The sequence below is a fragment of the Geothrix sp. 21YS21S-4 genome, assembly GCF_030845995.1.
In the GTDB taxonomy this organism is placed as follows: domain Bacteria; phylum Acidobacteriota; class Holophagae; order Holophagales; family Holophagaceae; genus Geothrix.
Window position 1 is genome coordinate 1131215 of record NZ_CP132719.1, and the last position, 55778, is coordinate 1186992.

Below are 55778 nucleotides of genomic sequence, written 5' to 3' on the forward strand. Positions count from 1 at the left end.
GATGGCGAACCCGGCGCCGAACTGGCGGGCGTGGGCGGCCTCGATGGTGGCGTTGAGGGACAAAAGATGGGTGCGCCCGGCGATCTCCGACAGCTCGCCCAGCATGTCCTCCATGTGGGCCGCGCGGTCGCGGATGTCCTCGATCTCCGCGGCGAAGCGCGTGGACGACTCGGAAATGTCGAGCATGTGCTTCACGAAGGTGTCGAGGGTCCCCACGATCGCGGTCCCGAACCCGCCGCCCGCCTGATCCGCGGACGCGCCTTCGGAGCCCGTCCCCATGCACTCCAGGACGGCTTCGGCCAGCCGGTGCTGCTGGTCCACGCCCTGGTCGAGGCTTTTAAGCGCGGCTTCCACGGTGGAGGCGGCCTCCCGCACGAGGTTGTCGGCCTGGGTCAGCTCGTTGCTCAGGAAGTCCACCTGGCCCTCCAGCATCGCGGCCTCGCGACCGGCCAGCTGTTGGAGCGCGGCCGTCATCCCGGCATCGCCGGAAGCGGCCTCCGGCGGTGCCGCCGGCGCGGACAGCGCCTGCGGAGGCGCGTCGGGGGTGCCGGACCACCACTTCATGAGGAAGCTCCTTCCAGGAGATCCGCCAAGCCCAGCAGGGTGAGACGGCTCCGCCATTCCTCCTTGAGGCCCGTCAGGACCAGTCGATGGCCCTTGGTGTGCAGGGTCTGGGCTGCGGCGGCCAGGAGCTGGAACCCGGACAGGTCGATGTCCCCGAGGCCGGAGAGATCCAGGGGAAGCGGCTGCTCCTCGGAGGCGGTCCAGGGCGCGAGCCACTCCCACTGGTCCTGGATGGCGAAGATGTCCAGGTCCCCTTCCAGGAGAAGGGGGCCGGCGGCGGAATCGGAGTCGGGGGGCGGGAAGGAGTCGGCCATGGCGGATCAGGAGGAGGCGTCGAGGGCGAACAGCTCGCCGTCCGACAGCAGGCGGTCGAGGTCGAGGAGGATCAGCATGGCGTCCGCCCCCGTGGCGCCCGGAAGCGAGGCCAGGCCCGCGATGAACTCCCGGCCCAGGGCCGTCTGGGCGCCGAGTTCGGGGGCGGGGCGGATGGCGGACGGATCGAGGTCCAGCACGTCGGAGACCGCATCCACCCGGATCCCCAGGGTGCGCCCCTGGACTTCGACGATGACGATGACTGGCCGGGCGTCCGGAGGGGCCTCGCCCAGGGCGAAGCGGCGCCTCAACTCCAGGATGGGGACGATGGCCCCGCGGAGGTTGATCACCCCGGGCATGTACTCGGGAGCCTCGGGGATGCGCGTGATGGCGGCCTGGGCCTGGATCTCGCGGACCTTGAGGATGGGTAGGGCGTAGGCCTCGCCCGCCAGGACGAAGCACAGGACCTGCTGGGTTCCGTGGAAGCTGCTGTCGGCGGCGGCCATGGGCGACTCCTCAGAAGGCTTCCCACTGGCCGTCGTCGTCGTCCTTGGGCGTGGGCAGGGGCTGTTTCGAGGCGCCGAGTTCGGGGCGGGCGGGGGTCCGCTTCGCCCCGAGGGAGGGCTTGGCCGCGGAACGGGGCGCGGCGGCATGGTGGGGGGCGAGGGGCCGGGCGCGGCTGGCTTCGGGCCGCCGCACTTCCAGACCCGTCTTGAAGCGGGCCACGACCTCCGTCAGCGCGTGGGCCTGGGCGTCCAGGGACTCGGCGGCCGCGGCGGATTCCTCCACCAGGGCCGCATTCTGCTGGGTGACCTCGTCCATCTGGACCACGGCCTTGTTGATCTCGTTCAATCCCGCGCTCTGCTCCTGCGTGGCCGCCGCGATCTCGCCCACCAGGCTGGTCACGCGCTGGACGTTGGCCACCACCTCGCGGATGGTGTCGCCGGCGTGGGCGGCCACCTTGGTGCCGTCCTGGGATTTGGACACGCTGTCCCGGATCAGGCCCTTGATCTCCTTGGCCGCGTCGGCGCTGCGCTTGGCGAGGTTCCGGACTTCCGCCGCCACCACCGCGAACCCGCGTCCCTGCTCGCCGGCCCGGGCGGCTTCCACCGCCGCATTCAGGGCGAGGAGGTTGGTCTGGAAGGCGATCTCGTCCACCACGCCGATGATCTCGTTGATCTTGGCGGAACTCTGGTTGATGGCCTCCATGGCCTCGATGACCTGGCCCACGGCGGTGCCGCCGTCCTGGGCCACCTGGCGGGCCTTGCCGGACTCCTGGTTGGCGGAGCGGGCGTTGTCCGCCGTCTGGTTCACGTTGCTGGTGATCTGCTCCATGCTGCTGGCGGTCTCTTCGAGGCTGGCGGCCTGTTCTTCCGTGCGGCGGCTCAGGTCGGTGTTGCCCACGGAGATCTCGCCCGAGGCGGTGGAGATGGCCAGAGCGCTTTCCTGGATCTGCAGGACCATCTCCCGCAGGCCCTCGTTGGTGGTGTTGAGGATCCGCCCCAGTTCGCCCAGTTCGTCCGTGGAGTCGATCTCCACGCGCTGGGTGAGGTCGCCCTGGGCCACCGTCTCGATCACCGCGCCCACGGCCTGCAGGGGCCGGGTGATCCCGCGGGTGATGGTGAAGGCCAAAAGCCCGCCCAGGACCAGCGCGAGGCCCGAGCAGATGGTGACGATCACCACCGCCTGGTTATGGCTGGCCATGGCGGCGTCATAACGCTTGGTGATGGCTGCGTTGAAGAAGTGGACAGCGTTGGCGACGTCGGCTTCCAGGGCCCGATCCGCCCCCCGCACTTCCTCGAAGAGGAAACGGACCGCGTCCTTGTCCCGGCCGCCCAGAGAGGCTTCCAGGGTCTTCTGATTGGCCTGGCGGACCTTGAAGTGGCTTTCCTGGACCTTGGCGAAAAGGGCCTTGGACTCGGCGCTCCACAGGCTCTCTTCCAGGCGCTTGGAGGCGGCCTCGTAGGTGTCCCGGGCCTTGCTGATGCGCTCGAAATTGTCCTTCCGGTCCGGGATGTTGTCCATGAGGAGGGTGGTCCGGAGCATGCGGGCCACGAGGGCGCTCTGCTCCGACATCGTGTTGATGTCCTCCAGCTGCTTGTTGTAGTGCGTGACGATGTCGCTCGTGTTGCTCGCGATGACGCTCATCCGGTTCATCCCCACGCCGGCCACCAGCAGCAGCAGCAGCAGGATGAGGGAAAAGGCCAGGGTGAGGCGGGTACCGATTTTCAGGTTGCCGAGCATGCGGGCTCCTCTCGGGAGGGGGCGGGGGATGGGCGGGGCGGCCTCAAGAAAAAAGATGGACGAAAATAAGCGCGACCGATTTTTCTACTTGGATGAGCCAATCGGCAAAGGGAGATCTGCTATTGAATAATTCAACTCGATGGGGCTCATCGGCGTACAAAAGAAGGTTCTGAGTTATAGATCATCGATATGTGATATCCATCACAATTATATGATTCTCTTTGACCTGATTGATTTGTATTTGAAATTAAGAGGCTTTAATATCCAAAAATAATCGATATTTTGCTATCCCAGGCCGGACGAAGAATGTGGCCGTTTTTTGCCAAACAAAAAGGGCCGGACGAGGCCGGCCCTTTTCTGAGTGGAAGTCCCTTTTAGATTCGGTCGAGGCCTTCCTTGCCCTGCATCACGTTCCAGGGGAGGAGGTCGTAGTTGGCCAGGCCCTGCTGATAGAAGGGATCGCCGTTGCGGAGGGCGTCCAGGTCGGCGAGGGGGGTTTCGTCGGAGACGCGCACCAGCCACATCCCGCCGAAGCGCGGGTCCAGCGGGCCCGAGGCGACGACCACGCCCTTCTCCTGCAGGTCGCGGAGGTAGACGCGGTGGGCGTCGGTCACGGCCTCGATCTCGGAGATGGGGCGGCGGTAGCGGACGAGGACGAGCGCGTACATGAGGGGTTCCTTTGAAGACCCTCTAGTCTCTCACGATGCGGGTCCCCACGGTGCCCGGATCCTCGGTGGCCAGGGCCTCCGCGGTGGTGATCAGCACCTCGCGCCCGCCCCCCTCCAGATAGGCCAGGGCGCTCTCGATCTTGGGCCCCATGCTGCCGGGGGGGAACTGCCCCTCGGCCAGGTGCCGCCGGGCCTCGCTGGCGGTGAGGCGATCCACCCAGCGCTGGGTGGGCTTCCCGAAATCGAGGGCCACCTTGGCCACGCCCGTGAGGATGATGAACAGCTCCGCCTGGAGCTGGGCCGCCAGCAGGGCGCTGAGCCGGTCCTTGTCGATGACCGCTTCCACCCCCACCAGGAATCCGCTGGCGTCCCGGATCACGGGGATGCCGCCTCCGCCGCCGGCGATGACGGAACTGCCGGACTCGAGGAGCGTCTTGATGGCGCCGAGCTGGACGATCTCCAGCGGGCGGGGCGAGGGCACCACCTTCCGCCAGCCCCGGCCAGAATCCTCCTTCATCTTCCAGCGCTTGGACCGCATCAGCTCCAGGGCGCGGAACTCCGGATAGAACGGGCCCACGGGCTTGGTCGGGTCCTGGAAGCCGCGGTCCTCCTTGTCCACCACCACTTCGGTCAGGACCGAGGTCACCGGCGCGTTCAGCTTCAGGAAGCGCAGGCGGTTGATCAGCATCCGCTCCAGCATGTAGCCCATGGAGCCCTGGGTCATGGCCCCGCAGATGTCCAGGGTGTAGGGCGGGATCTGGCCCGAGCCGGCCTCCTGCTGGATCAGCAGGTTGCCCACCTGGGGGCCGTTCCCATGCACCACGCACAGGGCGTAGCCCTCCGCCACCACCCGGGCCAGCATCTCCGCCGTTTCCCGGGCGTTCTCCAGCTGCTCCTCCTGGAGCCCGCGTTCCTTCTCCTTAAGGAGAGCGTTGCCGCCGATGGCCAGGAGCGCGATTTTTCGGGTCATGCGGAACCCCGGGAAAGCGGGATTCTAGCAAGGCGGCCGGATGCCGGCCATCACGGCGACGGGGATACCGAGTCAATCCTTGACGAAGCGGAAAGGATTTCCTCTGGGAAGGTGGTCGTTCCCGCTCCGCTTCCGCTTACGGGAATGGCTAAAACCCGCTAGAATACTCGTTTTGGCGAGCCCCCATGCATATCCAGGAACTCATCCTCCGCCTTCAGCGGTTTTGGGCCGACCGGGGTTGTCTCGTCGGCCAGCCCTACGATCTGGAAAAGGGCGCGGGCACGATGAATCCCCTCACGTTCTTCGGGGCGCTGGGGAGCAAGCCCTGGAACGTGGCCTACGTGGAGCCCTCGCGGCGCCCGGCGGACGGCCGCTACGGCGAGAACCCCTTCCGGGTCTACAAGCACCTCCAGTTCCAGGTGATCCTCAAGCCCAGCCCCGCCAAGGTGCAGGACCTCTACATCGAGAGCCTGGAGGCCCTCGGGATCGACCTCACCAAGCACGACCTCCGCTTCGAGGAGGACAACTGGGAATCGCCGTCGCTGGGCGCCTGGGGCGTGGGGTGGCAGGTGGTGCTGGACGGGATGGAGATCAGCCAGTTCACCTACTTCCAGCAGGTGGGCGGCCTGGACTGCCGGCCCGTGAGCGCCGAGCTGACCTACGGCATCGAGCGCATCTGCATGTTCCTGGGCGGCTACGACAACATCTTCGACTTGGTGCACGGCGAGGTGAAGACCGACGACGGCGTGTTCCCCGTCACCTACGGCCAGATGCGCCAGCGCGAGGAGTTCGAGCTGTCCGCCTACAGCTTCGAGCACGCGGACCTGGACCTGCACCGCACCCTGTTCGACGCCCACGAAAAGGAGGGCTGGCGCCTGCTCAAGGACCACGGCCACTTCCTCAGCGCCTACGAGCAGGCCCTCAAGATGAGCCACACCTTCAACGTCCTCGATGCCCGTGGCGCCGTGAGCACTACCGAGCGGCCCGGCATCATCAAGCGCGTGCGCGACCTGGCCTGCGGGTGTGCCAAGGCGTATCTGGAATTTGAAACCGCAGATGGCGCCGATGCCGCAGATGCGAAAGCCGGGAAGGGAGGTGCGAAGTGAGCGGCACGAAGACCTTCCTGCTGGAACTGCATTGCGAGGAGATTCCGGCGCGGTTTCTGAACCCTCTGAGTGAAGAACTTGCTAGCAAGTTGAATCAGTTCGTTGACGAGACATTGAGGCATCCAATTCAGCGTCGCGGTGAAATTGGTTCGGATTGGCCAGCTGACCAATTTGAACCATTTCCTGAGGGCGTAGACCCCACTGCTCTTTTTAGCTATTGCTATTCGCCACGAAAACTTGCTTGGCTGATTGAATTCCTCCCCATTCAGCAGCCCGATCAGACAGAGATTCAGATTGGTCCGCCCCAGCGGATGTGCGTGGAGGAGGGTGGCAGAGCGACCATCCAGGGACTGAAGTTCGCGGAGAAATGGGGCGTGGATTTCTCGGCGGTGCGGTTCGAGCAACCGGCCGGGAAGAAAGAACCCTGTGCGGTGGTGACAGTCACGAAGCCGGGCCGGCCCACGGTGGACCTGCTGGCGGAGATGCTGCCCAAGCTGATCGCGGGTCTGCACGTGCCCAAGGCCATGCGCTGGGGCCGTTCCGAGTTCGAGTTCGTGCGGCCCATCCGCAACATCCTCTGCCTATTCGGGGAGCAGGTCGTACCCATCACGGTGGACGGTGTGACGGCCACCAACAGTACCTGGGGCCATCGCCTCTACCACCGCGATCATCCCGAAGCAGTGACGGTTGCGGCGCCCGAAGCCTATGAGGCCGCGCTGGAAGCGGCGGGCGTGGTGGTGAGCGTGGAGGTCCGCCGCGATCGCATCGCCGCGCAGCTGGACTCGCTGGCGGCTGAGGTCGGCGGGCGCGTGGTGGCCGATGCGGAGCTGCTGGACACGCTGGCGGAGATCGTGGAGTTCCCCAAGATCGTGCGGGGCGAGTTCCCCGCCAATTTCCTGGAATTGCCCAAGGAAGTGCTGGTCACCAGCCTCCGCGAGCACCAGAAGAGCTTCTGCATCGAGGGGCCGGATGGCGCCCTGCTGCCCTTCTTCCTCACTGCGGCCAACCGCGTGGACGATCCCGCCGGTTTCGTGAAGGCGGGCAACGAGTGGGTGCTGAAGGCTCGGCTCTACGACGCTCGGTTCTTCTTCGCCGAGGACCGCAAGCACCCGCTGGCTGACCGATTGGAGCGGCTCAAGGCCCTCACTTTCCAGCGGGAACTGGGGAGCTATTTCGAGAAGACCGAGCGGGTGGCTGTCCTGGCGCGGGCGCTCGCCGGAAAGCTGTCCACGGACGCTGCCCACATCGAGCGGGCCGCTGAGGCCGCGCGCCTCGCCAAGTGCGACCTGCGGACCCTGATGGTGGGCGAATTTCCCGAACTCCAGGGCGTCATGGGCGGCGAGTATCTCAAGCACGAGGGCGTCCACGAGGAGGTCTGGCAGGCGGTCACGGAGCACTACCGCCCCATCGGCGCCGACGACGCCATCCCCGGCACGCCTCTGGGCGGCTTGCTGTCCCTCTGCGACAAGCTGGACACGGTAACGGGCTGCTTCGCCGTGGGCCTGATCCCCAGCGGATCGAAGGATCCCCTGGCGCTGCGGCGGGCGGGGCAGGGCATCGTGCGCATCCTGTGGGAGCGGGGCTGGCCGCTGTCCCCGATCGATCTCATCGCCGCCGGTTTGAAGGCCGTGGGCGCCAAGGCCACCCAGCCCGAGGCCGAAACCCGGGAGGCCCTGCTGGCCTTCTTCAAGGACCGTGTCGCCTACCAGCTCGAAGTGGCCGGCTACGCCGGCTCCGTCCGCCGGTCGGCCCTGGCCGCAGGGTGGGAGGACCTGGGGGATCTCAAGGCCCGCTGCGAAGCCCTGTCCGCTTTCGCCGAGGATGCCCGCTTCGCCAGCCTCGCCCAGAGCGCCAAGCGGATCGGGAACATCCTAAAGGACGAGACGCCCGCCGCTGATTTCGACCGGACTCTCCTCCAGCAAGCGGAGGAGCGCGTCCTGGCGGATGAACTCGCCAAATTGGAAGGCACCGCCGATCGGAAGGAACTCCTCGCGGCCCTGGCGAACCTCGCCCAGCCCCTGGAAGCCTTCTTCAGCGCCGTGATGGTGAAGTGCGACGACCCGGCCCTCCGCGCCGCCCGCCTCAGCCTCCTGCACCGCTTCCGTCTGGCCTTCCTGCGCGTGGCGGATTTCAGCCTTTGGCAGTAGCGACCTTCAACCGCAGATGAATCCGCTTCCATCTGTGACATCAGCGCCATCTGCGGTTTCTTGTTCCATCTGAGGTTCCCATGCACCACGAACGCATCGCGATCATCGACTACGGCAGCCAGTACACCCGGCTGATCACGCGGCGCCTGCGGGAGCTGGGCGCCTTCGGGCTGGTCTACAACAGTGGAACCTCGGCGGCGGAGATCGCGGGGGCCGACCTGAAGGGCGTGATCCTGTCGGGCGGTCCCAATTCCGTGCTGGAGCCCGGGGCGCCGGAGCTGGACATGGCCATCCTGGACCTGGGCGTGCCCATCTTGGGCATCTGCTACGGCCAGCAGATCCTGGCCCGGAACCTGGGCGGGCAGCTCCACCGCGCCACCAGCCGGGAGTACGGCAAGGCCGAGATCACCGCCTCGCCGGAGACTTCCCTGCTGTTCGAAGGCCTGCCCCACGCCCAGCAGGTGTGGATGAGCCACGGGGATCACGTGGAAGTGGCGCCCGAGGGCTTCGCCGTGACAGCAAAGACGCCCGGGGTGCCCGTGGCCGCCATGGAGAACGCGGCGCGCCGGATCTACGGCATCCAGTTCCACCCCGAAGTGACCCACAGCGCCCAGGGCACGCCGCTCCTCCTGAACTTCCTCAAGTCCTGCGGGATGGCCCTGGATTGGAACGCCGGCAACTTCATCGAGGAGAAGGTCCGCGCCATCCGACAGCAGGTGGGCGACGGGACCGTCGTCCTGGGGCTCAGCGGCGGCGTGGATTCCAGCGTGGCGGCCCTGCTGCTGCACAAGGCGATCGGCAAGCGCCTGACCTGCGTCTTCGTGGACCACGGGCTGATGCGCAAGGACGAGATGACGCAGGTCCAGGCCTACTTCGCGCCCTTCGAGCTGAACGTCCGGTGGATCGACGCTTCCGACGAGTTCCTGGGCGCTCTGCAGGACGTCACCGATCCCGAGCGGAAGCGGAAGATCATCGGCGGGAAGTTCATCGAGGTCTTCGAGCGCGAGGCCGGCGCGGTGCGCGCGGACTTCCTGGGCCAGGGCACCACCTACCCCGACGTGATCGAATCCAGCGGCATCGGCGGCGCCATCCTGGTGAAGTCCCACCACAACGTGGGCGGGCTTCCCGAGCGCATGAAGCTGAAGCTGGTGGAGCCGCTCCGCGAGCTGTTCAAGGACGAGGTCCGCGCCACGGGCCTCGCCTTGGGCCTGCCCGAGGAGATGAACCAGCGGCACCCCTTCCCCGGTCCGGGCCTAGCGGTGCGCCTCCCGGGCGCCATCACCCGGGAGCGGGTGGCCATCCTCCAGAACGCCGACGCCATCTTCCTCCAGGAGCTGCGGGAGAGTGGCTGGTACGCGAAGACCAGCCAGGCCTTCGCCGTTCTGCTGCCCGTCCAGACCGTGGGCATCATGGGCGACGAGCGCACCTACGAGGCCATCTGCGCCCTCCGTGCCGTCACCAGCGAGGACTTCATGACCGCGGACTGGGCGCGCCTCCCCCACGACCTGCTGGAGAAGATCGCCCAGCGCATCGTGAACGAGGTGAAGGGCATCAACCGCGTCGTCTTCGACATCACCTCCAAGCCCCCGGCGACCATCGAATACGAATAATCGGCCCCGGATGAACGCGGAGGGACACGGATGAATCCCCGTGTTTCCCATCTGCGTTCATCCGTGTTCATCCGTGGCAAAGAGGTTTCATGGCCAAGCGACAAGAACCCGTCCGCAAATCGGTGAAGGAGATCCTGGAGGACCTGCTGGCGGGTCACCGGGAGGCGGCCTTCAGCGGGCCGGAGGCGGCGCTCAAGTACCTGCGGCGCACCTTCGAGGGCCAGGGCAGCCTGCCCAATGCGGTGAAGGCGGTGGCCTACGACCTGACGGCCGATGCCCAGGCCCAGCTTGGGCAATGGGAGGCCTGCGCGGCCTCGGTGGACGCGGCGCTCGCCCTCCTTCCGGAGGTGGAGGAGGCCTTTCCCCACGGCTACCGCCGGATGGTGGAGGGCCTGACCTGTTTCGAGCGGGGCATCCAGGCCCACAGCGAACTGGGCGACTTCCACCGGGCCCTGGAGCTGTGCGAGCGGGCCATCTCCCTGGACCTGGGCGCCCACTACCAGGCGAAGCGGGATTCCCTGGAATGGGCCCGCTGAGGGCGATCCTCCGGAAAACTTGAGATCGCTCCCGCGGAAGCCGTTGAGGCGGAAAGCGGAGAGCGCATGACCGAGGACATCCAGGTGGTGCCGGCGGAGACCCGCGTCCTGATCGTGGACGACCTTCCGGTCATCCGCCTGTCCCTCCAGCGGATCCTGGCCAAGGCTGGCTACCGCTGCCGGGAGGCGGAGGACGTTTCCCAGGCCCTGGCCGCCCTGGAGGCCGAGCCCGCCGACCTGGTGCTGTGCGACATCCAGATGCCGGGAGCCTCGGGTTTGGACCTGGTCAAGGCGCTCCACCCCCGGATCCCCGACACCTCCGTGGTGATGGTGAGTTCGGTGGAGGACGCGGAGACGGCCATCGAGTGCCTCCAGCAGGGGGCCTTCGGCTACGTCCTCAAGCCCTTCCAGCCCCGGGAGATCCTCGTCCAGGTGAACGGCGCCCTGCGCCGCCGGAGGCTGGAGATCGCCTTCCGCGACCGGGAGGCGGAGCTGGCGCAGAAGGTCCGGGAGCAGACCCTCCAGATCCGGGATTCCCGGGAGGAGATCGCCCTCCGCCTGATCGCCGCCACGGAGCACCGGGACAACGAGACGGGGATGCACGTCCGGCGGATCGGGCTCTACGCCGCCGAAATGGCGCGGCTGCTGGGCTGGGACGAGGCCCGGGTGGAGACCCTCCAATCCGCGGCGCCCATGCACGACATCGGCAAGATCGGCGTCCCGGACGCCATCCTCCAGAAGCCCGGCGCCCTGACGGACGACGAGTGGGTGGCCATGCGGCGCCACACCACCATGGGCGCCGCCATCCTCAAGGGCTCCACGGTCCCCTTCATCCAGATGGGGGCGCGGATCGCCGTGGGGCACCACGAGAAGTGGGACGGCAGCGGCTATCCCAAGGGCCTGAAGGGCGAGGTCATTCCCCTGGAGGCCCGCATCACCACGCTGGTGGACGTCTACGACGCGGTGCGGAACCGGCGCCGCTACAAGGATCCGTGGCCCGAGGACCAGGTGGTGGCCCTGATCCGGGAAGGCCGGGGAACCCATTTCGATCCGGCGCTGGTGGACTTGTTCCTGTCGAACCTGGGACGGTTCCGCGCCATCCTGGAGGCGAACCCCGACGAGGCGCCGGACGAGGACGCGGGCCCCTGATCCCAACCCGGGAAGGGGGAAGGAGGCCGCCGTGAAACTCGCCGACTACCGCACCCTGGGGCACTCGGGCCTGCGCGTCAGCCCGCTGTGCCTGGGCACCATGACCTTCGGGATGGACTGGGGCTGGGGGGCGGACGTCCCCGCCAGCCGCGCCATCCTGGACCGCTACCTGGAGGCCGGCGGCAACTTCATCGACACCGCCAACATCTACACCAAGGGCCACAGCGAGACCATCCTGGGCGACCACTTCGCGGAGCGCGGCGGGCGGGACCGGGTGGTCCTGGCGACCAAGTTCTGCGGCAACCTGCATCCGGGCGATCCCAATGGCGGCGGGGCCGGGCGGAAGGCCATCCAGCAGCAGCTGGAGCAGAGCCTGCGCCGCCTGCGGACGGACTGCATCGACCTCTACTGGATGCACTTCGACGACCCCTACACCCCGATCGACGAGACGCTCCGCGCCCTGGACGACCTCGTGCGGGCCGGGAAGATCCGCTACCTCGGCGTCTCCGACACGCCCGCGTGGAAGGTGGCTGGAGGCCAGGTGGAAGCCGGGCTCCGGGGCTGGTCGCCCCTCGTGGCGCTCCAGATCGAATACTCGCTCATCGAGCGCACGGTGGAGCACGACCTGCTGCCCATGGCGCGGGCGCACGGTCTGGGCGTCACGCCCTGGTCCCCGCTCCGGGGGGGGCTGCTCAGCGGGAAGTACGGCCGGAACCGCCGGCCCGAGGGCGAGGGTCGTCACGTGCCGGGCGTGTCCAAAAGCCTCAACGAGCGCAACTACGCCATCCTCGATGCCGCCGAGGCCGTGGCGACGGAGCTGGGGACGGGCATGGCCCAGGTGGCCTTGGCCTGGGTCCTGGCGCGGCCGGGCGTGGCCAGCCCCATTCTGGGCGCCCGCACCCTGGAGCAGCTGGACGCCAATCTCCGGGCGCTGGACCTGGACCTGCCGCCCGAGCTGATGGCCCGGCTCGACGCCGCCAGCGAGCCCGCGCCCATCTTCCCCCACGCATTTCTGGTCAATGCCAAGAGCGTGATGCACGGCGGCTCCGCCATCGACGGCGTCCCCGCGGCCCCCTGGCCCTTGGCGCCGCAGACGGACCAGGAGCGGTGGTAAAAGGAACGATGCGCTTCTTCCTCGCCGTCGTCCTTCTCGCCGCTTCCGGCCTCGCCGCCCAGGAGACCACCGTCGTGGTGCTCCGCCACGCCGAGCGCCAGTCGTTCCTGGACCAGGATTCCCCCCTGTCCGACGCCGGGCTCCGCCGCGCCGCGGCGCTGCCTCCCCAGTTGGCGGGCTTCAAGCCCGCGGCCCTGTACGCCTCCGATCGGAAGCGCACCCAGCAGACCCTGGCCCCCTTCGCCGCGCAATCGGGCGTGGCGCCCCTGGTACGTTCCGCCGATGGAACCGAGGCGTTGGCGGCGGAGATCCTGCGCGAGCGACGCGGGCAGACCGTGATCGTCTGCTGGCACCACGACCTGGTGAAGAAGCTGGCGCGGGGCCTGGGTGTGAAGGGGCCACTGCCCTACTGGTCGCTGGATACCTACGACCGGCTGTGGATCATCAGCGTCCCGGCCCAGGGCGCCCCGACGCTGGTGGAAAAGCTCCAGGCCTCAGCGCCAGCTGCCGTCCCGGCGGCCTGAGGCCGCCAGCACTTCCTCCGCCGCCCGCAGGCCGTGGTCCTGGGCCTCCTCGAACAGGGCCAGGCCGCTGAGTTCCGTGTGGGCGAAGTGGACGTTCCCGAAGGGCCGGGCCAGCGCCAGGAAGGCGGGATCCCACATCAACCCGGGCTGCGGACGGACCATGGCGTGACCCCACCGCATCACGTCCAGCCGCGCCACCAGGCCCTCCAGGTCGGGGTGGGCGGGGCGCAGGTCGTCCATCACCATCCGGGCGCAGGCGGACCAGTCCAGGGTGCGGAGCCGGGCCCGCTCGGCGTCGCACTCCGCCCCCGCGAAGGGGCGATACCAGGTGAGGACCGTGGGGCCGTAGTCCTTCAAGCCCTGGTGCGTGGCCGCCACGTAGCCCAGGGCTTCGCTGTCCCGCAGAACGTTGTCCCAGGCGAGGGGGAAGGCGGCTTCCTTGGGCCGCGCCCGCAGCGTGAGGTTGGCCACCATCCAGGGGGCGTTGCGGATGCGGGCCGCGGCGGGTCGGGCCTCCGCCAGCCCCGCCACGATGTGCCGCGCGGCGTGCTGGGGACCGGCGAAGATCACCCGCTGCGCCCGCCAGCCCACCCGCCGCTGGTTCACCGCGTCCCAGGCCGTGACGAGGAGATCGCTGCCGTCGGGCCGGATGGCGGTGGCCACCACGCCGCAACGCAACCGGTCGCCGCAGGCGCGGCGGAGGTGGTTCACGAGGAAGCCGTTGCCCTCGGGCCAGGTGAGGAGGGGCCGCGAATCCTCGCCCGGGCCCTGCTTCCGCGCCGCGAAGTAGAACAGGCCCGCCCAGGCGCTGGTGGTCTCCAGCCGCGACCCGTAGTCGTCCCGGCAGGCGTAGTCCAGCAGCCAGCGCAGGCGCGGCGACGAGAAGCCCCGGGCGTCCAGCCAGGCGGCGAAGGAGAGCGCGTCCAGGGCCACCGCTTCCGGGGCGTCCGAGCACCGGGACCGGGGAATGCTGAAGGCGGGCCGGCCGGCGCGGTCCCGGAAGGCCGCCCAGCGGTCCACCTCGCGGAAGAAGGCGTGGTACTGCCGCTCGTCCTCGGCGCTGGCGCCCGCCCGCAGGTAGAGGCCCTCCCACCACTGGCCGTAGGCGAAGATCCGCTCCTCCGGCGCGCGCACCGTGGCCTCCTCCGCGAACCGGGGCTCGCCCTTGGCGTCGAAGCCCTCCAGGACACCGCATTCCGCCAGCAGGCGCAGGACCGCGTGGTTGCCCTTATCCGGCACCGGCAGGTAGTGGGCGGCCCACGGAAAGGCGCTGACGTGGTTGCGGCCGGATCGGGAGGTGCCGCCGGGCTCGCGCTCCAGCTCCAGGACGCGGAAGTCGTCCAGTCCGCCGCCCGCCAGCCGCCACGCAGCGCTGAGCCCGGCCACGCCGCCGCCCACGACGAGGACGGACACGGGCTCGAAGCGCTCCGGATCCGGAAAGGCCCCGTCCCGGATCCAGTGGCCCAGCGCCACGTCCGGCCCGATCAACTCGCCCTGGAACGGGAACTCGGGCTTCCGCCGGCAGGCCAGGGGAACTGCCGAGAGGGCGCCCGCAGCGAGAAAATCGCGGCGCTTCATGGCCTGCCCAGATGGAGGGGGGGAAAGGAAAAACGAGTTGAAACCGCAGATGACGCAGAGGGCCGCAGATGAAGGAGGTTCCATCTTTTCATCTGCGTTATCGGCGACATCTGCGGTTCCCATGCCTTTCCCCGCGAGCGAGGAACCTCTTCCCCAACAGGGCGCATCCCCCTCACGACCACCGCCGCCACTCCCGGGCGTAGAGGTGGACCAGCAGCTGGTTGTCGAGGCGGTTCACGTCGGTGGGGATGCGGTCCATGTCCTTGGGAAAGGCGAACATGGCCGCGGTGGCTTCGTCGGACAGGTGGCGCAGGCCGGGCAGGACGCGGGTGGGGACGGCGAACTCGCGCTTGGAGGCCAGGGCGAAGCCCCACACCCCGAAGGACGGGACGGCCAGGTGGTAGGGCCGCACCTTCAGTCCCGCGGCCTCCATGGTCGCGGCGATGCACCAGAAGGACTGCCGCGCCATGAGCGGCGACGTGCTCTGGACGGCGATCACGGCGTCGTCGGCAAGGCGCCGCTGGAGCAGCCGGTAGAACCGCGACGTGTAGAGCTTCCCCAGGGCGTAGGTGTTGGGGTCGGGGAAATCCACCAGCGCCACGTCGAAGGGCGCCCCTTGCGTCTCCTGGAGCCACACCATGGCGTCAGCGTTGACGACCTTCACCCGGGGATCGTCCAGGGCGGCGCCGTTGAGCTGGCGCACCATGGGCTGATGCCGCGCCATGTCGGTCATGGCGGGGTCCAGGTCCACCAGCACCACCTCCCGCACCGAGGGCTGCTTCAGGACTTCGCGCACGGCCAGTCCGTCCCCGCCGCCGCAGACCAGCACCCGCTTCGCGTCGGGCCGGACGCCGAAGGCCGGATGGACCAGGGCCTCGTGATAGCGGTACTCGTCCGCGCTGGAGAACTGCAGGTTGCCGTTGAGGAAGAGCTGGAAGCTGCCCCGCCCGCGCGTGAGGACGATGCGCTGGTAGGCGCTGTCCTTGGCGTAGACGATCTCGTCGGCGAAGATCTCCTCCTCCACCGCCAGGGTGAATTTCCCGGCGAAGCCCAGACCCAGCGCCAGGATGGCCATCACCGCGAAGCAGCGGGCGCGCAGCATCCGCGTGGGGCCGAGTTGGGACCGGAGCAGGTGGGTGGACCACAGCCCCACGGCCGCGTTCAGCAGGCCGAAGGCGAGGCTGGTCCGCACCAGGCCGAGCTTGGGCATCAGCAGCAGCGGGAACAGCAGCGAGGCGAACAGGGCGCCGATGTAGTCCAGGGTCAGCACGCCCGCAACCAAGTCCTTGAAGCGCACCTGGTCCTTGAGGATCCGCATGAGGATGGGGATCTCCAGGCCCACCAGCGTTCCCACCGCCGTCACCACGCCGTAGAGCACCACCCGGAAGGCGTGGGTGTGGGCGAAGGCCTGGAAGAGACTGGGCGCGGAAAACCCACCCACCAGAGCCACCGCCAGCTCCAGGTCCACGAAGCGCCGCGCGAGCCCCCGCTGGAGGAACTTGGACAGCCAGGAGCCCAGCCCCATGGCGCTGAGGTAGACCCCGATCACCGTGGAGAACTGCGTGACCGAATCCCCCAGCAGGTAGCTCGACAGCGTCCCCGCCACCAGCTCGTAGATCAGCCCGCAGCTGGCGATGAGCAGCACGCTGAGGAACAGCAGAGGAGCCTTGAGGGCGGGCTCCGACGGGAGGGCAGAAGCTGAATCAGCCACGGATGAACGCGGATGGACACGGATGGGTCATAGGGACACTCGCTTCACGCCGACTTTCGGGAAGAAGAAGTTGAGGATCAGGCCCCGCCGCAGTCCGGTGGCGCGCAAGTAATTGAGGCACTGAGCGAGGTGGATGTCCTCCAGATGCGTGACGCACTTCAATTCAACGATGACGCAGCCGACCACCAGCAGATCGGCGAAGTAATCCCTGGCGATCACTCCGTCGTACATGACCTTCACAGGATGCTGCTGCAGAACGGGGAAGCCCGCTTTCCTCAACTCGTGGGCGAGGGCGTTCTCGTAGACCTTCTCCAGAAACCCGCATCCAAGCGTGTTGCTGACCTTGAATGCCGCCCCGATGATGGCTTCGGACACGGCCTCCCATCCGCGTTCATCCGGGTTCATCTGTGGCAGATCACCCATGGATCGCGGCGGCGATGATGAGGCTGATGCCCAGGATCAGGGCGCCCAGGACGATGCCGAGGGCGACGTTCTGGTCGTCCTCCATCTCCTTGCGGAGGGAGAAGGGGAGGATCTTCACCAGGAGGAGCCACACGAGGCCCAGGATGGCGAGGCCGAGGAGGGAGAAGACGGCGGCGACGAGGAGCTGGTGAAGCAGCGGGTTGGCGATCATCACTTGCCTCCGTGGAAACCGTTGTTGTGCAGGAAGGTGCGGTAGGCGCCGGGGGTCTGGCGCACGCTGGGGGGCAGGTCCGCGCGGCGGTGCTGGCCGAAGAATTCGCGCCCGAAGAAGCCGTTGGCGACGACCAGACTGAAGCCGCCCGCGAGAAAGAGCAGGTAGAGGATGCGCATCAGTCGTCGTCTCCCGAAGAAGCTCCCGCCGCGTAGGCGCTCTCCTGCCAGCGCCGGCTCTCAAAGGCCGCCATCCGCAGCGCCGTCACCAGCGGCACGACGAGGATGGCCACCAGCGCGAGGACGGGATAGAGCCAGCGCATCACGCCCTGGCGCAGCTCGACCTCGATGCTCCGCACCGGCGGCATCTTCCCCTCCCATTGGGGAGCCAGCCGCAGGACGTAGCTGCCGGGCGGAACGGCGCTGAGGAAGACCGTCTGCGTCTGGGCGCCTTCGGCCCAGGATTCGCCGCCGTCCACGCCGCGGTAGAAGCTCGATTCCACCAGGAACAGCTCCGCGACGCCGGTGGTCTCGCTCACCAGGGCCCCTTCCACGCTCACCCAGCTGTTGCTGACGGGGGCGCGGAGGGTGAAGGCCAGGTTCCGGTGCCCCTCCTTGATCTGGATGGGATCGGAGAAGTAGACGGGTTCGGGGGATTCGCCGGCCGGAGCCGGTCCCCGGGGGGAAGAGGGGCGATGGATGGTGTCGCCCACCTGGAAATCGAGGCGGGCCAGGTCGTACAGATCCAGTTGCTGATGGAAGAGCTGAGTGCGGCGGTGGGTGGCGGATTCGGCCAGGACCAGCACCAGCAGCAGGCCCAGCGCGGCGACGGCCCAGAGCCAAGCTCGGCTCAGGGCGGGCTTGTGGGGGTTGGGCTGGAATGCCCCGATGCCGATGGGTGGAGGCGGCGCGCCGGGAAGCTGGAAGGCCGTCCACACCTCGCTCGGATCCAGGTAGGTGGAGAGGCTCCAGTTGACCTCCTCGCCGCCGTTGGGATGTGCCTGCCGCTCCCGCGTCAGGCTGCGGGGCGGCGCTACGAATTCCGAGACATCCACCCGCTCGCCCCGCGTCACCTGCCAGTAGAACTCGCCCCACACGCCCTCGACCACGGCCGACGTGTCCTGGAACCGCCGCCACGTCTCGTCCAGGGCCGACAGGTTCTTCTGTCCCCGCTGCGGCTGGGGGATCTCTCCGGCGGGCGCGGCGACGGCCAGGCTCCAGTGGCCCTCGCTCTGCACCAGCCACTGGAAGCCGTGCCCGGCGTCCAGGAGGAGGTATTCGTTCCAGGGATACACCGTCCCGTCCACGGTGCAGCTGCGCCGGAGCTGGCCGATGCAGATCACGCGCTCCCCGCGGAGGGTCCCTTCGGCTCCCAGGGGGATGGCCAGGCTCGCATGGGGGCGCTCCAGGCTCTTGAGGAACGCCAGCTTGCCGTGCTCGGCGGACAGCAGGCTGCCGCAACTGGGACAGCCCACGCGGAGGGTCTGGTCCGGCGCCCGCAGAGCCAACGGCCCCCCGCACTTGGGGCAGTTGAGGTTCTGGACCGCCACCGGGGGTGCCTTCCGGGTGCCCCCTCGGATGCCCAGCTCTTCCAGCGCAATTTCCCGGCCCACGAACAGCAGCGGCGGCTCCTCCCCGTAATCCAGGGTGGCGAAGGCGCCGCGGGGGCCCGAGAGGTCCGCGAAGCGATAGGTGGCGCCGGGTTCCACGGCCCAGGGGATCTCGCCCTCGGCGCTGTGGAAGGCGGCTTCGCTGACTTCCACGACGGTCCACAGGCCGTCGGGTCCCAGGTCCGCGGGGGCGCCCGCCTTCAGCTCCGCTACGGGAGGAAGGGGACCGCGCGGCGCCTGGGCGAAGGTGAGGTAGAAGCGGCCCTGCGCCTCCGCCAGCCAGCCCCAGCGGCCGTCGTCCAGGGCCAGGTACCACTCGTCCCAGGTGCCGCCCAGCGGATGCTTCAGCTGGACGCGGCCCGCCAGGGTGAAGGCGCGTCCCGTCCACGTCCCCGTGGCCCCGAGGCCCAGGGGCGAGCCCGTGTCCACCAGCGCCGCCGCCTTGCCGAGCAGCTCCGGATCCCGGTCCCGGCGGGCGGCGAGGGCGTGGCAGTAGGGACAGACCGCGACCATCGTCCCCGGGCGGAAGCTCAGGGGGGCACCGCAACTGGGGCAGGAGGCGAGGGCGCTCATGGGGTGCCGCGATTATGTCAGAGCAGGGGAAGCATGCGGTCCAGCCCTTCCCGGAAGGCCGCCTCACGCGTGAGCAGGCTCGCCACCAGGTGGCCACCCCCGGGCAGGTCGAAGAAGGAACCCGGATGGACCAGGACCGAGGCCTCTTCCAGCAGGCGCAGGGCGCAGGCCTCATCCTCGTCCACGGCCGGGCGGCGCAGGAGGACGGACCACCCGCCTTCGACCGGCAGGCGCGAGAGGCGGGGATGGGCCGCCAGGGCCGCGTCGAGGGCCGCGAGGTTGGCGCGGAGTCGCGCCCGGATCTGGGCCTGGAGGCCCGGCGCCAGGGCCAGGAGGGCCGGCGCGGCGGCCTGGACAGGAGCGGAGACGGAGAGGTACTGGTCCGCCAGGAAGGCCAGGCCTTCCAGATGGGCGGAAGCGCCCGGTCCCCGAACGGCGATCCAGCCCAGCTTCAACTGGGGAAGGGCCGCTACCTTGCTGAGGCCGGACAGGACGAAGACGGGGCAGGGGGGAGCTGGATCCTCCAGCGCGGTGGCCAGCCGGTCCACCGGAGCCTCCAGGGCGTAGTCGGAGAAGACCTCGTCCACCAGGAGCGCCAGGCCGTGACGAGCGCACAAGTCGGTGAGCTCATGCCACTCCGTTTTCGACAGAAAATGTCCGGTGGGGTTGTTGGGGTTCACCACCACCACGGCCCGCGTGCGGGGCGAGATTGCGGCCTCCAGGGCGCCCAGGTCCAGGTGCCAGCGGTCGTGGAAGTAGGACGGCACGCCGCGGGCCTGGATGCCTTCCAGCCGCGCCAGCCATTCGAACAGCGGGTAGCTGGGGCTGGGCACCAGGATCTCGTCGCCGGGATCGGCCAGCAGCTTGAACAGCAGCCCGTAGCCCTCGCTGGTGGAGGCCGTGAGGAGGAGGTCCTCCGCCCGGAGGCCGTGCCCGTGGTGGGCCGCCACGGCTTCCCGCGCGGATGCGGCGCCCTGGGGATCCGGATCGTAGGCGAGCACGCCGGGAGCCGACAGCGCCGCGCGGATCTCCGCCTCGGGATACGCGAAGCCGCACCGCGTGGGATTCGACACCGTCAGGTCGAGCACGTCCCGGCCCTCCGACCTCGCCCGCGCCAGGGCCGCCGACAGGGTGTTGGGCTCGAAACCGGCGGGCAGGCGCGACGAAAAGGGCATGGATCCAGAGTAGACGGGGCAAGAAAGAGATGGAAAAGCGGAGGAAAACAGAGGCGAACGGAGGAAGCGGAAAAAGGCCGGAGGAATTCCGCGATCCTCCGACCTTCCGCTCTCCTCCGCTTTGAAACGCCTTTCCCGCCTTCATCTGCCCGCGGCCGGATTTGGCGCGATAATCGGGCGGAACTTCCGGAGGCTCCCATGGCGAAGACGCCCAAAGTCGCGGTGCTGCTGGCCGGTTGCGGCCACCTCGACGGCGCCGAGGTGCGCGAGGCGGTCCTGGCGCTGCTGGCGCTCGATCAGCACGGCGCGGCGTTCCAGTGCATCGCGCCCAACGCGGACCAGTACCACGTCGTCAACCACGCCACGGGGCAGCCGGTTCCCGGTGCCGCCCGCAACATCCTGGAAGAGGCCAGCCGCATCGCGCGGATGGGCGAGTGCCTGGATCTCGCCCGCGCCGATCCCGGCGACTACGACGCCCTCGTGATGCCCGGCGGGTACGGCGTCGCCAAGAACCACTGCACTTTCGCGCTCAAGGGCGCCGAAGCGGAGGTGCGCCCGGACGTGGCGGCCTTCGTCCGCGCCTTCTTCGATGCCAAGAAGCCCGTGGGGGCCATCTGCATCGCGCCCGCCCTGGTGGCGCTCGTCCTGTCCCGGGACGCGCCGGTGGACCTCACCCTGGGCATGGATCCCGGTTCCGCCGCCGCGGTGCAGGCCCTGGGCCACCGCCACATCGCCACGCCCAACGCCCGGGAGATCGTCGTGGACGAGGGCCGCAAGCTGATCACCACGCCCGCCTACATGTTCGACGACGCCCGGCTGGGGGATGTGTGGATTGGAATCGAACGCTGCGTGAATGAAGTTCTCAAGCGCTGCTGAAAGGGGCCGGTGATTCGCTCCCTGCGGGGCCCCGCTCCGCAGGCTCCCCCGGAGCCTGTTCCGCGACCCGCATGGTCGCGAGGATTGGGCTCGGACGGTGCGTGAGTGGAAGTTCTCAAGCGCTGTTGAAGGGGGCTGGTGATTCGCTCCTTGCGGAGCCCCGCTCCGCAGGCTCCCCCGGAGCCTGCTTCGCGACCCGCATGGTCGCGAGGATGGGGATCGAACGCTGCGTGAGTGAAGTCCTCAAGCGCTGCTGAAGGGGGCCGGTGATTCGCTCCCTGCGGGGCCCCGCTCCGCAGGCTCCCCCGGAGCCTGCTCCGCGACCCGCATGGTCGCGAGGAACTCACGCGGATCTGACGAATTCGAGCAGGACCGGGGGATGATGCGGAAATCTTCCAAAACCAGGCATTTCAGTCCTCTTGACGGTACGGAAAGGGGAATCGGATCCTGGGACTCCCGATCGTCTGGAGTGTCGTGATGTCCCCCGTCCCCTTCTCTTCGACCACGGAAGGGGATGATTCCCTTCCGCCCGAGCGCCTGCTGAGCATCATCCGTTTCCAAACGGAGATCGCCAAGGCGGGGCTGGACCTGGGCGAAGTGATCGAGCGGGTGGCCCATCTGGCCCAGGATCTGACCGAGGCCGCGGGCGCCGCCCTGGAGTTGGCGGAAGGCGAGGAGATGGTCTACCGCGCCGCCACGGGGATCGCCGCGAAGCAGCTGGGGCTGCGGATCCGCCGCCAGGGCAGCCTGTCCGGCCTGTGCGTGGAGCAGGGCGCGCCCCTCTCCTGCGAGGACTCGGAAACCGATCCCCGGGTGGACCGGGAGGCCTGCCGGTCGGTGGGGCTGCGGTCCATGGTGGTGATGCCCCTCACCCACGGGGGGATTCCCGTGGGCGTCCTGAAGGTGCTCTCCGAGCGGCCCAACGCCTTCACTCCGGTGGAACGCAACACCCTGCGCCTGATTTCGGAGGTGGTGGCCGCGGCCATGGCCAATGCCACCCTCTACACGGCCCAGGTGGAAGAGGCCCGCGACCTGTTCGCCCGCGCCACCCAGGACTCCCTCACCGGGCTGGGCAACCGGGCGCTGTTCTACGACCGCTTCCACCAGGGGCTGAAGCTGGCCCGCCGCCAGGGACGGCGCCTGGGGATCGCCCTGATCGACATGGACGGGCTGAAGCGGATCAACGACAGTTGCGGCCACCAGGCGGGCGACACCGCGCTCCGCACCCTGGCCCAGCGGCTGCAGGCCCTCCTCCGCGAGTCCGACACGCTGGCGCGGCTGGGGGGCGACGAGTTCGCCATCCTCCTGGCCACGGTCAACGATCCGGAGGCCGCGCGGCGCTTCGGCGTGCAATTGGCGGAGCGGGTCCGTGGCGACTTCGCATACGAGGACCAGGTGTTCGAGTTGGCCGCCAGCATCGGGGTGGTGGTCTTCCCGGAGGACGGCGCCGATCTGGAGGCCCTGCTCCGGGAGGCGGACCTGGCCATGTACGCGATGAAGCGCGCCCACCACGCGGCCCGGGACTAGGCGGGTCAGTCCGCCGCTGCGCGCCGCGGATGCACCATCTGCCGCAGCGCGGGGGTGAGGGTCCGGCTGGCCGCGAGGATCCGCGCCTCGTCGTCGAGGACGCGGATCCAGGGGGCCGCGTGGCCCAGCACCATTCCGGATTCGGGAAGGTCGAGCGTCCGGTCCAGGGCCTGGAGCACCTGGAGGGCGACGGGTTCGGCGCCCCGCCAGCGGGAGGCGGCCAGGGCGTCCGCCTGGGCTGGGCGGAGCGGCGGCTGGATGAGGGCGGCGAGGGTTTCCAGGCTCAGCTTGGGATGCTGGAGGAAGGCGGCGAGGACGCTGGGTGAAGGTGCGCGCCAAACCTGCGCCCAGAGGGCCCGGGGCGCCTGAAGGGCGAGGCTGCGCCGCTCGCCCGTGGTCATGGTCGCCCATAGCTGCTGCAGCTTCTCCGTGGCCTGCTGGCGGGCCTGGGGATGGGCGGCGGCATCGCCCGCGATGGCCGCCAGCGCCCGCCAGGGCAGCCGCGCCAGGAGTCGGGAGCGGAGGTGCGCGGGCGCCTTGGGATGCTGCGCGATCCACCGCAGCAGCAGGGGCCGCTTCAACAGCTCCGGCCGCTCCGCCGCCGCTTCCAGCCAACCGGCGGGGGGTTCCGGTTGGCGCAGCAGCCGCAGGAACTGCGCCCACGAGGCGTCGGGCGGCAGCGGCCAAGGTGCGGAAGGGCGGGGCATGGGGGAAGTTTAGGGCGGCTCCGGGGGTTCTCCGGCCATTTCCGCCACACTGTTCCCATGGCTGTCGAATTCACCATCCTGGGGCGGGGCCGCGCGGGACGCGCGCTGGCGGCGGCATGGGGAGGCCGGGCCGCGCTGGCGGATCACGGTTCGCGGCCGGAGGGGTTGGTCCTGCTGGCGGTGCCGGACCGGGCGGTGGCGGAACTGGCGGAGGCCTTTCCCGGACGCTGCGTCCATCTGGCGGGGAGCCTGCATCTGCCGGGCGTGCCCAGCGCCCATCCCCTCACCAGCTTCGACGGCGAGGCGCGGGACTGGACGGGCACGCCCCTCGCGATCACCGGAGCCGTGCCCGACGGGCTGCGGCGCGCCTTCGGCGACCTGGGCTTCGCGGCGTTCGACCTGCCCGCGGAGCTGAAACCCCTCTACCACGCGGCGGCGGTCCTGGCCTCGGGCCACGCGGCCACCCTGTGGCTGGGGGCCGAGAACCTGCTGCGGGCGCAGGGTGTGGCGCTCCCCGGCCGCGGAATCCTACCCCTCGCTGAAGCCACGTTGCGCAACGTGGCCCGGCTGGGCGCGGAAGGCCGGACGGGGCCCTTCGTCCGAGGGGACGACGCCACCGTCGCCCGGGACGCGGAGGCCCTGCCGGAGCCCTGGCGGGGAATCTTCCTGGAACTGGGCCGCAGCCTCCGCTGAAGCCGCCTCTTTCCGGAGTCCCATGATCCAGCTGCTCCTCGTCTCGGTCCTGTGGGCCCTCTCCTTCGGGCTGACGGCCCGGGTGGCGGACCTGGGCGCGCCCTTCGTAACCGCCGCCCGGACGGTCCTGGCGGCGCTGGTCTTCCTCCCCTTCCTGCGGACGCGGGGGTTGGGCGCGCGGCGGACCCTCATTTTCGCGGGCATCGGAGCCCTCCAGTTCGGGCTGATGTACGCCCTCTACATCGCCTCGTACCGCTGGCTCCGCCCTTCGGAGGTGGCCCTCTTCACCATCTTCACGCCCCTGTTCGTGACCCTGGCGGGGGAGCTGTTCGAGGGGGCGCCTTCCTGGCGGCCCTTGGCGGCCGCCGCCCTGGCGGTGGTAGGCACCGGCATCTGCGTATGGACGGGATTGGGCCGGACCGGGCTTCTCCGTGGCTTCCTGCTGATGCAGGCCTCCAACCTCTGCTTCGCGGTGGGCCAGGTGCTGTACCGCCGGGTGGCTTCCCGCTCCGGCCGGGCGGACCGCGAGCTGATGGGCGTCCTCTACCTCGGTGCCGCCGCCGTGGCCCTCCCGTTCCTGGGCCCCTCCATCGCGTGGGCGAAGGTGGCGCACCTCCGACCCGACCAGGCGGCGGTGCTTCTCTACCTCGGTGCCGTGGCCTCGGGGCTGGGGTTCTTCCTGTTCAACGCGGGGGCCCGCCGGACCGATCTGGGGACGCTGGCCGTGCTCAACAACCTGAAGATCCCGCTGGCCATCCTGGCTTCGGGTTTCGTGTTCGGGGAGGCCGTGGACTGGCCGCGGCTGGCGGCGGGGGGCGCCGTGATCGCCGGCGCCTTGGCCCTGAACGGCCTGGGACCGGGGCGGAAGCGAAGATGACGATGAAGGGGTCGTTTAACCCCGGGTAAGGGCGTTCGTGGCATGCTGGACCCTCTTCATCCGAGGCAGCAATGGCCACCGTTCCCGATCATGGTCTCAAAGAGATGATGCCGGTCTTCGGCCCCGAGACGCTGGGCGTCGGCGCCCGGGGGAGCTTCCGCGCGGCCCTGGAACGGCTGAGCGGGGAGGGCGACCTCAAGGCCCGCCTGCTGCTGTCGGCCCTGTCCCATTTCGCCGCCAAGGGCTACGACGGCGTGCAGGTGAAGGAGGTCGCCGAGGAGGCGGGCGTCTCGAAGCCGACGCTCTACTACCACTTCGGCAGCAAGGAAGGGCTCTTCCGCCAGCTCTGCCTGGTGGCCCTCGGAAGCATGGCCGTGCGCATCCAGGCGATGGTGGAGCCCGTCCTGGCGGCGCCAGTGAAGGGCGCCGAAGCCATCGATCGCGCTTGCGGAACGCTGGTCCGCGCCTACCTGGACCTCCTTCTGGAGAGCCAGGAATTCACGGGATTCATTCTCCGGTCCATCGCCGTGCCCTCGCCGGATTCCACCTTCCGGGACCTGATGCCCCTGGTGGAGAAGGGCCTCAGCCCCTTGGGCCTGTTCATGAACCACGTGTTCGGGATCGGGCTGGAGGAGGCCCGCAAGGAGGTGCTGCTGTTCACCTCGCTGGTGGGTTCGCTCATCGAGGAGAAACTGCGCGATCCCCATTACCAGATCACGGACGGCGAGGTACGTTGGTTGACCCGCCGCTGGCTCCACGGCGTGCGGGGCTGACGTTCCGAAGGAAGGCGCCATGTCCCGACCCGCTCCCATCCTCGCCGTCCTCCGGCCCCTGGACCTGTCCCAGCACCTGTTCGAGGTGGAACTGACCTTTCCCGCGGAAGCCGTGGCCCAGGGCGCCGTGGCGGCCATGGCGGCGTGGACGCCGGGCTCCTATCTGGTGCGCGACTACGCCCGCTTCGTGGACCGCGTGCGCGCGGGCAGCGGGCGGAAGGAACGCCCCCTGGAAAAGCTCGACAAGCAGCGGTGGCGGCTGCCCGCCTCGTCGGCGGATCTGACCGTCCGCTACCGGGTCTACGGGAACGACCTCACCGTCCGCACCAACCACGTGGACGCCGCCCACGCCCAGATCATTCCGGCGCCCACGTTCCTCTACCTCGAAGGCCAGGCGCACCGGCCCTACGAAGTGCGCTTCGAGGGCTTCCCGGCGGACTGGAAGGTGGCCTCCGTTCTTCCGAAGCGCCGCGGCGCCTACCTGGCGAAGGACCTCGACACCCTCATCGATTCTCCCTTCGAGGTGGGGACCTTCCGCGCGCGCAGCTTCCGCGCCGGCGGAACGACCTTCGACCTGGCGTTCACGGGCGCCCACAACGGCGACGAGACCCGCATCGCGGAAGCCACGGAAAAGATCGTCGAGGCCGCGGGGGCGATCTTCGGCGGCTTCCCCTTCGACCGCTACCTGTTCCTGTTCACCTTCGCCCCCAAGGTGCGGGGCGGGCTGGAGCACCGCGACTGCACCAGCCTGATCTCCGACTGCCACGGCTTCGATCGGCCCGAGGGCTACCATCGGCTCTACCGGCTGGTGGCCCACGAGTTCTTCCACGCCTGGAACGTGAAGCGGCTCCGCGATCCGCTCCTCGGCCCCTTCGACTACAGCCGCGAGAACCCCATCAAGCTCCTGTGGTTCCACGAGGGGTTCACGTCCTACATGGAGCACCTGATCGTCCTCCGCGCGGGCGTCGTGCCCTGGAGCCTGGCCGCCCAAGACCTCGCGAAGGGGTGGAGCGAGCAGGTGCAGCGCCCCGGCCGCCTGGAGCAGAGCCTGGAGGAATCCAGCTGGGACGCGTGGATCCGCTTCTACAAGCCCCACGAGTTCAGTCCCAACAGCTCCGTGAGCTACTACGAGAAGGGCGCGATGGTCGGCTGGCTGATGGACGCCGAAATCCGCCACGGGAGCCGCGGCAAGGCGGGCCTGCCGGACCTCTTCGCGCGGCTGTGGGAGCGCCACGGCGAGGGCGGCCTGACCGACGCGGACGTGCGCCGCGCCTTCGAGGAGCTGTCCGGGAAACCCGCCGCGCCCTTCTGGGAGGCCTACATCTCCGGGCGCGCGGACCTGGATCCCGCGCCGATCGCGCGGGCCTATGGCCTCGCGCTGGAGGCGAAGGCGCTGTGGGAGGGCCTTGCTCCGGACGAAGCCGGCGATCCGGCGGCTGTCCGCCGGGCCAAGGCCTGGATCGGGCTCACTCTGTCGCCCCCCGCCCCCACCATCCAGAACGTGACGCCCGGCGGTCCCGCGGCGGAGGCGGGCCTCAGCTTCGGGATGGAGATCCTGGCGGTGGACGGCTGGCGGACCGCCGCCGCGGCGGACGTGAATCGGTGCGTGGCCGACGCGGGGCCCGGCGGACGGATCGCCGTGCTCGCCGCGGACCGGGGCCGCGTCTTCGAGACCTCGGTGACGGTGGCCGAGAGCCCCGAGCGGACCCACCGCCTCGTTCCCGACCCGCGGGCGGGTCTCGCCCAGCGCGCGGCCTTCGCCGCCGCCTACGGCCAGGCCTTCCCCGGAGGGCCGATCAAGCGCGGACTCCGCCGGTGAGGATCGCCGCCCTCCTGGCCGCCCACAACGAAGCCGAGCACATCGGCGGGGTGCTGGAGGGGCTCCGCGCCTTCGGCCTCCACCGGATCCTGGTGGTGGACGACGGTTCGGACGACGCCACCGGCGCCCTGGCCGCCGCCGCGGGAGCCGAGGTGCTCCGTCTGGAGCCGGGCCGCGGCGGAGGCAAGGGCCAGGCCCTGCGGGCGGGTCTCGCGCGGCTGCGGGAGGACGACTTCGACTTCTACCTCTTCATCGACGCCGACGGGCAGCACGATCCCCGGGACCTCCAAGGGTTTCTCGACTACCTGGCGGTTCATCCGGACGGGGATTTCCTGATCGGCTCCCGCTACCTGGAGCGGGCGAAGATCCCGCCCAAGCGGTGGCGGACCAACGCCCTGGGGACCTGGACGCTGGGCCGCATCGCGGGCGTGCGGTGGGAGGACAGCCAGAGCGGGTTCCGGATGATCCGGAAGCGGGTGCTGGACCGCCTGGACCTGTGCACCTGCGGCTTCGCCATCGAGATGGAGATCGCCATGAAGGCCGCGGACCGCAACCTGCGGTGGGCCCACATCCCCATCCGCGCCATCTACCATCCGGGCCCGCCCCGCAGCCACTTCCGCGGGGTCCTGGACACCTGCCTCATCGCGATGGCCTCGCTGAAGTGCTGAGGCCGAATCCCTGTTAAATTTCAATGTGATGATCAATCCGCTCGACTGGGACCTCGGCAATGTCCCCCCTGGCGTCCCGTGGGGCGGCGTCGATGAAGCGGGGCGGGGGGCCTGGGCGGGGCCGGTGGTGGCGGCCTGCGCGGTCCTGGACGGGGAGACGGTCCGCCGCTGGGGGCACGTCCTGCGCGGGGTCCGGGACAGCAAGCAGCTGTCGCCCGACCGCCGCGAAGCCCTCGCCACGGAGCTGAAGGCCATCCTTCCGGCCTGGGGCGTCGCCGAAGTGGACGAACTGGCCATCGACCGGGAGAACATCCTCCAGGCCAGCCTGATGGCCATGCGGCACGCCGTGGCCGATCTCGCGGTGCGGCCACGGATCCTGTTCATCGACGGCAACCGCGGGCCCCGGACGGGTCTTCTGGAGCGGCTGGTGGTGGACGGCGACGCGCTCAGCTGCGCCATCGGGGCCGCGAGCATCCTCGCCAAGGCCCACCGCGACGCCCTGATGATCGGGCTGGAGGAGCGCCATCCGGGCTACGGCTTCGGGCAGCACAAGGGCTACGGGACGCCGCTCCACCGCGCCCAGATCCGCGCGCTGGGCGTCTCTTCCGTCCACCGCATCAGCTACGCGCCCGTGGCGGCGCTCCAGCAGGTGGACGAGGCCCTTCGCGACGCCCTCCGCCACGGGTTGGACCTCTGCGCCACCGTGGCCGAGCTGCGCCTGTGGGTGGAGCGGGACCTCCGTCCGGCCTACGGCAGCCTCAAGCTGGTGTGGGTGGAGACGCTGCGCCGCCGCTACGCGGACCGCCTGGCCCAGTTGGCGGATTCGGAGGGCCTGGCGCGGGAATCCGGTCCCGCCCAGGCGGCTCCGGACGGGCCCTGATGCGGGACGTGGCTCTGGCTGTCCTGGAAAGGGAGGGCCGCTACCTCCTCCAGCGGCGGGCGGGCTCGAATCCGGTGCTGCCGGGGCTGTGGGAATTCCCGGGCGGGAAGGTCGAAGCGGGCGAGACGATTCGACAGGCCCTGGCGAGGGAGCTGTCCGAGGAGATGGGCCTGGAGATGCGGGACGCGTGGCCCCTTCCGATCCTGGAAGGTCCCGTGCGGCTCCATCCCTTCCGCGTCGAGGCCCCAGGCGCGCCGCGGACGCCCCTGGCGTGGGGCTGGTTCACGCTCGCGGAGATCCGGCGCCTGCCCATTCCGCCCGCGAACGCGGCGCTGCTCCGCCTCCTCGGAGGCGCCTGAAGCGCATCTGATAACCTGGATTTCCCTCAGGCCCGGAGATGCCATGCTGCGATTCCTCGTTCGGACCTTCCTGTGCGCCGCCGCGCTGGGTCTGTCGGCCCAGCAACCCACGGAAGTGGTGCTGAGCGCCTCCAGCGGCGCGAAGCTCGTCCTGGCGATGACGGCGCCCAAGGTCTCCGGGGTGGACGAATCCCAGGTGGCCTCGGAGTTCACCGCGGTGCTGCGGCGCGACCTCGACGAGACCGGCGTGTTCGCGCTTCTGCAGGAGCGGCTTCCCGCTGATTCCGCGCCGACCAAGGCGTGGCGCGAGGCGGGCGCCCAGTGGCTGCTGTCGGTGCGGATCGCCCGCGCGGCGGAAGGCGGCGGGTTGCAGCTCGACGCCTCGGCCCTGGACACGGCGGCGGAGAAATCCGTGTTCACCAAACCCTACAAGGCGGATCGCCTGGTCCCGCTGCGCCGGATGGCCCACGCCCTCGCGGACGATCTGGTGGCGCGGCTCACCGGCGAGCGGGGCGTCGCGTCCAGCCGTGTGGTGTTCGTCCGCCAGGTCTCGCCCGGGGTGAAGGAGCTGTTCCAGATCGATCGCGACGGCGCCAACCTCGTCCAGCTCACGCGCCACGGCAGCCTCACGCTCTCGCCTTCGGTGGCCTCGGACGGCCGCCTGGCCTACGTCACCTACAAGGGCGGGGCGCCCGCGCTGTGGGGCCAGCGCCGCAAGGACGGGCCCCACGAGAAGCTCTATCCCGCGAACGGAGCCGCGGACATGGTCTCGACGCCGGTCTGGTCGCCGGACGGGAAGCGCCTCGCCTTCGTCCAGCTCGACCGCCGCGGAAACAGCGACATCATGATCCTCGATCTCGAAAAGGGCCGCGCGCGCCGGCTGACGGACGGCACCGGAATCAACACGGAGCCGAGCTGGAACCCCAACGGGACGCAGCTCGCGTTCACGTCGGACCGGGAGGGCAGTCCCCAGGTGTTCCTGATGCAGGACGACGGCTCCAACCTCCGCCGCCTCACCGGCGAGGGCCTGTACAACGCGAGCCCCGCGTGGAGTCCCAACGGCGCGATGGTGGCCTACGTCTCCCGCTTCGAGGGCCGGTTCGACTTGTTCATCTACAAGCTGGGCGAAGGAAAGGCCTACCAGATCACCACGGGCGTGAGCACCTCGGAATCGCCGGCCTGGTCGCCGGATGAGCGCCGCCTGGTGTTCACCAGCAACCGGTTCGGCTCCATGCAGATCTTCACCACCGACCTGTCGGGCCGCCAGGTGGTCCGCATGACGGAACTGCCCGACTGCCAGAGCCCGAAGTGGACGCGCGCGCGGTAAAAATTATGCCAACCCCCTGAGTTTCATCCATCTATACTCAGGGCTATCCAGGAGGAACAACTCTATGCGATACGGAACCTACCTTGTCCCTGCGGCGATCGTGCTGACGCTCGGAAGCCTCGCTTGCAAGCCGCCCAAGACGGCGGAGCAGCTGAAGCAGGAGACGCAGGCGGCCTTCAACGAGGGCTACCAGGCGTTCAAGGACGGGAAGGCGCGGGAGACCAACCCCTACCTGAACGACAAGGAAAACCCCCACAAGATGCAGGGCTGGTACGACGGCTGGGACAAGGCCAAGGCCGACAAGGACGCCGCTGACAAGGCCGCTGCCGACAAGGCCGCCGCCGACGAAGCCGCTCGCCGCGCCGCCGCCGAGAAGGCCGCCGCCGACGAGGCCGCCCGCCGCGCCGCCGAGGCCGAGAAGGCCGCCGCCTTCACGCGCGCCGCCGAAGCCGCGCTGAAGACGATCCACTTCGACTACGACAAGTCCGACATCAAGGAATCCGACCGCGCCATCCTTCAGGGCATCGCCGACTTCCTGAAGGCCTATCCCGCCGCCAAGGTCGAGATCGCCGGCCACTGCGACGAGCGCGGAACCAACGAGTACAACCTGGCCCTCGGCAACCGCCGCGCCGCCGCCGCCCTCGCCTACCTCAAGACCCTGGGCGTGGACGAGGCCCGCTTCACCACCATCAGCTACGGCAAGGAAAAGCCCCTGTGCACCGAGGCCAAGGAGGCCTGCTGGAGCCAGAATCGCCGCGGCGAGTTCAAGCTGAAGTAGACGTTCCGTTCCTGGGAAGCGGGGGCCTCGGCCCCCGCTTTTTCGTTTAGGATGAGGAAGTGCCGGAGGTCCCATGAGTGCCCGCGTGATGATCCTTCCCGCCCTGGCCGCGCTGCTCGCCGTGGGATGCAACTCCGAAGACCAGCTCCGCCGCGTCGAGCAGGAAGTCGGCGACCTCAAGCTGGAGGTCTTCAAGCTGCGCCAGCAGGTGGAGGACGGCAACAAGCGCACCGAGGTGGAGCAGAAGGCCGCCCAGGAGTCCCGCGCCCAGGACCGCCGCTTCCAGGCGGACCTGCAGGAGAGCCTGCGCCAGGTGCAGGACACCACCCGCGCCCTCAACAACCGGATGAACAGCGTTCCCCGCAGCGGCTCCCGGCCCGCGGCGGACACCGCGTCGGCCCAGCCCGCGGCTGCGGCGGCCGAGGACGAGCGCGCCTTCAACGCCGCGGTCCTCGACTACAACCGCGGCAACTATCCGCTGGCGACCGAAGGGCTGGAGCTTTTCCTCAAGACCTATCCGCAGAGCCCCAAGCGCCCGGACGCCCTGTTCTTCCTGGGCCTCTGCCACTACAACCAGCGGGCCTTCGACAAGGCGCAGCAGGCCTTCGACCGGATCATCCGCGACCACGCCGCCTCGCCCCAGTTCCTCCCGGCCAAGCTCAAGCGCGCCCAGTGCCTGCTCAAGCAGGGGCTCAAGCCCGCCGCGGTGAAGGCGTTCCGCGAGCTGGTGGACGGCTTCTCCGGCAGCGCCGAGGCCCGCACCGCGCAGCAGGAGCTGAGCGATCTCGGCCTCTGAATCGATGACCTCGGAAACCTGGCGCGTTCCCGTCCGCATCGACCTGGCGGGCGGCACCCTCGACCTCTGGCCCATCTACGCCCTGATGGGCGGCTGCCTGACGGTGAACGCCGCCGTGGACCTGTGGATCGACCTGGAGGTGATCCGCGGCGGCAGCGGCCACCGGCTCGCCAGCCGGGACCTGGGGATCGATCTCTCGTTCGATGCGTGGCCTGCGGAGCCTCCTCCGGGCCTCTCCTGGGTCTGGCGGGTCCTGGACGCCTCCGGCGTCCCGCCCGCGTCCGCGGTCATCCGCAGTCCCGTTCCCCAGGGTTCGGGCCTGGGCGTGTCCTCCTGCCTGGGCGTGGGCCTGCTGGGCGCGGCCCTGGGACAGGAGGCCGGAGAAGCTTTGGCGCATCGGGTGCCCCTTCTGCGGGACCTGGAGAGCCGGGAGCTCCAGACGCCCGCCGGCTGGCAGGACTACTATCCCGCGGCGCTGGGGGGCGCTCTCGCTCTCCATTGGGACCAGCCGGAACCCCGGTGGGAGCGGCTGGAGCCGCATCTCGGCCTGCTGGCGGACCTCGTCGTGTTCTACACCGGCAAGCCCCACCATTCCGGCATGACGAACTGGGAAGCCTACAAGCGGTTCATCGAGGGCGATCTCCGGACGCGACAGGCCCTGTCCGACATCCGCGCCATCGCCTGGGACATGGCCGCCGTCCTGCCGTCGGATCCCGCCGCCGTGGCCGCGCTGCTGGAGCGGGAAGGCCGGGCCCGCGGCGATCTTTCGCCCGCCGTGGAGACCGACGCCATGCGCGCCGTGCGGGACCGCGGCCTGCGCGAGGGGTGGTACGCGGGGATGAAGCCCTGCGGCGCCGGCGGTGGCGGCTGCTGCATCCTGGTGGCGAAGCCCGGGCACCGGGAAGCGGCCGAGCGGGCCCTGCGCGAGATGGAACTGCCGCCGCTGGACGTGCGGATCACGCCGAAGGGGCTGCACAGGCGCGGATGAGCGCCGCGACCTCCGGGGCTTCCAAGGGCGTCTGTCCCGAGGCCGTCAGGAGGTCGCGGAGGCGCTGATCCCGCTTCCCAAGGGCCAGGGCGGAGAGGTCGGCGGCGGCGATCCAGCGGAGGCCTGGGCCGGGCGCGAAGCAGTTTTTCGCGCGGAGATGTAGCGGGCTCACCGCTTCCCGGCGGTGGGTGTAGACCTGGGTCCAGCCGGGCCACGCCGTGAGGCTCGATTCGCCGGCGGCCGGCTGAGGCGGAAACGCCGACGCCTCGAACGTGGGCCAGCGCCACAGCCCTGCCAGCAGCCCCTCGGCGCTGGGCGCATGCAGCAGGAAGTGGCCTTCCGCTTCGAGGGCCAGGAGCCACAGGATGGAGGCCCGGGGCTTCGCCCGCTTGGCGACGGGCGGGATCTCGCCGGTGCGTCCGGAGCGGCGGGCGCCGCAGCGATCCGCCAGAGGACAGGCGCCGCAGGCCGGCCGCGGCGCGCAGACCGTGGCGCCCAGCTCCATCAGGGCCTGGGTCAGGCGCGAAGGGCCGTGGGTCTCCAATGCGGGCGCGAGCCAGGCGCGGAGTTCCGCGGCCTGCGCCTTGGGCTCGCCTTCGATCTCCAGGAGCCGCGCCAGGACGCGGAAGGCGTTCCCGTCGAGGGCGGGCGCGGGCCACTGGAAGGCGATGGCGCCCACGGCGGCGGCGGTGTAGGGGCCGAGGCCCGGGAGAGTCGCCAGCCCCTCCAGATCGCCGGGCCAGCCTTCCGCTGCCACGGAAGCGGCGGCCGCCTTCAGGAAGCGGGCGCGGCGGTAGTAGCCCAGCCCTTCCCACAACTTGTGGACGGAGTCCTCATCGGCCTCCGCGAGGGTCGCGGGCGTGGGAAATCGGGCCATCCACCGGCCGAAGTAGGGCACCACCGTCGCCACCTGGGTCTGCTGGAGCATCAGCTCCGACACCAGGACGGCGTAGGGATCGGGATGGGGCGCGTCCAGATCCGCGGCCCGCCACGGCAGGTCCCGCCGCACGCGATCGAACCACGGCGCGAGGGGAGCGAGGAATCCGGGGGAAACGGGCCAGGGCATGGGCGCTTTCGGCTGACAGCAAAAGAGCGCCGGAAGGCGCTCTTTTCGTTTGGTGCCCGCGAGCAGACTCGAACTGCTACGGCTTGTGGCCACCACCCCCTCAAGATGGCGTGTCTACCAATTTCACCACGCGGGCAGCGCGGAACATTCATCTTCACCCAAAGCGCGAACGCGGTCAATGCCCCGTTTCGCGCGATCCGCGACTAGGGATGCGCGGGGGTCTGGGCGGGCGCCGCAGGCGCGGAGGCGGCGGGCTTGTCGGCGATCTTCTCCAGCACCGAGCGGTTGCCGCGGATGATCAGGACTTCGATGAGGAGAGTGGTCCCCAGGAAGCCCGCAGCCAGCCAGTAGGTGGCCTTGGACAGGAAGGGCGTGGCGCCCTGGGCGCCGAAGGCGGAATTCGCTCCACCGCCGCCGAAGGACGCGCCGAGGCCGCCCTTCGTGCCGGGCTGGAGCAGGATCGTCCCGATGAGGAGAACGCCGAACAAAATCAGAAGCGCGAGGGCGAGGCCATTCATGTCAACTCCGAACCCCCTAGTCTCGCATGGGAGAAGGGTTACATCCAGAGGCCCGTCAGGCTGGGACCCTGGAGGGCGCGGTGGACGGCGCCGGCCTGGGCCACGAGGCGGATGAAGTCCGAGGGCAGCAGCGCCTGCGGCCCGTCGCTTAGGGCCTTCTCCGGATGGCAGTGGGTCTCCACCAACAGCCCGTCGGCACCGACGGCCACGCCCGCCAGGGCGCAGGGGATCACCAGGTCCCGACGGCCGGTGGCGTGGCTGGGATCCACCATCACGGGGAGGTGGGTGAGGGCCTTGGCGGCGGGGACGACGCTGATGTCCAGGGTGTTGCGGGCGTGATCGGACCAGGTGCGGATCCCCCGCTCGCACAGGACGACCTGGCGGTTGCCCTCGCTGAGGACGTACTCGGCGGCGTAGAGCCACTCTTCCAGGGTGGCGGCGGGCCCGCGCTTCAGCAGGACCGGCTTTTCGCTTCGCCCGGCGCGGCGGAGCAGGGCGAAGTTCTGCATGTTGCGGGCGCCGATCTGCACCATGTCGGCGCTGCGCTCCACGTCGTCGAAGGTCTCCACCTCCGTCGCCTCCGTGACGATGCCCAGGTCGAATTCCCGGCGCGCCTCCTCCAGCAGGCGCAGTCCCTCTACCCCAAGGCCCTGGAAGGCGTAGGGGCTGGTGCGCGGCTTGAAGGCGCCCGCCCGCAGCAGCTTGACCCCGGCTTCCGCCACGTAGCGCGCCACGGTGAAGAGCTGCTCGCGGCTTTCCACGCCGCAGGGGCCGCCTACCAGCGCCAGGTCGGGGCCGCCGATGCGCGTTCCGCGGACGTCCACCACCGTCCGGCCCGCGGCGGCGTCCGCGCTGGCCAGCTTGTAGGGGCTGGTGAGGGACACCACCCGCCGCACGCCCGCCATGGGCTCGATCCGGTCGGCCTTGAGTGCCTGGGACGCGTGGGGCGCGACGATGCTGAGGGAATCCGGCGCCTCGTGGACGTGGGCGCGAATGCCCGCCGAATCCAGCAGGGCGAGCACTTCGGCCACCTGGTCGGGCGTGGCGGCGGGTTGCATCAGGATGAGCATGAAGGGGCCTCAATAGCGGGAAGGAGCGCAGGGTGCGGCTGAAGCGGGAATCCCGCGGCAAAGCCCGATTCTACCCCCCGCCGCCCGCGACCTGGACAGGAGCGGAACCCGCATCCAGACTGGACCGCGGAGGTCCCATGCGGCGCGCTCCCGTCCTGCTCCTCGCTCCTTTCGCGCTGATCCTCGGCTGCACCCGGCCCGAAGTGGAGGCCTTCCGCCAGCGGCCCGCGCCGGTGAGCGTCTCGGTGACCCTGCCCGAGGGCCTCGCCGACCGCGAGGGCTTCCAGAAGGAATACGCCTCCGCCCTCCGGGCCCGGCTGGCCACCCGAGTGACCGTGGTGCCCGAGGGCGTGAAGCCCCCCGTGGGCGCCGCGGAACTGCGGGTGGAGATCCGCGACCTCCGGCCCGCGCCGGGCCAGCCCAGCCCCGCCGCCATCGGCGTCGCGACGGGGGCCGCGGTGGGCGCCATCAGCGCGGTCGGCGGCAGCCGGGGCGGCTGGGCGGTGATGGACGGCCTGTTCTGGGGCCTCTTCGCGGGGACCCACGCGGCCATCCACCAGGAGCGGAGCCGGGACCGGCTGGGCTACCAGCCCCAGGTGGTGCGGGCCCAGGTCTCCCTGGTGAAGGAGGGCCTCTCCGAGCCGCTGTGGGTGGATGCCATCGAGCCCATGGAAGTGATCGAAGCCATGGATCCGCTGCCGTCCGGCTCACGGGACGACGACGGCCGCATCCGGGAGGAGGAGGCCAAGGGCTTCGCCCGGGTGGTGGTCCAGAAGCTGTCGGTCCAGTTCCAGTGGACGCGCGGGACCGGCCAGCGCTTCTACCAGGAGCCGGCGCCCCGGCGGGAGGAGAGCCCCGCCCGCAGCCAGGAACCGGCTCCCGCGCCCGAACCCCACCGCGACTGATGGAGGCGCGGACCCTCCGCTGCGCGGGCTGTGGGGCGCCCGTGCCCGCGGACGCTCCCCAGTGTTCCTACTGCCGCGCCCAGGTGGCGACGGTGGCCTGTCCTGCCTGCTTCGCGCTGGCGCCCCTCTCCGCCACCCACTGCCCGGGCTGCGGCGCCGACTTGGCGCCCCGCGCCGCTGCCACTCCGGACGGCGCGTCCTGCCCGGCCTGCGCCAAATCCCTCGCCGCCGCCCGCATCGGGGACCTCGATACCCGCGCCTGCCCAGCCTGCGGGGGCCTCTGGCTGGATCGGGCGGTCTTCGAGCAGCTGGGGGCCAGCCGCGAGCGCCAAGGGGCCGTCCTGGGCGCCCTGCCTCCGCTTGCCGCGCCGCCGGGGGGCGCGCTGGAGCCCGTCCGCTACCGCCCGTGCCCCGCCTGCGGCCAGCGGATGAACCGCGTCAACTACGCCAAGCGGTCCGGCGTGGTGCTGGATGTGTGTCGGGACCACGGCCTGTGGTTCGACCGGGACGAGCTGCGGCGGGTCCTGGCCTTCATCGCCGGAGGTGGCCTGGACCGCGCCCGGGAGCGGGAGATCCAGGAGCTGAAGGAGGTCCGCCGCGCCGCGGTCTCCTTCCAGAACCATTCCGACGCGCCGCTCGATCTCCGCCCGGATGCGTCCGGCGACCTGTGGCTGGGCGCGGCGGGACTGGTCGCGCTGGTCCACGAAGTGGCGGGATTTTTTCACCGGGATTGAGACCAAGGCGCCAAGGACACCAAGAGACAAAACGGACTCTTCTTGGTGCCGTGGCGGTGATCCTTTGAACGGATGAGGCTGAAGCTCAGCCCGCCTGGGCCACCAGGTCCGCGAACTTCACGGGGTCGAGGCTGGCGCCGCCCACGAGGCCGCCGGAGACCTCGGGGATGGCCAGCAGCTCGGGGAAGTTGTCGGGGGTGACGCTGCCGCCGTAGAGGATGGGCACCTCGTAGGCGGTGCCCGCGAGATGGCGCTGCAGTTCGGCACGGATGAAGGCGTGGGCCTCCTCCACTTGGCCGGCCTCGGCGCGGCGGCCCGTCCCGATGGCCCACACGGGCTCGTAGGCCACCCGGAGGGGGCCGGGGCCCGTCTCGGCCAGGATGGACAGTTGCTGTCCGAGCACTTCCAGCGTGCGGCCCGCGTCCCGCTGCTCGAGGGTCTCGCCGATGCAGAGCACCGGCAGGAGGTCCCACTGCCAGGCGGCCTTGACCTTCTTCGCCAGGGCGGCATCGGTCTCCCCGAAGAACTGGCGGCGCTCGCTGTGGCCCAGGAGCACGCCGGAGCAGCCCGCGTCCCGGAGCTGGGGCATCGAGACCTCGCCGGTGAAGGCGCCCTTGGGTTCGGCGTGGCCGTTCTGCCCGAAGACTTCGATTCCCCGGGTTCGCACGAGGCTGCTGACGAGCCCCAGCATGGTGAACGGAGGCGCGATTCCGACCTCCACGCCCTGGCCCATGCTCGACTGGGGTGTGATCCGCTCGAGCAGCGTTTCGCAGAACGCCGCGGCTTCGGCGGCGGTGAGGTTCATCTTCCAGTTGGCGACGACGCAGCGCATGGGGCGGCTCACTTGGACAGGGCGGCGACGCCCGGCAGTTCGAGGCCGCTGAGGAATTCCAGGCTGGCGCCCCCGCCGGTGGAGACGTGGGACATGCGCGGGCCCACGCCCGCCTTGTTCACCGCGGCCACGCTGTCGCCACCGCCCACCAGGACGAACGCGCCGCGGTCGGCGGCGTCCGCCAATTCTTCGGCCACACTCAAGGTCCCGCTGGCGTAGGGTGCCATCTCGAAGACGCCCATGGGGCCGTTCCACAGAAGGGTGTTCGCCGCGCGGATCTCCGCGGCGTAGGCCGCCACCGTCTCGGGTCCGATGTCCAGGGCCATCCGTCCCTCGGGGACGTTCTGGTCCACCGTGATGGCGCAGTCGGCGTCCTCCTTGAATTCGGCGGCGACCACGTGGTCCAGGGGCAGCAGTAGGCGCGTTCCCGCGGCCTCCGCCCGCTTGAGCAGGTCCTGGGCGAGGTCCAGCTTGTCCTCCTCGCACAGGCTCTTTCCGATCTGGAAACCCTGGGCCTTGAGGAAGGTGTAGCTCATGGCGCCGCCGATCAGGATGGCGTCGGCTTTGCCCAGGAAATTCTGGATCAGCTCGATCTTGTCGCTGACCTTCGCGCCGCCGAAGATCACCACCAGGGGCTTCTCGGGGCTTTCCGTCACCTTGGCGAGGGCCTTCAGTTCCTTCTCCATCAGGAAGCCCGCCGCCACGCGATCCTTGGGGAAGTGGGCGACCATCCCGCTGACGGATGCGTGGGCGCGGTGCGCGGCGCCGAAGGCGTCATTCACGTAGGTATCGGCCAGCTTGGCCAGACCCGCGGCGAAGTCCTCCTTGTTCTTGGTCTCGCCCTTCTCGAAGCGGAGGTTCTCCAGCAAGAGCACCTGGCCCGGCTTCAGCGCGGCGGCCTCGGCTTCCACCGCCTCGCCGTTCACGTAGCTGGCGAGACGGCAATCGATCCCCTGCTCCTTCAGCCAGGCCGCCACCGGCGCGGCGCTGTAGGCGGGCTCGAAGCCCTTGCCCTCAGGGCGGCCGAGATGCGATGCCAGTACCACGGAAGCCCCGCCCTCCAGCAGGTGCTTCAGGGTCGGCAGGGTCTCGCGGATGCGCGTGGCGTCGGTGATGCGCCCTTCCTTCTGCGGTACGTTCAGGTCCGCCCGGAGGAAGACGCGCCGGCCCTTGACATCGAGATCCCGCACCGACTGGAAGCCCATGGTTGCTCCTTGCGAATGGAAAGTTCCATTGTGGCGGAGTGGGCGGCCCGGAGCCTAGCGTCAGTCCTTGCGGAAGATCCCGATCCACCGGGGACTGTCCGCGTGGAAGGCGTCGCCCGCATAGGTCCCCATGGCGCGGCGGAGGCGGAGACCCGCGGCGGCGGTCATCTCCTGGAGGTCCGCCGGCAGGTAGAGGCGGACGCTCTCCAGGGCGTCGCGCCGCTCGCCGGTGTCCAGGCGGGTCAGCTCCATCCGCTTCACCAGGCGATCGCCCTCGAAGCCGCGGCGGCTCAGGACGCGCACCCCGGCGCGCTCCAGGATGTCCTCCGGCACGAGGGTCCGGGTGACGAGGCCGGCGTTGAGGTAGTCCATCACCAGGACGCCCCCGGGGCGGAGGAGGTCCGCCAACTGATGCACCAGGCGCCGGTTTTCGGCATCGGGGAAGTACCCGAACGGCGTGAACCACAGGCAGATCCCCGAGAGGCTGCCCGCCTTCACCGGCAGGCGGCGCATGTCGCCGCGCAGCAGCCACGGCCTCAGGTGCGTCGGCGCCAGCCGCAGCAGGGCGCGGGAGAGGTCCATCCCGAAAGCGAGGGGATTCGTCCCGCGGAGGATCTCCAGGTGGCGGCCCGCGCCGCACCCGAGGTCCAGGACGGGGCCCGAGGCCAGTTCGGGCGCGGCTTCCAGAGCCTGGCCCACGGCGAGCCGCGCCTCCTCCGCGTCCCGGTGGGCGTAGAGCAGGGCGTAGTCCTCGTCGAACCACTCTTCGAACCAGTCGACCATCGGCTCAGGCTAGCAGGCCAGCTAGAATGCGGAAGGAAGGAAGCCCATGCAACGCCCCGAGCGCCTCGAAGACCAGATCCATTTCCTGATGTCGAACCTCATCCAGCGGGAGCTCCGCGATCCCGAACTCGGGTTCCTCACGCTCACCGCCGTCCGCCTCACCCCCGACCGCAGCATCGCCCGGGTCTACTTCACGGTGCTGCCCGCCAACGGGGGCGACCAGGAGGTGCAGGACGCCCTCACCCGCAAGGCCCTGGGCCGCGCCGCGGGCTTCCTCCGCAGCCAGCTGGCCGCCCGCCTCAAGATGCGCCGCGTCCCCGAACTGCGGTTCTTCCCGGACGGCACCCTGGAAGAGGGCAACCACCTGGAGACGCTCCTCGCGGAAATCGAGAAGGAGCGCGCCGCCCGGCCCGCCGAGCCCGACGCGGAAGAAGCCTGAATGGTGGAATCCGGAATCCACCTGGTCCACAAGACGGTGGGCCAGAGCAGCTTCGACGTGGTGCGCGGGTTCAAGCGGCGGGCCTTCGAGGCCGGCCAGAAGAAGCTGGCCCTGGGGCACGGGGGGACGCTGGATCCCTTCGCGGATGGGCTCCTGCTGGTGCTGGCGGGCCAGGCCACGCGGCTGATGGAGCTGATGCACCCCCTGCCCAAGACCTACGTGGCCGAGGTGGCGTGGGGGGTGGAGACCGACACCTGCGATCTGCACGGCAAGCCCGTCTCGGAGGGCTCCGCCGCCGCCCTGACGCCGGCGATGCTGGAGGCGGTGCTCGCGCCCTTCTTCGGGTGGACGGACCAGATTCCTCCCGCCACCAGCGCCAAGAAGATCGACGGCGAGGCGGCCTACAAGAAGGCCCACCGCGGGGAAGAGGTGGTGATGCGGCCCAGCCGGGTCTTCCTCCTATCGGCGCGCTGGTTCGGCCACGACCTCCCGCGGCGCAGCACCCTGGAGCTCACCTGCCGCGGCGGATTCTACGTCCGCAGCCTCGCCCGGGACCTGGGGCGCGCCCTGGGCTGCGGAGCCCATCTGACCGCTCTCCGCCGTACCGCCATCGGCCCCTGGCGCGATCCCGGGGAGGGCGGTGAGCGCCTGATCGCCGGTGCGGACCTCCTACCGTGGTGTCCGACGCGTCTGCTATCCGACGAAGAAGCCGCCCACCTGGCGCATGGCCGGGCCATCCCGGTGGGGGAATCCCACCCCGCCATGTGGTCCCTTCCGGAAGGCTTCCCCAATCCTGGCGCCCCCCTCCGGGCCCTGCACGAGGGACGGCTGGTGGCCCTCCTCCGACCGGTCGAAGACGGCCTGCGAACCTTCGCCAATCTGCGGGGCGGGTTGTAAGGATCGTTCCAAACGAACGAGAGGCCGCCAAAGGCGGCCTCTCGGGTTGAAGCGCTGTGGTTAGAACCGCAGCTTGGCGCCGAAGCGGAAGGAACGGCCGGGCTGGTAGTCGGTTGCGGAGGCATAGCGTCCGGCCGGCTGCGGGTTGCCGTAACGATCCAGGTACTGCTCCAGGACCGAGGTTTCGGGCCGGTGGTTCATGACGTTGTAGACCTCGATGAGGGGCTCGAGCTTCATCTTGTTGTTGAGGGGAATCTCGTAGTGGGCCGTGAGGTCCAACCGGGTCAGCCAGGGAAGGCGCCCCTTGTTGCCCATCTTCAGGTCCTGGAAGTCGGCGTTCATGTAGCCGCCGGGATCGGGAAGGACGGGATTGCTGGTGGAACCGTCGTCCTGCTGGCTGTAGGGCCGACCGGACTGGGCCAGGAAGTTGAAGCCGAGGGAGAGGTCCCCCGTGCCCACCTTAAACTTCTTGTAGCCGTAGGCCTTGATTTGATGGGTGTGGTCGGTGGGAAGGTAGCCTGTGCCGACGTAGGGCCAGAAGTCGTAGGAGGCGGTGATTCCGCCATCCGGCTGGCCGTTGGTGGCGCTGATCAGGCCCTCGTAGGTGCCGTAGTCCCGGCTCCAGGTGTAGCCCAAGAAGAAGAAGGCATCGGAGGTCTTATAGGTATAGGAAATGTCGGCGGCCTTGTATTCGTTGTAGGCCTCGGGATAGAGGCTGTTGGCAGCCGTTACCTTCTGGCCATTGAAGGGTGAAGTCCACGTCACGGAGCCGGCATGGGGGTTCCAGATGATGGCCTGTCCGCCGCCAGGGCCGGAGCCGTCCGGACCGTCCGCACCCTGGGCTCGGGAGCCGGGATCGGCAGGATCCATGGCATAGCCTTCCATGTCCGTGATCTCGGAGTCCTCGATGGGGTTCGTCAATTTTCGGTAATGGAGATGGAAGCCCAGGCTGTGATTGGTGTTGAGTTGGTGGTCGATGCCCAGCAGGATCTCGGTGCGCTTGGGCAGCTTGGTGCCGTCGGCAATGGGGTCGCGGCTCCAACCTGTGGAGTAGTCGATGTCCGCGTAGGGCGAGCCCGTCACTGTCACCTGATTGGTGGTGCGGTTGTAGGTGGCAGTGCTATTGGGGGTGTCCCCACCTCCGTAATAGAGGAGATGGTAGTACTCCACGCCGTAGGTCCGGATGGCCATCCGCTGGGGGATCTGCATGTAGTACCAGGCATAGCTGCCGGAGACTTTGGTCATGCCCTTTCCGACGGGATCCCAGGTGAATCCCAGGCGGGGCTGGACGTAGTCCGAGAACTTGAAGTGCATGAAGGTCTGGCCGTTGGCGCCGATCTGCTTCTGGTCTTCGGCGCGGAATCCGTAGAACAGGTTGAAGTCCTTGTTCACCTGCCAGGTATCCTGCGCGTAGATCGCCTGGAAGTAGGCATTGGCTTCGGAGTTGTTGTCATAGAGGTTCTGGATGGCCCGCAGGTTGCCCGAGGAATTCTGCAGCATCCAGGTCACGCCGCCGTTCCGATGGGTATCGTCGGCATAGTTGGAGCGCAAGTAGGAATACCCAAACTTGAGGTTGTGGCTGCTGAGGGCCCAGCTCAGGTCCGCCGTGAATTGGGTGGTGGTGTTGGTTTCCTTGGAAAGGTTGCTGCCCCCACCAGCGGCCCAATACGTAAGGGGATCCGCTTCACCATAGCCGGGGCCGCCCACATCGTAATAGGTGCGGTCTCGGATCAGGGGGGCCGAGACGTTGGGCGTCACCTGGTTCAGGAGGTGGGCCTGGCCGGCCTTCACGGACAGGTTCAGGGACGACGACAGGGTGGAGTCCCAGATGAGGTTGAAGTTGTTCGAGTTGTTCTTGGTGTCGCCGCTGGTGTCCGCCGTTCCGCGGCCATCAAAGAGGTTGCTGGGCGCGTTGCCGTGCTCCTGGGTGGCCGTCTGGTTGTTGCCGAAGTAGCTCAGCGTCACCTGGTTGTCGGTGTTGAGGAAGTACTGGAACTTGCCCATGAACTGGTAGGCGGGCGTCTTGGTCCCGCCCACGGCGAGGCCCCCGAGATTGTTGTAGGAAGGGCTGTCGGTGTGCGCGTAGTTCAGGCCGATGGAGTAGAAGAACTTGTCCTTGATGAAGGCGCCGCCCACCCACGCGCCCACGTCCATCACGCTGGACGCGGGGAGTTCCCGGAACCAGGGCGTTCCCTTCGGATCGGGGGAGAGGGCCCGCGGGGTGTAGGTGGCCCACGTCGAACCGGCGAACTCGTTGCTGCCGGACTTGGTGAGGACATTGAAGACGCCGCCCATGGCGCTGTATTCGGGCTTGTAGCCGCCCGTTTGGATGTCCACCTGGTCGATGAACTCGTTGGACATGGCCACGCTCTGGCCGCCGTAGCGCATGTCGTTGGTCTTGAGGCCGTCCACGGAGAAGGAGTTCTCCGCGCCGGAGGCGCCGGCGATGGAGATCTCGAGGCCCAGGCCGCCGTTGCCATTGTTGTTTCCAAAGCCGGAAGCCGTGACCCCGGGCGCCATAAAGGCCATTTCCGCGAATTCGCGGCCCTTGGGGATCATCGCCACGGCGTCGGAGGAGAAGTTGGAGCCCGTGGTGGTGCTGGTCGCGTCGATGGTGGACGTGGCGGCCACCACTTCCACGGTGGCCCCTCCTTCGTGGGCGACCTTGAAGTTGGCGGTGGTGGCGGTGTTGATGCTCACCTGGACGGACTGCTTGGACGCGGAGTAGCCCGGCTTCGTGACGGACACGGTCCACGCGCCCGCGTTCAGGAGGCCCGCGGAATAGTGGCCGTCGGCGCCCGTTCGGGTGGTGCGGCTGATCTGCCCGGATTCGAGACGGACCACCGCATCCGCCAGAGGCGCGCCGGTCTTGGAATCGAGGACGGACCCGTTCACCGCGCCGGTGGTGGTGGTTTGCGCCTGGACGATGGTTCCTCCCGCGATGAGGGCGAGGGAGGTGAGACCAAGCCGGCTAAGGACTCGACTCATGGAAAACTCCTATCTAAAAAATGGCGGCAAGGCCGCCCGAGGGGCGGGAGGGGAATGGAACGTACGAACTTTCGCCTCAAGATCCGGGGGATCTTAAGGAGCGTCGAATATGGAAATGGAAAAAAACGGATTCCCAGCCTTGACCGTTCGGTTCTCGAACTGGGGCGAGAGAAGGGGCTTCCAGCGATGGACCCGCGGATTCTCGCCGAGGTTGAAGTCGCGCCCAAAAAAATGATCTTCCCCTGGGGCGGGAAGATCACGTTGTGTCGCGCAAGATTTCAGGCCACGCCGACGCGGTTCCGACCCTCGGCTTTGGCGCGGTAGAGCCCCTGATCCGCGAGGCGGACGGCGGCGTCCTCGGTGGGCTGCTCGGCGTCGGCGAGGGCGAGGCCCACGCTGATGGTGAGACGTCCGACCAGGGGGACCTCGGCCCCCGCCACGATGGCCCGGACTTTCTCCGCGGCGAGGAGAGCGCCCTCCATGGTCGTATCGGGGAGGAGGATCAGGAATTCCTCGCCGCCGAACCGGGCCACGAAATCGCTTTCGCGCACGGCGGAGCGGAGGCATTCGGCCACCTGCTGCAGGACGTGGTCGCCGGTCTCGTGGCCGTAGGTGTCGTTGACGCGCTTGAAGTGGTCGATGTCGATGAGGAGGACGGAATAGGCGCTGCCCGAGCGCTTCATCCGCAGGAATTCGGACCGGAGCCGCTCGTTGGCCGCGAGGCGGTTGCGGAGGCCGGTCAGGGCGTCGTTGCGGGCCAATTTGTCGAGTTCCCGGTTGGCGTCCATCAGCTCGGACACGTCCTTGACGACGAGCAGGACCATCCGGACGCCTTCATGGTCGAGGGGGAGGATCGTCACGACGCTGTCCAGGCGCTTTCCGAAGGAACTGGTGGAATGGATCAGGAGCTGCCCGCGGGTGCCCTGGAACGCCGCCAGCACGGCGTCGCGCAGGCCGGAGGCGGCCCAGTGCGCGATCTCCAGGAAGTTCTGGGCCAGCAGCTCCTCCACTGAAGCGCCCGCGATGTCGGCGGCGGCCTCGTTGGCCAGCACGCACTGCCCGTCCTCGCGGTAGAGGAGAAGGCCGTTCGAACTGGAGTGGATGATGCTGTGGTTCAGGATCTGCTGGCTCCGCAGCCGCTTTTCCAACTCTCGGAGTTCGGTGACGTCCATGACCACCGCGCGGGATTTCACGAATTGGTGCTCCTCGTCGAACAGGGCGCTGGCCGCCAGCCGGACGGGGATCTGGGTGCCGTCCTTGCGGACCAGGTTGAAGTCGGAGGACTGGAAGAGGCCCGTCCCCTGGAGGCGGCGGAACGACTCGCTGAAGGAGAGGTATTCCTCCGGGGGAAGGAGGTCGGCCATGGACATCCGCTCGACCACTTCCTGGGCTTCGTAGCCCAGCCATCCCAGCTCGCGCTCGTTCATGTGGACGAAGCGGCCCTGCGCATCCAAAGAGTGGTATCCCACCGGCGCGTTGTCGTAGAGATCGGCGACTTCATGCGCCTTCTGGACGAGGGCGGCATTGGCACGGTTCAGTTCGGCCGTGCGCGCCTCCACTTTGCGCTCCAAAGTCGCATTGGCGTCCGCCAGTTCCAACTTGCGGCTGATCAAGGTGGTGGTCATGCCGCGGACGGAATCGATCAGATCGGCCAGTTCGCGAATTCCGCTACGGACGGAAAAGGGGTGCCGCTCGTCCCCCTGCTCGATGCGGCGCGCGACGCGGGCCAGTTCTTCCACGGGCCTGCTGAAGCTCCCCGCCACTTTGTAGGCCAGGAGCATGAACACGACCGTGGCCAGGGCCTCCAGCAGCAGGATGTTGCGGTGGAGTTCCGCCACGGGGGCCAGGGCCTTGGAAATGGGCTGGCGCAGGACCACCCGCCATCCCAGGTCGTTGACGGGCCCCTTCACGGCGATGGTGGTCGTGAGGAACCGGCCGCCGTCTCCCCACGCGAGCACGAGGTAGCTGTCCGGCTGGGGAAGCCGGTCGCCGGGCACGGGCCGGCCGATGGCCTGGAAGGGATAGATGATCTCGCCCTTGGCGTTGAGGACCATCGATTCGATCCCCTCCTGCGGGGCCTCGGCGGGAAGCGATTTCTGGAAGACCTCGTTCACCCAGTCGAAGTGCGCGTGGGCGCCGAGAACGCCGCGGAACGTCCCCTGCGCATCGAGCACGGGCGCGGCGAAATCCACGAACCGCAGGGGCTCGTTGGGGTTGGGCGCCTTGAGGGACTTCGCCAGAAGGGCGGCCTCGTGGACGTCGCCCACGTGCGCGCCCAGGCGTCCGTGGGTGACCCAGGGGCGGGCGCTGGCGTCGACTCCCTCCAGCACGCCATCGGCGGCGGACACGATGCGGCCCCTGGCGTCGGTGACGCCCAGCCAGGCGTAGTGGCGGTAGGAGCGCTTGGTCTGGTCGAGCCCGTTGCGGATGTCGGCGCTGTCGAGGGAGCCCCGGATGAACTGGGGGCTCTGGCTGAGGAGGAGGATCTCCCGCTCCCGCTCCTGGAGGTTCTCCGACAGGGCGTGGGCGATGGCCTTCGTGACGCCGTGGAGCTTGTCGCCGCTGGCCGCAGTCATCCGCTCCGAAGCGACCCGGCTGACGTACTGGGCCAGAGCGAGGCCCATCAGGACGGAAAGACCCCCGAAGAAGATGGTCAAGCGGAGGCGAAGGCTGTTGAACATGGGCGATCGGGGGAAAGGTTAGAAAACCACAGGGGCTTCGGAGAGGTCCGCAGAGCAGGCGCGGGGGAAGGCTTTTTCCGGCCTTCCCTCGCTGTTTCGGAGAAGCGGAAAGCCTTCTCAAACTTTGGGGGATTGCGTGGCCCTTCACTGAAAAGACCAGGCCGGCTCTGGAAGGCCGACCTGGTCTTTATCAGGGTTTTCTTGGGGAATCAGGCGGGGTCGGGGACCCGCGCGGCGAGTTCGTCGAGGACCTGCAGCATGTGCTGGCACTCTTCGCAGCTGCTGTGGGGCGTCCCGCAGGGGAAGCCGTCGCTCTGCATGCCCAGACAGCGGGGCTGCTGGACGAAGCGCACCAGCTCTCCGAAGAGGCCCGAGACCTTCGTCCGGAGCGGGCTCTCCGGAATCTCCCGGAGGGCCATGACGAGCTTCCATTCCTCGGCATTGAGGGTGACGTGGATCGCGGTGTCCGTCATGGCTGCCTCCTTGGGAGATGCCGGGACTGCTATTTATCGAGCGCTTCCACCGACTTGACGCCCCAGGCGAAAGCCTCTTCGTTCAAGGGGATCAGCGCGCACTTGTCCTTCAGGGCCACGCGGATGGCGGTCAGGAAGGTGTCCTTGGGGAAGAGGTTCGTGGCGGCCTGGAGGGCGCCCAGAGCCACGATGTTCTTCACCACGGCCTTGCCGAGGTCGGTGGCGATCCCGGTGAAGGGCACGGGGAAGACCTTGATGCTGGGATCCAGCACAGGAGCTTCGGTGACCACGGAGCTGTCGTAGATCACGTAGCCGCCCTTGCGGACCGTGGGGCCGAACTTGGTGAGGCTCGGCGTGTTGAAGGCCAGCAGGATCTGGGGATCGGGGGAGCCCGGGTTCAGGACCTCGTCCTTGGCCACGTGGACGTCCGCGTAGGACGTGCCGCCGCGGCTTTCGGGGCCGTAGCTCGGGATGTGGGTGGCGTCGAAGCCCTCGCTGATCGCCGCCCGGGCGATGAGCATGGCCGCGGTCTGGGCGCCGTCGCCGCCGGATCCCGCCAGCTTCAGGGAGATGTCCTGGGGATCGAGCTGCGCGGGGAAGCTCGCGCAGAAGCGCTCAGGGCGCTCGGTGCTGGCGCCGGCCAGGCTCAGGAGCTTCTCGCCCTTGAAGCTGGGCTCATTGCGCTTGAACCAGGGATCGACGGTGAGGTCCTTCTTCACGCCCAGGGGATACACGGGCTCCATGCACTCCTTGACCCACTTCTCCGTGTCCTCGGGGTTCATCTTCAGGTGGGTGGGACACTCGGCCAGCACCTCGATGAACGAGTAGCCGCGGCCTTCCATCTGGAGCTTGAGGCCCTTCTGGATGGCCTTCTTGGCCTTGATGCGCTGCTTGGCGTCGAACAGCGCCACGCGCTCCACGTAGACCGGCCCGTCGAGGCCCGCGATGATCTCGGCCATCTTCATGGGCTGGCCGTTGTACTGGTCGCGGCCCGAGGGGCTGGTGGAACTGGTCTGGCCCATCAGGGTGGTGGGGGCCATCTGGCCGCCGGTCATCCCGTAGATGGCGTTGTTGATGAAGATGACGGTGATGGGCGCGCCGAGCTGGGCGGTGGCGATGGTTTCCGCCAGGCCGATGGAGGCGAGGTCGCCGTCGCCCTGGTAGCTGATCACCACGCTCTCGGGGTTGGCGAACTTGTGGCCGAGGGCGACCACGGGCGCGCGGCCGTGGGCGGCCTGGCTGTTGCCCACGTCGAAGTAGTAGTAGAGGAACACCGAGCAGCCCACGGGGCTGATGGCGATCGTGCGGTCCTGGATCCCCAGTTCGTCGATGGCTTCGGCCAGGTACTTGTGGGCCAGCCCGTGGCCGCAGCCGGGGCAGTAGTGGGTGGCGTGGCCCTTCAGGCCCTCGCCGTGGGAGTGGCGCTCGAACTTGTCGTAGAAGACGCTGGCCTGGCTCATGCGAGCACCTCCGTCTGACCCAGGACCCGGGTCATGATTTCGCTCTGCTGGGGCAGGACGCCGCCCATCCGGCGGACGGACTCGATGGCCGGGAAGTCGCGCACTCCCGCCTTGCTCAGCGCGAGGCGGATCTCATCCTCCAGCTGGCCGGCGCTGGCTTCCACCACCACGAGGCGCTGGGCGCCGCGGATGGCCTCCTGGAGCTGGTCGACGGGGAAGGGCCACAGGGTGATGGGCCGAAACAGGCCTGCCTTGACGCCCTGGTTCCGCAGCTCCTGCACCGCGCCCTTGGCCGTGCGGGCCGGCGTGTTGCAGGCGATCAGCACCACCTCGGCGTCCTCGCACAGGAAGGATTCCGCGCGGGCCTCGACCTGCATGGCCTCGTACTTGGCGTTCAGGTGGACGTTGTGGGCTTCCAGGTCGGATTCCGTGAGGAAGATCGACGAGATGAGGTTCTTCCGGTGCATGGCATCGCCGTAGACGGCCCACTTGGGGATCCCGGGCTTGATCATGGCCTCGGGCAGCTGCACCTTGCCCGTCATCTGGCCCAGGTAGCCGTCGCCGAGGATGACCACGGGATTGCGGTACTTGAAGCTCAGCTCGAAGGCCAGGATGGTGAGGTCCAGCATTTCCTGGGGCGTGGAGGGCGCCAGGGTGATGGCCTGGGTGTTGCCGTGGCCCAGCCCGTGGCAGGCGAGCTTGATGTCGGACTGCTCGGGGGCGATGTTGCCGAGGCCCGGGCCGCCGCGCATCACGTCCACGAAGACGCCCGGCAGTTCCGCGCCGATCATGTAGGACACGCCCTCGAGCATCAGGCTGAAGCCCGGCGAGGAGGTGAAGGTCATGGTGGGCAGGCCCGCGCCGGCGGTGCCGTACATCATGTTCACGGCGGCCACTTCGCTCACGGCCTGGATGAAGGTGCCGTCCAGCTTGGGCAGGAACTTCGCCATCAGCTCCGCGCCTTCGGTGGAGGGGGTGATGGGATAGCCGTAGACGTGGCGGCAGCCGGCCAGCAGGGCGCCCAGGGCCGACGCGTAGGTGCCCTTGATGACCAGGGGCTCGGTGCGGGGCAGGGGCAGCGTGGTGTCCGGGATGTCCGCGGGCTCCGGCGCGTCGCTGGGCTTCACGCCGAACAGCTTGGCGGGATCCTCCAGCTCGAAGTCCTGCACCTCGCCCTCGTGGGCGGGCCGCAGGCCGTAGGGCTCGGGGCAGGCGTCCATGCACAGCCCGCAGGCGTTGCAGTTGGCCAGATCCAGCGCCACGGGGACCAGGCCCGTCAGAGGATTGATCTGATCGCTGAGGGTGATGCAGTCCTTGGCGCAGGCATCGAGGCACCGGCCGCAGCCCTTGCAGTATTCAGGGAGGAGGAAGGGTTTCGGTCGTTCTTTGAGGGCCATGGGGCCTCCATGCAGGGACGCAGGTCCTACGTGGGGGAAGTGTCCGGCCCAGTCCATGTGCGCGCGGTCACAAGCGGGCCGGAGCGCAGACCACCGCCGACCAGAAGGTCGGGAATGAGCCGGGGGCGGGGCGGTCTGCGGGCGTCTCCCGGTTTCCCGGGTCCCTACCGGTCGCCCCAGTGCAGCTTCTGCTGGAGCAGGCCGAAGAAATCCAGCCCCGGCTTCTGCAGCAGCGTGATGCGGGTTCCCGCCTGGCGCAGGTGGACCTCGTCGCCGGGGAACAGCTGGTGGCCCACCTGGCCGTCCAGCGTGAGGTGGGCGTCCTCGGCGTCCTCCAGGCGGATGCGGATGGGGCGGTCCGCGGGGACGACGGAGGGGCGCAGCGTCAGCGTGTGGGGGCAGATGGGCGCGATGACGAAGGCTTCGAGGCTGGGATGCACGATGGGACCGCCGGCGGACAGGGCGTAGGCGGTGGAGCCCGTCGGGGTTGCCACGATCAGCCCGTCGGCCTTGATGGGGCCGGCGTCCTGGTCGCCCACCCGCAGCCGCATGTCCATGATCCGGGCCAGCGCCCCCTTCGCCACCACGGCGTCGTTCAGGACGCAGTGGTGGGCGAGGCGCGCGCCATCCCGCCAGAGTTCCGCTTCCAGCATGGGCCGCCGGTCGGGGACCAGCGTGCCCGCGAAGAAGGCGCGGACCGCCTCCGCGGCTTCGGAGACGGGATGGGCCGTGAGGAAGCCCAGCGAGCCGAGGTTGATGCCGAGGATCGGCGTCCCCCGCAGCCCCACCCGGCGCGCGGCGTGAAGCAGGGTTCCGTCTCCGCCCAGCACCAGGCACAGGTCCGCGGGCGGCGCGGCCGCTCCGAGATCCGCGTCCACGCGAAGCGTCTCCGGCGCCAGCCCCGCCGCCTCCCACACCTCGCCCAGGGCGGGCTCGCCGGTGACGATCCAGCCGCGATCGAGGAAGAGGGGCAGGGTCTCGCGGAGGGTCGTTCCCAGGTGCTGGGACTTGACCTTGGCCACGAGAGTGAGATGCGGGGACATGGGATCACTGTAGGAGGCCGTTGCGGCAATTGGAATGGGCGGCCGCGGGCCGGAGGGGCCGAGGCGCTATCCTGGAGCCATGGTCTCGAAGCTGGCTTCCTTCTCTTCCTCCCGCCGCTGGCTGGGTCGGGCGCTGTGGACCTTCGTGGCCCTCGTGGTCGCGGGTGGCGCGGCCCTGGCGGTGTCGTGGTCGGTGCTCTCGCGGGACGCCGACAGCTTCCTGACCCTCTTCGCCCTGCGGGTCCCCAAGACCATCACCAAGGTCCTGGACCAGAACGGCAACGTCATCGGGATCTTCGCGGAGGAGCACCGCGTCGTGATCCCCTATGGCGACATTCCCAAGGCCTTCGTCAACGCGCTGGTGGCCACGGAGGACGCGGATTTCTGGGAGCACAGCGGGATCTCGGGGCGCGGCTTCCTGCGCTCGGGCTGGAACTTCGTCAGCAGCTTCGGCCGTCGCCGCGAAGGCGGCTCCACGCTCACCATGCAGCTCATCCGCACCGTCACCGCCAAGCGCCAGAAGCGGCTGGACCGCAAGCTGAAGGAGATCATCCTCGCCCGCAAGCTGGAGAAGGCCTACAGCAAGAAGCAGATCATGGAGATGTACGCGAACGAGGTCTACTTCGGCGGCGGGCGCTACGGAATCGAGGCCGCCGCGGAGTTCTACTTCGGCAAGAGCGCGCCGCAGCTGGCGCCGGAGGAGTGCGCCCTGCTCGCGGGGCTGGTCCAGAATCCCAACTGGTACAACCCCTACAATCCCGATCCCAAGGCCCGCGCCGCCGCCAAGACCCGCCGCAACCACGTCCTGATCCGGATGGTGAAGGAGGGCTACCTGAAGGCTCCCGAGGCCAGCCAGCTCGTGGAGCGGCCCATCCGCCTGGCGCGGGAGAACGCCCGCGAAGAGGCCGTGGCGCCCTACGTGGTGGAGGAGGTCCGCAAGTATCTCTATGAAAAGTACGGTCGGGAGCAGGTTCTGAACGGCGGGCTGGAGGTCACCACCACCGTGGACAGCTACTGGCAGGAGGCGGCCAACCAGGCCGTTCGCGCGGGCCTCAAGGCCGTGGACCGCCGCCGGGGCTTCCGCAAGGAGGGCGTCCAGTTCGTGAGCGATCCCGACACTGCGCAGCTCAGCGGGTGGAAGCGCTATTTCGAGGCCGGAGACAGCGTCCGCGGCGTGGTCCTCGGTTGGCGGGGCGGCAAGGCCCAGGTGCGCGTCGGCAAGGCCACCCTGGACGTGCCGGAGAGCGCCTTCGCGTGGGCCGGTCGAGACATCCAGAAGCTGCTCCCCCGCGGCGCCTCACCCCTGTTCACGGTGAAGACCGTGGAGGACGGCACCCCGAAGACGTTGGAGCTGGATCAGGAGCCGTCCGTGGAAGGCGCACTCCTGGCGGTGGATCCCAAGACGGGCGAGATCCGCGCCCTGGTGGGCGGCTACGACTTCAACCGATCCAAGTTCAACCGCGCCATCCAGGCCCAGCGGCAGGTGGGCTCCACCATGAAGGCCTACGTGTACGGCGCGGCGTTCACCGCCGGGAAGACGCCGGCCACGATCGTCGAAGATGTGCCCACCCGCTTTGTGGACACGGCGGATTTCCTGACGATCTCGCATCCCGACGGCACCTCGGAGTACAAGCCGCTCCGCGCGAGCGTGAAGCCCTACGAGCCCAAGAACTACGAGCGCGATTTCTGGGGTCCCATTCCCATCTGGGAGGCCCTCCGCGATTCCCGGAACGTGCCCGCGGTCCGCACTCTGGAGGAGGTGGGCCTCGCCGCGGCCATCGACTTCGCCCGCAAGTGCGGCGTCACCGGCACCATCCCGCCCTATCCCAGCATCGCTCTGGGCTCGCCGGACCTCACCCTGCGGGAAATGGTGCGGGGGTACGCGACCATCGCCAACGGCGGCCTCCAGTCCCCGGCGCCCTTTTTCATCAAGAAAGTGGCCGACCGCAACGGGAAGGTCCTGGAGAACCACGCCGCGGCGGCTTCGGAGCAGGTGCTGGATCCCATGAGCACCTTCCAGTTGATCCAGTGCCTCCAGGGCGTGGCCAACAGCGGGACCGGCGCGGCCACCAACGCGCTGGAGTGGCCCGTGGCGGGGAAGACCGGCACCACCGACGACCACACCGACGGCTGGTTCATCGGGTTCTCCACCCGCGTCGCCTGTGGCGTATGGGTGGGCCTGGACGAGAAGAAGACCATCTTCCGGGGCGCCGACGGCGCCAAGGTGGCGGTCCCCATCTGGGTGGACTTCATGAAGGTGGCCCTGCCCACCACGCCCAAGGAGGAGTTCCAGGCCCCCGACGGGATGGAGTGGGCGGACATCGACCGCTACACCGGCCTGCTCGCCACCTCCGCCACCACGGACAGGGTGCTCCACCTGGCGTTCAAGCCGGGCACCGTGCCGCGTTCCGGAAGTGACGCCGACGCCATCCAGAAGATCCGCGAGGCCCGCGCCAAGGCGGCTTCCCAGCCGCTGGAAAACCGCGTGTGGGGGCGCTCCCAGCAGGTCGAGGAAACCAAGCCCACGGACCTCTCCTCCACGGATCCCAACGCGTAGAGCTTCCAGCGAAAAGAGGCGCGTGACCCATGTCCGCCGCGTCTCCGCGGATCCTGGGGGCTCTCCGGAGCGTGCCGTGTCCTTCCGCAGGTCCCTGTGTCTTCTCTGTCTGGCGGCCGGCTTGTCCGCCCAGGATCCCTTTCCCACCCAGGCTGAATTCGGGTTCCAGGAGCGGGTCCGGTCCGAGGCCTGGGACAACCTCGCCGACCACCGTGACGCCACGCCGGACCTCCGCACCCAGTACCGCTTCCGGACGCGGCTGTGGGCCACGCTGCCGCTGGGGAAGGACGTCGCCTTCAGCGCGGGATTGGTGAATGAGAACCGGAAGCTCGCCAAGCCGGACCAGGCGGCGAACGGGCGGGAGATCGCGTTCGAGACCTGCTTCGTGGACTGGCGGATGGGCGCGGGTTGGTCCCTGCGGGCGGGCCGCCAGAACCTGATGCGCGGCGACGGGTTCGTCCTGTGGGACGGCAGCGCCCTGGACGGCAGCCGATCGGCCTACGTCAACGCCCTGGACCTGGCCTGGACCGCGGCCGGCACCACCGTGGAGTTCCTGGCGATCTCGGATCCCTTCAAGGACCGCTACCTGCCGCGGTTCAACGAAGCCCGCGATCCCAAGGAGCGCCAGCTGCTCAACGAGCGAGACGAGGCGGCCCTCGGGGTGTACGCCACCTGGCGGCAGGCGGGTCGGGATGTGCAGGCCTACGCCTTCCACAAGACCGAGCGGAACGACATCCGCGCCGCCGGCGATCCGCTGTTTCAGCCGGACCGCCGGGTGGAGACCCTGGGACTGCGCGCGGTGGAGGAGCTGATGCCCGGCCTGTCCGCCACGGCGGAAGGTGCCGTGCAGGGCGGGCACGAGGACGCCCGTCCCGGATCCACAGGCGCCGGCTCGCCGATCCGCGCCTGGGGCGCCCAAGCCCGCGTGGCGAAGACCTTCGCCGCGGAAGCCCAGCCGGTGCTGACCGTGGGCTGGACCGGACTGTCCGGCGACGACCCCGCCACTTCCGCGAAGGAGGGCTGGGATCCGCTGTTCAGCCGGTGGCCGAAGTGGAGCGAACTCTACGTCTACAGTCTGGTTCCCGAAGGGGGCGTGGCCGCGTGGTCGAACCTGCGCATGTGGGAGGCTACCGTCCAGGCCCGCCCATGGTCGCGATTGGCGCTGCGGGGAAGCGCCTACTGGATGCGGGCCTGCCGCTCGGCCGTGGACAAGGGCGCGCTGTTCGCCCCGGGCCTGGGTCGCGGACGGCTGCTGGAGCTGCGGGCGGACCTGACCCTGTCCGACCGCTGGCAGGGCCACGTCCTCTACGAACGCCTCGACCCCGGCACCTTCTACGCCGGAAGCGACGCGGGCCGCTTCTTCCGCGTGGAAGCCGTCTACACCTTCCGCCGGAGGCTCTGAAAAGCTTTCACCCCCAAGACACCAAGGGCACCAAGT

The 55778-nt window shown here is 69.2% G+C and carries 52 protein-coding genes and 1 tRNA gene (1 of these 53 cut by a window edge); 26 read left to right on the forward strand and 27 right to left on the reverse strand.

The annotated features are described in order from the left end of the window. The 6 genes from RAH39_RS05075 to RAH39_RS05100 all read right to left on the reverse strand — a co-directional run. On the reverse strand, positions 1–564 hold the 5' portion of the coding sequence (locus RAH39_RS05075) for a methyl-accepting chemotaxis protein (RefSeq protein ID WP_306591720.1). 516 nt of this gene lie to the left of the window's left edge; only the first 564 of its 1080 coding nucleotides appear in the window; its start codon is at positions 562–564; its stop codon lies off the left edge, out of view. Beyond that, complete coding sequence (locus RAH39_RS05080; protein ID WP_306591721.1) at positions 561–878, reverse strand: STAS domain-containing protein; 318 nt, start codon at positions 876–878, stop codon at positions 561–563. Before RAH39_RS05080 ends, RAH39_RS05075 begins: the two co-directional genes overlap by 4 nt. Positions 879–884: 6 nt before the next feature. Then, a complete protein-coding gene (locus RAH39_RS05085; protein ID WP_306591722.1) occupies positions 885–1382 on the reverse strand; it encodes a chemotaxis protein CheW in 498 nt (165 codons plus the stop codon). Between the two features lie 10 nt (positions 1383–1392). Beyond that, positions 1393–3120, reverse strand: a complete 1728-nt coding sequence (locus tag RAH39_RS05090; protein WP_306591723.1) for a methyl-accepting chemotaxis protein — start codon at positions 3118–3120, stop codon at positions 1393–1395. Positions 3121–3494: 374 nt separating this feature from the next. Continuing rightward, complete coding sequence (locus RAH39_RS05095) at positions 3495–3788, reverse strand: YciI family protein (protein WP_306591724.1); 294 nt, start codon at positions 3786–3788, stop codon at positions 3495–3497. A 22-nt stretch (positions 3789–3810) separates the two neighbouring features. Further along, positions 3811–4758 (reverse strand): carbamate kinase, encoded by a 948-nt coding sequence (locus RAH39_RS05100; RefSeq protein WP_306591725.1) that lies wholly within the window; start codon positions 4756–4758, stop codon positions 3811–3813. A 185-nt stretch (positions 4759–4943) separates the two neighbouring features. Here RAH39_RS05100 and RAH39_RS05105 point away from each other — a divergent pair, with 185 nt between their 5' ends. From RAH39_RS05105 to RAH39_RS05135, 7 genes are all read left to right on the forward strand, one after another. Beyond that, a complete protein-coding gene (locus RAH39_RS05105; protein ID WP_306591726.1) occupies positions 4944–5864 on the forward strand; it encodes a glycine--tRNA ligase subunit alpha in 921 nt (306 codons plus the stop codon). Continuing rightward, positions 5861–8011, forward strand: coding sequence for a glycine--tRNA ligase subunit beta (gene glyS, locus RAH39_RS05110; protein WP_306591727.1), 2151 nt, complete (start codon positions 5861–5863; stop codon positions 8009–8011). Before RAH39_RS05105 ends, glyS begins: the two co-directional genes overlap by 4 nt. A gap of 80 nt (positions 8012–8091) precedes the next feature. Then, positions 8092–9621 carry a glutamine-hydrolyzing GMP synthase gene (guaA, locus tag RAH39_RS05115; RefSeq protein WP_306591728.1) on the forward strand — a complete coding sequence of 510 codons (1530 nt, stop codon included), beginning with the start codon at positions 8092–8094 and terminating at the stop codon, positions 9619–9621. Between the two features lie 89 nt (positions 9622–9710). Continuing rightward, positions 9711–10157 (forward strand): hypothetical protein, encoded by a 447-nt coding sequence (locus RAH39_RS05120; RefSeq protein WP_306591729.1) that lies wholly within the window; start codon positions 9711–9713, stop codon positions 10155–10157. A 66-nt stretch (positions 10158–10223) separates the two neighbouring features. Next, positions 10224–11306, forward strand: a complete 1083-nt coding sequence (locus RAH39_RS05125; RefSeq protein ID WP_306591730.1) for a response regulator — start codon at positions 10224–10226, stop codon at positions 11304–11306. Positions 11307–11337: 31 nt separating this feature from the next. Continuing rightward, on the forward strand, positions 11338–12420 hold the full coding sequence (locus RAH39_RS05130) for an aldo/keto reductase (RefSeq protein ID WP_306591731.1): 1083 nt from the start codon (positions 11338–11340) through the stop codon (positions 12418–12420). Between the two features lie 8 nt (positions 12421–12428). After that, a complete protein-coding gene (locus tag RAH39_RS05135; RefSeq protein ID WP_306591732.1) occupies positions 12429–12944 on the forward strand; it encodes a phosphoglycerate mutase family protein in 516 nt (171 codons plus the stop codon). Here the strand turns inward: RAH39_RS05135 and RAH39_RS05140 are convergent. The 7 genes from RAH39_RS05140 to RAH39_RS05170 form a co-directional block, all read right to left on the reverse strand. Then, positions 12915–14522 carry an FAD-dependent oxidoreductase gene (locus RAH39_RS05140; protein WP_306591733.1) on the reverse strand — a complete coding sequence of 536 codons (1608 nt, stop codon included), beginning with the start codon at positions 14520–14522 and terminating at the stop codon, positions 12915–12917. The two genes, RAH39_RS05135 and RAH39_RS05140, sit on opposite strands and share 30 nt — an antisense overlap. 172 nt (positions 14523–14694) lie before the next feature. Then, a complete protein-coding gene (locus RAH39_RS05145; protein WP_306591734.1) occupies positions 14695–16233 on the reverse strand; it encodes a polyamine aminopropyltransferase in 1539 nt (512 codons plus the stop codon). Positions 16234–16260: 27 nt separating this feature from the next. Beyond that, positions 16261–16638, reverse strand: coding sequence for a GxxExxY protein (locus RAH39_RS05150; RefSeq protein WP_373467350.1), 378 nt, complete (start codon positions 16636–16638; stop codon positions 16261–16263). A gap of 10 nt (positions 16639–16648) precedes the next feature. Next, complete coding sequence (locus RAH39_RS05155) at positions 16649–16867, reverse strand: DUF350 domain-containing protein (protein ID WP_306591736.1); 219 nt, start codon at positions 16865–16867, stop codon at positions 16649–16651. Continuing rightward, a complete protein-coding gene (locus tag RAH39_RS05160; RefSeq protein ID WP_306591737.1) occupies positions 16867–17046 on the reverse strand; it encodes a hypothetical protein in 180 nt (59 codons plus the stop codon). The genes RAH39_RS05155 and RAH39_RS05160 overlap by 1 nt, the downstream gene beginning before the upstream one ends. After that, positions 17046–19049 (reverse strand): DUF4178 domain-containing protein, encoded by a 2004-nt coding sequence (locus RAH39_RS05165; RefSeq protein WP_306591738.1) that lies wholly within the window; start codon positions 19047–19049, stop codon positions 17046–17048. Before RAH39_RS05165 ends, RAH39_RS05160 begins: the two co-directional genes overlap by 1 nt. Positions 19050–19066: 17 nt before the next feature. Further along, positions 19067–20224 (reverse strand): pyridoxal phosphate-dependent aminotransferase, encoded by a 1158-nt coding sequence (locus tag RAH39_RS05170; protein WP_306591739.1) that lies wholly within the window; start codon positions 20222–20224, stop codon positions 19067–19069. Between the two features lie 198 nt (positions 20225–20422). Between RAH39_RS05170 and elbB the strand changes: the two genes are divergently transcribed. Both elbB and RAH39_RS05180 read left to right on the forward strand, forming a co-directional pair. Then, positions 20423–21100, forward strand: coding sequence for an isoprenoid biosynthesis glyoxalase ElbB (gene elbB, locus RAH39_RS05175; protein ID WP_306591740.1), 678 nt, complete (start codon positions 20423–20425; stop codon positions 21098–21100). Positions 21101–21577: 477 nt separating this feature from the next. Further along, entirely contained in the window at positions 21578–22627 is a 1050-nt protein-coding gene (locus RAH39_RS05180) for a sensor domain-containing diguanylate cyclase (protein WP_306591741.1), read from the forward strand. A 5-nt stretch (positions 22628–22632) separates the two neighbouring features. Here the strand turns inward: RAH39_RS05180 and RAH39_RS05185 are convergent, their stop codons facing one another. Further along, a complete protein-coding gene (locus RAH39_RS05185) occupies positions 22633–23334 on the reverse strand; it encodes a hypothetical protein (protein WP_306591742.1) in 702 nt (233 codons plus the stop codon). A 57-nt stretch (positions 23335–23391) separates the two neighbouring features. On the opposite strand from RAH39_RS05185, the gene RAH39_RS05190 reads away from it, so the two are divergent. The 11 genes from RAH39_RS05190 to RAH39_RS05240 all read left to right on the forward strand — a co-directional run bounded on the left by RAH39_RS05190 (position 23392) and on the right by RAH39_RS05240 (position 33292). After that, on the forward strand, positions 23392–24027 hold the full coding sequence (locus tag RAH39_RS05190) for a DUF2520 domain-containing protein (RefSeq protein ID WP_306591743.1): 636 nt from the start codon (positions 23392–23394) through the stop codon (positions 24025–24027). Between the two features lie 22 nt (positions 24028–24049). Then, positions 24050–24904, forward strand: a complete 855-nt coding sequence (locus RAH39_RS05195) for an EamA family transporter (protein ID WP_306591744.1) — start codon at positions 24050–24052, stop codon at positions 24902–24904. Between the two features lie 71 nt (positions 24905–24975). Next, entirely contained in the window at positions 24976–25677 is a 702-nt protein-coding gene (locus tag RAH39_RS05200; RefSeq protein ID WP_306591745.1) for a TetR/AcrR family transcriptional regulator, read from the forward strand. Between the two features lie 19 nt (positions 25678–25696). Then, entirely contained in the window at positions 25697–27496 is a 1800-nt protein-coding gene (locus RAH39_RS05205; RefSeq protein ID WP_306591746.1) for a M61 family metallopeptidase, read from the forward strand. Continuing rightward, on the forward strand, positions 27493–28164 hold the full coding sequence (locus RAH39_RS05210) for a glycosyltransferase family 2 protein (protein ID WP_306591747.1): 672 nt from the start codon (positions 27493–27495) through the stop codon (positions 28162–28164). The genes RAH39_RS05205 and RAH39_RS05210 overlap by 4 nt, the downstream gene beginning before the upstream one ends. A gap of 28 nt (positions 28165–28192) precedes the next feature. Continuing rightward, positions 28193–29044: a ribonuclease HII gene (locus RAH39_RS05215; protein WP_306591748.1), complete on the forward strand. Its 852-nt coding sequence runs from the start codon at positions 28193–28195 to the stop codon at positions 29042–29044. Next, positions 29044–29403 (forward strand): NUDIX domain-containing protein, encoded by a 360-nt coding sequence (locus RAH39_RS05220; RefSeq protein WP_306591749.1) that lies wholly within the window; start codon positions 29044–29046, stop codon positions 29401–29403. The genes RAH39_RS05215 and RAH39_RS05220 overlap by 1 nt, the downstream gene beginning before the upstream one ends. A 43-nt stretch (positions 29404–29446) precedes the next feature. Next, complete coding sequence (locus RAH39_RS05225; protein WP_306591750.1) at positions 29447–30730, forward strand: beta-propeller domain-containing protein; 1284 nt, start codon at positions 29447–29449, stop codon at positions 30728–30730. 64 nt (positions 30731–30794) lie between these two features. Further along, positions 30795–31508, forward strand: coding sequence for a peptidoglycan-associated lipoprotein Pal (gene pal, locus RAH39_RS05230; RefSeq protein WP_306591751.1), 714 nt, complete (start codon positions 30795–30797; stop codon positions 31506–31508). Between the two features lie 73 nt (positions 31509–31581). Beyond that, positions 31582–32304, forward strand: a complete 723-nt coding sequence (locus RAH39_RS05235) for a tetratricopeptide repeat protein (protein ID WP_306591752.1) — start codon at positions 31582–31584, stop codon at positions 32302–32304. Between the two features lie 4 nt (positions 32305–32308). After that, positions 32309–33292 carry a GHMP family kinase ATP-binding protein gene (locus RAH39_RS05240; protein ID WP_306591753.1) on the forward strand — a complete coding sequence of 328 codons (984 nt, stop codon included), beginning with the start codon at positions 32309–32311 and terminating at the stop codon, positions 33290–33292. Here RAH39_RS05240 and RAH39_RS05245 read toward each other — a convergent pair. The 4 genes from RAH39_RS05245 to aroF form a co-directional block, all read right to left on the reverse strand. After that, on the reverse strand, positions 33261–34358 hold the full coding sequence (locus RAH39_RS05245; protein ID WP_306591754.1) for an A/G-specific adenine glycosylase: 1098 nt from the start codon (positions 34356–34358) through the stop codon (positions 33261–33263). The genes RAH39_RS05240 and RAH39_RS05245 overlap by 32 nt on opposite strands. Positions 34359–34408: 50 nt before the next feature. Then, a tRNA-Leu gene (locus RAH39_RS05250) sits at positions 34409–34494 on the reverse strand. A 67-nt stretch (positions 34495–34561) separates the two neighbouring features. After that, the gene (gene secG, locus RAH39_RS05255) at positions 34562–34876 is read right to left on the reverse strand and encodes a preprotein translocase subunit SecG (protein ID WP_306591755.1); all 315 of its coding nucleotides are present in this window, start codon (positions 34874–34876) and stop codon (positions 34562–34564) included. Positions 34877–34914: 38 nt separating this feature from the next. Continuing rightward, entirely contained in the window at positions 34915–35946 is a 1032-nt protein-coding gene (aroF, locus tag RAH39_RS05260; RefSeq protein WP_306591756.1) for a 3-deoxy-7-phosphoheptulonate synthase, read from the reverse strand. A 137-nt stretch (positions 35947–36083) separates the two neighbouring features. Between aroF and RAH39_RS05265 the strand changes: the two genes are divergently transcribed. Further along, positions 36084–36851 carry a hypothetical protein gene (locus RAH39_RS05265; protein WP_306591757.1) on the forward strand — a complete coding sequence of 256 codons (768 nt, stop codon included), beginning with the start codon at positions 36084–36086 and terminating at the stop codon, positions 36849–36851. 41 nt (positions 36852–36892) lie between these two features. After that, complete coding sequence (locus RAH39_RS05270) at positions 36893–37585, forward strand: zf-TFIIB domain-containing protein (RefSeq protein ID WP_373467342.1); 693 nt, start codon at positions 36893–36895, stop codon at positions 37583–37585. A gap of 85 nt (positions 37586–37670) precedes the next feature. Here the strand turns inward: RAH39_RS05270 and tpiA are convergent, their stop codons facing one another. Genes tpiA through RAH39_RS05285 form a run of 3 tightly spaced genes read right to left on the reverse strand, consistent with a single transcriptional unit; the run spans position 37671 to position 40405 of the window. Then, the gene (gene tpiA, locus RAH39_RS05275; protein WP_306591759.1) at positions 37671–38417 is read right to left on the reverse strand and encodes a triose-phosphate isomerase; all 747 of its coding nucleotides are present in this window, start codon (positions 38415–38417) and stop codon (positions 37671–37673) included. Between the two features lie 8 nt (positions 38418–38425). Continuing rightward, on the reverse strand, positions 38426–39622 hold the full coding sequence (gene pgk / locus RAH39_RS05280) for a phosphoglycerate kinase (protein WP_306591760.1): 1197 nt from the start codon (positions 39620–39622) through the stop codon (positions 38426–38428). A 60-nt stretch (positions 39623–39682) separates the two neighbouring features. Then, the gene (locus RAH39_RS05285) at positions 39683–40405 is read right to left on the reverse strand and encodes a class I SAM-dependent methyltransferase (RefSeq protein WP_306591761.1); all 723 of its coding nucleotides are present in this window, start codon (positions 40403–40405) and stop codon (positions 39683–39685) included. Between the two features lie 46 nt (positions 40406–40451). On the opposite strand from RAH39_RS05285, the gene rbfA reads away from it, so the two are divergent. Together rbfA and truB are read left to right on the forward strand one after the other, a co-directional pair. Next, positions 40452–40844: a 30S ribosome-binding factor RbfA gene (rbfA, locus tag RAH39_RS05290; protein ID WP_306591762.1), complete on the forward strand. Its 393-nt coding sequence runs from the start codon at positions 40452–40454 to the stop codon at positions 40842–40844. After that, entirely contained in the window at positions 40845–41741 is an 897-nt protein-coding gene (gene truB, locus RAH39_RS05295; protein WP_306591763.1) for a tRNA pseudouridine(55) synthase TruB, read from the forward strand. A gap of 60 nt (positions 41742–41801) precedes the next feature. Here the strand turns inward: truB and RAH39_RS05300 are convergent, their stop codons facing one another. The 6 genes from RAH39_RS05300 to RAH39_RS05325 all read right to left on the reverse strand — a co-directional run bounded on the left by RAH39_RS05300 (position 41802) and on the right by RAH39_RS05325 (position 51783). Next, positions 41802–44729 carry a TonB-dependent receptor gene (locus RAH39_RS05300; protein ID WP_306591764.1) on the reverse strand — a complete coding sequence of 976 codons (2928 nt, stop codon included), beginning with the start codon at positions 44727–44729 and terminating at the stop codon, positions 41802–41804. A 278-nt stretch (positions 44730–45007) separates the two neighbouring features. Continuing rightward, positions 45008–47410, reverse strand: a complete 2403-nt coding sequence (locus RAH39_RS05305) for a diguanylate cyclase (RefSeq protein ID WP_306591765.1) — start codon at positions 47408–47410, stop codon at positions 45008–45010. Positions 47411–47619: 209 nt separating this feature from the next. Beyond that, entirely contained in the window at positions 47620–47883 is a 264-nt protein-coding gene (locus tag RAH39_RS05310; protein ID WP_306591766.1) for a hypothetical protein, read from the reverse strand. 29 nt (positions 47884–47912) lie between these two features. Continuing rightward, positions 47913–49343: a 2-oxoacid:acceptor oxidoreductase family protein gene (locus RAH39_RS05315; RefSeq protein ID WP_306591767.1), complete on the reverse strand. Its 1431-nt coding sequence runs from the start codon at positions 49341–49343 to the stop codon at positions 47913–47915. Next, on the reverse strand, positions 49340–50740 hold the full coding sequence (gene vorB / locus RAH39_RS05320; RefSeq protein ID WP_306591768.1) for a 3-methyl-2-oxobutanoate dehydrogenase subunit VorB: 1401 nt from the start codon (positions 50738–50740) through the stop codon (positions 49340–49342). Before vorB ends, RAH39_RS05315 begins: the two co-directional genes overlap by 4 nt. A 164-nt stretch (positions 50741–50904) precedes the next feature. Then, a complete protein-coding gene (locus RAH39_RS05325; RefSeq protein ID WP_306591769.1) occupies positions 50905–51783 on the reverse strand; it encodes an NAD(+)/NADH kinase in 879 nt (292 codons plus the stop codon). 79 nt (positions 51784–51862) lie between these two features. Here RAH39_RS05325 and RAH39_RS05330 point away from each other — a divergent pair, with 79 nt between their 5' ends. Together RAH39_RS05330 and RAH39_RS05335 are read left to right on the forward strand one after the other, a co-directional pair. Continuing rightward, positions 51863–54340 (forward strand): penicillin-binding protein 1A, encoded by a 2478-nt coding sequence (locus RAH39_RS05330; protein ID WP_306591770.1) that lies wholly within the window; start codon positions 51863–51865, stop codon positions 54338–54340. A gap of 76 nt (positions 54341–54416) precedes the next feature. Further along, the gene (locus RAH39_RS05335) at positions 54417–55742 is read left to right on the forward strand and encodes an alginate export family protein (protein ID WP_306591771.1); all 1326 of its coding nucleotides are present in this window, start codon (positions 54417–54419) and stop codon (positions 55740–55742) included. Positions 55743–55778 lie beyond the last annotated feature (36 nt).

Bases quoted from the DNA above. Each gene is read 5' to 3' on its own strand.
- RAH39_RS05080 (WP_306591721.1), bottom strand. From the start codon at position 878: ATGGCCGACTCCTTCCCGCCCCCCGACTCCGATTCCGCCGCCGGCCCC.
- RAH39_RS05085 (WP_306591722.1), bottom strand. From the start codon at position 1,382: ATGGCCGCCGCCGACAGCAGCTTCCACGGAACCCAGCAGGTCCTGTGC.
- RAH39_RS05090 (WP_306591723.1), bottom strand. From the start codon at position 3,120: ATGCTCGGCAACCTGAAAATCGGTACCCGCCTCACCCTGGCCTTTTCC.
- RAH39_RS05095 (WP_306591724.1), bottom strand. From the start codon at position 3,788: ATGTACGCGCTCGTCCTCGTCCGCTACCGCCGCCCCATCTCCGAGATC.
- RAH39_RS05100 (WP_306591725.1), bottom strand. From the start codon at position 4,758: ATGACCCGAAAAATCGCGCTCCTGGCCATCGGCGGCAACGCTCTCCTT.
- RAH39_RS05105 (WP_306591726.1), top strand. From the start codon at position 4,944: ATGCATATCCAGGAACTCATCCTCCGCCTTCAGCGGTTTTGGGCCGAC.
- guaA (WP_306591728.1), top strand. From the start codon at position 8,092: ATGCACCACGAACGCATCGCGATCATCGACTACGGCAGCCAGTACACC.
- RAH39_RS05120 (WP_306591729.1), top strand. From the start codon at position 9,711: ATGGCCAAGCGACAAGAACCCGTCCGCAAATCGGTGAAGGAGATCCTG.
- RAH39_RS05125 (WP_306591730.1), top strand. From the start codon at position 10,224: ATGACCGAGGACATCCAGGTGGTGCCGGCGGAGACCCGCGTCCTGATC.
- RAH39_RS05135 (WP_306591732.1), top strand. From the start codon at position 12,429: ATGCGCTTCTTCCTCGCCGTCGTCCTTCTCGCCGCTTCCGGCCTCGCC.
- RAH39_RS05140 (WP_306591733.1), bottom strand. From the start codon at position 14,522: ATGAAGCGCCGCGATTTTCTCGCTGCGGGCGCCCTCTCGGCAGTTCCC.
- RAH39_RS05150 (WP_373467350.1), bottom strand. From the start codon at position 16,638: ATGAACCCGGATGAACGCGGATGGGAGGCCGTGTCCGAAGCCATCATC.
- RAH39_RS05155 (WP_306591736.1), bottom strand. From the start codon at position 16,867: ATGATCGCCAACCCGCTGCTTCACCAGCTCCTCGTCGCCGCCGTCTTC.
- RAH39_RS05160 (WP_306591737.1), bottom strand. From the start codon at position 17,046: ATGCGCATCCTCTACCTGCTCTTTCTCGCGGGCGGCTTCAGTCTGGTC.
- RAH39_RS05165 (WP_306591738.1), bottom strand. From the start codon at position 19,049: ATGAGCGCCCTCGCCTCCTGCCCCAGTTGCGGTGCCCCCCTGAGCTTC.
- RAH39_RS05170 (WP_306591739.1), bottom strand. From the start codon at position 20,224: ATGCCCTTTTCGTCGCGCCTGCCCGCCGGTTTCGAGCCCAACACCCTG.
- elbB (WP_306591740.1), top strand. From the start codon at position 20,423: ATGGCGAAGACGCCCAAAGTCGCGGTGCTGCTGGCCGGTTGCGGCCAC.
- RAH39_RS05180 (WP_306591741.1), top strand. From the start codon at position 21,578: ATGTCCCCCGTCCCCTTCTCTTCGACCACGGAAGGGGATGATTCCCTT.
- RAH39_RS05185 (WP_306591742.1), bottom strand. From the start codon at position 23,334: ATGCCCCGCCCTTCCGCACCTTGGCCGCTGCCGCCCGACGCCTCGTGG.
- RAH39_RS05190 (WP_306591743.1), top strand. From the start codon at position 23,392: ATGGCTGTCGAATTCACCATCCTGGGGCGGGGCCGCGCGGGACGCGCG.
- RAH39_RS05195 (WP_306591744.1), top strand. From the start codon at position 24,050: ATGATCCAGCTGCTCCTCGTCTCGGTCCTGTGGGCCCTCTCCTTCGGG.
- RAH39_RS05200 (WP_306591745.1), top strand. From the start codon at position 24,976: ATGGCCACCGTTCCCGATCATGGTCTCAAAGAGATGATGCCGGTCTTC.
- RAH39_RS05205 (WP_306591746.1), top strand. From the start codon at position 25,697: ATGTCCCGACCCGCTCCCATCCTCGCCGTCCTCCGGCCCCTGGACCTG.
- RAH39_RS05215 (WP_306591748.1), top strand. From the start codon at position 28,193: ATGATCAATCCGCTCGACTGGGACCTCGGCAATGTCCCCCCTGGCGTC.
- RAH39_RS05220 (WP_306591749.1), top strand. From the start codon at position 29,044: ATGCGGGACGTGGCTCTGGCTGTCCTGGAAAGGGAGGGCCGCTACCTC.
- RAH39_RS05225 (WP_306591750.1), top strand. From the start codon at position 29,447: ATGCTGCGATTCCTCGTTCGGACCTTCCTGTGCGCCGCCGCGCTGGGT.
- pal (WP_306591751.1), top strand. From the start codon at position 30,795: ATGCGATACGGAACCTACCTTGTCCCTGCGGCGATCGTGCTGACGCTC.
- RAH39_RS05235 (WP_306591752.1), top strand. From the start codon at position 31,582: ATGAGTGCCCGCGTGATGATCCTTCCCGCCCTGGCCGCGCTGCTCGCC.
- RAH39_RS05240 (WP_306591753.1), top strand. From the start codon at position 32,309: ATGACCTCGGAAACCTGGCGCGTTCCCGTCCGCATCGACCTGGCGGGC.
- RAH39_RS05245 (WP_306591754.1), bottom strand. From the start codon at position 34,358: ATGCCCTGGCCCGTTTCCCCCGGATTCCTCGCTCCCCTCGCGCCGTGG.
- secG (WP_306591755.1), bottom strand. From the start codon at position 34,876: ATGAATGGCCTCGCCCTCGCGCTTCTGATTTTGTTCGGCGTTCTCCTC.
- aroF (WP_306591756.1), bottom strand. From the start codon at position 35,946: ATGCTCATCCTGATGCAACCCGCCGCCACGCCCGACCAGGTGGCCGAA.
- RAH39_RS05265 (WP_306591757.1), top strand. From the start codon at position 36,084: ATGCGGCGCGCTCCCGTCCTGCTCCTCGCTCCTTTCGCGCTGATCCTC.
- tpiA (WP_306591759.1), bottom strand. From the start codon at position 38,417: ATGCGCTGCGTCGTCGCCAACTGGAAGATGAACCTCACCGCCGCCGAA.
- pgk (WP_306591760.1), bottom strand. From the start codon at position 39,622: ATGGGCTTCCAGTCGGTGCGGGATCTCGATGTCAAGGGCCGGCGCGTC.
- RAH39_RS05285 (WP_306591761.1), bottom strand. From the start codon at position 40,405: ATGGTCGACTGGTTCGAAGAGTGGTTCGACGAGGACTACGCCCTGCTC.
- rbfA (WP_306591762.1), top strand. From the start codon at position 40,452: ATGCAACGCCCCGAGCGCCTCGAAGACCAGATCCATTTCCTGATGTCG.
- truB (WP_306591763.1), top strand. From the start codon at position 40,845: ATGGTGGAATCCGGAATCCACCTGGTCCACAAGACGGTGGGCCAGAGC.
- RAH39_RS05300 (WP_306591764.1), bottom strand. From the start codon at position 44,729: ATGAGTCGAGTCCTTAGCCGGCTTGGTCTCACCTCCCTCGCCCTCATC.
- RAH39_RS05305 (WP_306591765.1), bottom strand. From the start codon at position 47,410: ATGTTCAACAGCCTTCGCCTCCGCTTGACCATCTTCTTCGGGGGTCTT.
- RAH39_RS05310 (WP_306591766.1), bottom strand. From the start codon at position 47,883: ATGACGGACACCGCGATCCACGTCACCCTCAATGCCGAGGAATGGAAG.
- RAH39_RS05315 (WP_306591767.1), bottom strand. From the start codon at position 49,343: ATGAGCCAGGCCAGCGTCTTCTACGACAAGTTCGAGCGCCACTCCCAC.
- vorB (WP_306591768.1), bottom strand. From the start codon at position 50,740: ATGGCCCTCAAAGAACGACCGAAACCCTTCCTCCTCCCTGAATACTGC.
- RAH39_RS05325 (WP_306591769.1), bottom strand. From the start codon at position 51,783: ATGTCCCCGCATCTCACTCTCGTGGCCAAGGTCAAGTCCCAGCACCTG.
- RAH39_RS05330 (WP_306591770.1), top strand. From the start codon at position 51,863: ATGGTCTCGAAGCTGGCTTCCTTCTCTTCCTCCCGCCGCTGGCTGGGT.